The sequence below is a fragment of the Methanothrix sp. genome, assembly GCA_029907715.1.
In the GTDB taxonomy this organism is placed as follows: Archaea; Halobacteriota; Methanosarcinia; order Methanotrichales; family Methanotrichaceae; genus Methanothrix_B.
The window spans coordinates 57,672-115,342 of the sequence record JARYLI010000001.1; the positions used below are offsets into that span (position 1 = coordinate 57,672).

Genomic DNA, 57,671 nt, shown 5'->3' on the forward strand with positions numbered 1-57,671 from the left:
CTCAGGCGGTATCCCGTAGATCCTGGAGATCTCCTCGATTCCCCTGCCTGCGACATACGGCCTGAGGCTGGAGAGCACAGGTCTGAGTCTAGAGCGTCTCTCCAATGACATTCACCACGCGATCTATCTCATCTTTTGTCACAACAAGAGGTGGCACCAGACGTAGCGTGTGCTCGCCTGTGCTGTTCAGCAGCACCCCTCTCTCGCGGGCAGCATCCACAACAGATCTTGCGTCTTTCGCTATGTCCACACCGACCATCAGCCCAACTCCGCGGACACTGACGGGCAGCCTGCTCAGCTCTCTCCTGAGATAAGAGCCCATCTCCTCGGATCTCCTTACAAGATTCTCATCCCTTATTGCAGATATCGACGCCAGTGCTGCTGCGCATACCAGGGGCCCGCCACCGAAGGTGGATGCGTGATCACCACGCTGGAAGCAGCCGGAGACGTTCTCAGTGGAGAGCATCGCGCCCATGGGAAGCCCGCCTGCGATCGCCTTCGCCAGGGTCATGATATCGGGCATCACGCCGCTGTGCTCCTTCGCAAACCATCTTCCTGTTCTTCCGAATCCGGTCTGTACCTCATCGAAGATCAGGAGAGCTCCTCTGTCATCGCATATCTCCCTGGCAGCCCGGAGGTACTCATTCGATGCTGGATAGACCCCAGCCTCGCCCTGGACCGGCTCGAGTATGACCGCGGCAGTCTCTTTTGTGACAGCTGATTTCAGGGCCTCAGTGTCGTTGTATGGCACAAATGTGGCCTCGCTGAGTGGCCTGAAGGGCTCCCTGTAGTTCTGCTTGTATGTCAGTCCGAGAGCACCCAGAGTCCTGCCGTGGAAGCTGCCTGTGGCTGCAACGACCTCATGCCTTCCTGTGGCTTTGCGCGTGAGTTTCAGTGCAGCCTCCACGCTCTCTGTGCCTGAGTTGCAGAAGAAGACCTTATCCATGCCGCTCAGGGATCTCAGCTCCTCTGCAAGCCTGACCTGGTTCTCTGTGTAGTACAGATTCGATGTGTGTATGAGGATCTCGCACTGCCTCTTTATTGCCTCCACCACCCTCGGATGGCAGTGGCCAACGTTGTTAACAGCTATGCCTGCAACGAAGTCTATGTACTCCCTGCCATCCTGGTCCCACACCCTCGCGCCAGAGCCGCGAGCTATCAGTACGGGCTGTCTTGTGTATGTCTGAAATATCGACCGCGATTCTCTTTTAATGATCTCATCAATGCTCATAGGAACCTCCTCGCAAACCTCAGGCTCTCTCTAATCTGCGCCCTGACATTATTGCACGTTATCCCCATGTGCCCCGGGTACATGCAGGTCACATCCAGCTCCAGCAATCTCTCTATGGATCTCACGAGATCCTCTGTGGAACCTCCGAACAGATCCGTCCTTCCTATATTTCCGTCCGGAAATACAGTATCTCCTGAGAAGAGGATGCCATCACGCCGCTCATAGAGGCACACGCTCCCCGGGGAGTGTCCCGGCGTGTGTATCACCTCAAGCCTCATATCTCCGAGATCGAGAACCATACCATCTTCCATGGGCATATCCACCTCAAACTCCGGCGCGGTATCTCCGAAAAGGTATGCCACTGTCGCCAGATCATCACCCACCAGGCCTATCTCCTCTTTCGACAGAAGTATCTTTGCGCCAGTTCTCTCCTTTATTGCAGGCGCCGCAGCAGAGTGATCGTGATGGCAGTGTGTGAGAATGATCATCTCGAGCTCCTCAGGATCCATGAACCTTCTGATATTTCTGATTGTGGGCTCCGAGAACATCCCCGCATCGATCAGGACCGGCCGCTCGGCCATGACCAGGTAAGCATTGCCGTCGTAGGCCGCACCGCTAACCTTATGCACCTCGACCATCTAAACACCTTCTGGCCAGATAACCTCTGAATATATAATGGTAACATGACTCTCATGGAAGACGCAAAAAAGGGAAAAATACCCGATGCGCTCAGGAGGGCCGCCGAGACTGAGGGGGTGGATCCTGAGGCGCTCAGGAGGCTCCTGGCAGCAGGGCGGGTGGTGGTTCCCATGAACGCCCGTCGCGCCAGAGAGATGGCAGTGGGCATAGGGGAGCTTCTGTGCACAAAGGTCAACGTCAACGTCGGCACATCCCCGTCGCTCTCAAACCTCAGAGAGGAGGTTGAGAAGGCGCTGGCTGCTGTGAATGCCGGAGCTGATACGATCATGGATCTCTCAACTGGTGGGGATCTCGATGAGATCCGGAGAGCGATCCTCAGGGAGGTGGATGTTCCGGTTGGAACCGTCCCGATATACCAGGCGGCTGTTGAGGAGAAACTCACGTCACAGGGCATGTTCGACGCTCTGGAGCAACATGCAAGAGATGGTGTGGATTTTGTAACGGTCCATGTGGGAGTTAACAAAGAGTCTATAAGGCGCCTGAGAAGGGATCCTAGGCTCATGGGCGTGGTCTCACGTGGTGGCTCTCTGACAATTAAGTACATCACCGAGACGGGAGAGGAGAACCCGTACTACGAGGAGTTCGATTACCTGCTTGAGATCGCGAAGGAGTACGACCTGACCCTGAGCCTGGGCGATGGTCTCAGGCCAGGTTGCATAGAGGATGCGAGCGACCGGGCGAAGTACATGGAGTTCATAATGCTGGGGGAGATGGTCACACAGGCAAGAGAGGCGGGCGTTCAGACCATTGTGGAGGGGCCGGGCCATGTGCCCGCGGATGAGATTGAGACCAGTGTGCGCGCGATGAAACACCTGACCGACGGCGCCCCTCTCTATCTGCTGGGTCCCATTGTCACGGACGTGGCTCCCGGATACGACCACATCACTGCTGCTATGGGCGGGCTGATCGCCGGTATGGCAGGTGCTGACTTCCTCTGTGCAACCACGCCAAGCGAGCACCTCGATCTCCCCAGTTTAGAGGATATTGTCGAGGGGACTGTGGTGACGAAGATCGCAGCACATGCAGCCGATCTCACAAAGCCCGGCGTCAGGGAGCGCGCCAGGGCATGGGACAGGAGGATGGCAGATGCCAGGGCGAGGCTCGACTGGGAGGCGCAGTTCAGAGAGGCGATAGATCCCACAAGAGCGAGAAGGATCCGCCACAGAAGGGGAATCGATGTGGAGACCTGCACGATGTGCAGCGACCTCTGTGCGATAAGGATTGCGAGAGAGGCCATGAAGCATGAGCGCCCGGACGAATCTTGAGAGGGCGGCGGAATCTCTTATGAGATATCTCAGTGTGGTACCTGAGGATCTCATGCGCCATACCGGGATTGGGGAGAAAGACTTCGTGCCAGTGGAGCCGCAGCCGTTTGAGGGAAGGATCTTCGCAGTCGACGGCTCCAACATCGAGGTCTATGATCTCTCAGTGGTCAAGGCGAACCGCATCCGTGCAGGGTATGTGGTTTACAGGGGCAGGAGGCGGGAGAGGACTGTGGTGACCTATGATGATCTCTTCGTTGCTGACAGGCGGGCCTACGTGGATTGGTTCAGGGAGCCGCTGGAGAGGCTCAACATTGATATCGATCTGAGCGGCCTCCGCGGGAGCGAGCTCGAGAGGCTCTCAACATACTTCAGAGAGCTGCAGGAGTACGTGGCCCTCGATGCAGCGCTTTCCGAAGCTGAGGAGGGTGATCTGCTTCTTTACGACGGCGGCTTTGTGATATGGAAGGATCGCCCCTTCGGGAGGATCGTGGCTGAGATCATAAAGAGAGCATCTGAGCGCGGCGTGGATCTGCTGGGCGTGAGCAAGTCCAGCAGCATGTCATGGGGAGAGATCTCGATGCCCCTGGTGTATCATCTCTCAAGGCTCGGGAAGAGCCTGCTGCCCGGAAGGGCGTGGTACGTCGATCTCAGCGGAAAGAATGTCCATCCGGATCCTCAGGAGGAGCGCTGGCAGGGCAGCATCTACATGGTGCTGTTCCATCCGACGGGAGATCGGGCATTCAGGGTGGACATCCCTTCTTACATGCAGGGGCATGCTGCCTCTGCTTTGTCAAAAGCAGCCGCGTTCTCCGGATCCTCTGAGTCTCCCGGGTATCCGCATGCCCTCTTCAGGGCCCACCACGACCTGAAGCTCTCCTCTCACGATGGTGAGATGAGCAGATTCAGAGTGATGGACGCGATGGCAGCGCGTTGCCATGTGAGCATGAGGGAGCTCAGAAGCGCGATGGATTACCACGAGATCCTGGAGATCGCCGGATAGGCACATGAGATTACAGGAGCTTCCGGGCACTTTTTCCGCGAAAATCCTGACGCCATCACTGAGATCGACCGCGGCGCGAGGGGTGCGCCGGTGCTATATCCCGAAGAGCATCGTGGAGATCCAGGCAGTCTCATATTATATGACCCAGAATTGCATGCGGATCGATCAGCCCCATCCGGTGCCATATTATGTATATTCCGAGAAATGTTCCCAGGGTTGCGCCGAGGTTCGCAAGGGCGGCCACGAGCACGACCCTGAAGAACCGGTTCTCCATCATCTCACCCATGCTCTCAGCGCTTGCCAGGCGTTTCACATCCCCCATCGTCGGCTTCCTCTTCCAGGCTTCGACCATTCCGGCGAACCATCCTGCAGCGACCAGCGGATTCAGTGTGGTCATCCAGGCTATCATGAATGCAGTGAGGATCGACAACGGATGACCTCTTGCAGCCACGACGCCCAGCGCTGCAAGGCCACCGGTCACCAGGAACCATATGCCAAATGCGAGAAGCACCACGCCGCTCGAGTATCCCGCTATCAGGATGTAAACAAACGTGGCGATGATCAGGAGTGTGACGATGATGCCAAACGCCTTGCCCATGCTGAACCCCTTCTCAGGAGGCGCGTCGAAGATCCGGGTGTCTGGAATTCTTGAGGGATCTGAGAGGTAGCGCATTATGCCCTCGCGATGGCCGGCGCCCACGACCGCGAGGACCCTCCCGTATCTGGACAGCTCGTACAGGTTCCTGGCTATGTATGCATCCCGCTCGTCAACCAGCGCCCTGGCAGCGGATGGCGCGATCTTCCTGAACTCCGCCATGAGCTGGGATACCACATCTGAATCGGTGACGCTGTCAACATCGAGATCCTCCTTGCCGAAGCCGAGGGCTGCCACGACGAGGCTCCAGAGCATCTTCATCTTCTCCCATATGCCCATCGCCGACCAGAACCGCTGGATCGTTATGCTGATGTCCCTGTCGACAAGGGCGACCCTCGCGTTGACCTCCCTGGCAGCCTCTATGGCTGCGAGCATCTCGGATCCTGGCTTCACGCCCATCTCAGAGCCTATCTGCCTCTGCAGGTATGCGAGCAGCCACTGGACCAGAACCAGATAGATCTTTCCGCCGCTCAGAAGCTCGCTTATTTTTATATCCTCATCCCTCTCCTGGCCTGTCAGGGCAAGGTAGCGCCTCTGGCACAGCTCGACAGCCACGATATCCGGCCTGGTCTGCTCTATGGCCTCTCTCACCTCGGCGACGCTCTTCTCTGATACGTGTGCGGTGCCTATGATCACTATCTCGTTCCTTGCATCAGTTACTGATCCTTCCGTGCCTTCCGTGATATCTGCCATTTACAGCCTCACATCCGAGCAGAGCTCGATGGCTCTGAGAAGATCCTCTCTTGATATTATACCCACCAGCCTGCCATCCTCGATGACGGGGAGCCTTCTTATCTTCTTATCGCCCATGATCTTTATGGCCGCGGTCGCCTCATCATCCGGTCCTATGACATATATGTTTCTGGTCATGACATCTCCGACACGGGTTGTCTCGCGCAGATGCTCAGGAACACGCTGCAGATCCGTGATCGTGACTATCCCCACAATCGCATCACCCACCATCACAGGGTAGCCCCTGTGCTTCTCATAGAACATCAATCGCATCAGCTCCGCCAGGGTCATCTCAGGTGGCACAACTCTCACATCTTTTGACATTATGTGCCTCACCTTTATGCCCCGCAGGCTGTCTGCTATTGTGGTGCTCCTGTCCTCCTCAGAGGCCGCTATGTAGAGGAATATGCCTATGATGAGCGTGAGGAAGTTCAGCGTGAAAAGCCCGAGGAATATGAGAAATACTGCAAAGATCTTTCCGAGGGCGGCTGCGTTCTTTGTCGCGACCACATACGGCATCCGGGTGGAGAACCACGCCCTGAGCACCCGACCGCCGTCCATTGGAAATGCAGGGATGAGATTGAATATCATCAGAATGATATTCATTATGCCCAGTGTCCACAGCAGTACGGAGAACGGATGGCCTTCGCCAAGCATCGATTCCGACTGAGTGTAGAGCAGTATCGAGATCACGCCGAGAGCCCCGCTGACTGCTGGTCCGGCTATAGCCATCCTCAGCTCCATCGATGGGTTTCTCGGGATCTCCTCCATCGAGGCGACGCCGCCGAAGAAGTAGAGGGTGATGCTTCGTATCTCTATTCCGTACCTTTTTGCGACGAATGAATGGCCCAGCTCGTGCAGCCCCACACAGACAAAGAGCAGCACCGCGAAGAGGAGTGAATAAGCCCATCTTATGAGCGGGGGCTCGACCGCACCAAAGCCGTACAGCTTGCCGAAAACTGTGGCGTTGACGCTTCCGAAGAGATATGCAACCCAGGGGATGATCAGAAGAAATGTCACATGAAGCCGTATCGGTATCCCCATGACCCTGCCGAGCTGGATGGAGTTTTCCATGGTACAAGGTTATCGACTGAAGTTAATATCTTTTGGCTCCAGCCGGATCATGTCTGAAGCGGGCCTCGCCGGCAGATGGTGGTCAGCGATGCGAGTCCGGATCTGAGACCTGCTTCTGATTGCACAGCACGTCTTGTGGAGGAATGCTTATATAAGATCAGTAATTGAAATACGTAACAGTGTTATGAGACACTGAAGTTTGGGTCAGAGATCCAGATGTTTTCCTCTGCCGGGTGACTGATGGGCAGGGGGTGGTGATATCATGATCATGAACAAAAGTGGGGTGGGGGTGTGCCTTCTTCTCGCTGCACTGCTGCCCATGGCACATGCGATCTCGGTGAGCTATGGCTCAAGCGGCTACAGCGGCTCGGTATCCATCTCGGAGGCATACCAGCTTGATGATTCTGCGGCCCTGGCTGAGTCGACTGCCCTCAGTTCCGGCGCCGTATCGCAGTCGACCAGCATCTCAGGCACTGGATTGAATCTCGTCTCGAAGAGTGTTTCAGGCGGCACGTACGGCATCGAGGCTGCAGCACAGTCTTACGGCTCTCTCGACATGTCTGCAGCTCTGAGCGCATCCGGCACCTCAGGGGGCATGAGCCAGAGCGTCTCTGGTGCCGGGAACATCGCTGCCGTATCTGAGGGCACCAGTGGCAGTGACGCTGTCTGCAATATCGCCCAGGTGGAGAACGGCCTCATCTCAACCACACAGTCGATCTCATCCGGCGGTTCGGTTTCGGGCTCCCAGAGCACGTCCCTCGATGGGGAGATCGGGGTGGTCGGATCGATATCAACCTCGGGCGATGGCGGGATGGTGGTGACTGGAGACATCATTGGAGAAGGAAGGATGGATGCGGATCTCCGGGCATCAGACGCATCTGTCGCAGGGCAGGTATCTGTCGATGGGACCACCTGGATGAGCTCGCAGGACATGAGCATCGTCGGGAGCAACGACTTCGGCATCGCTGTTGAGGGGCTCAGGGTCGCAGGCGATGGTGTGGGAACGTTCAGCGTGAACGCGGCACATGTGAGCGGAGACGCGGCCAAAAAGAGGAATGTGAAGACGAATGCGATGACGTACTACCAGAACAGCCCGCTCTCGTACACGACCACAGGATGGCGGTGGAACAGGGCGAACCCGCTCGTTCTCTACCTGAGGGCAGATAAAAACCTCGCATCTGAAGGCCTGTACTCAAACTTGGTGGGAACTGCGATCACCAGCGCTGCGAACACCTGGGATGATGTTACCTCAAGAGATCTGTTCTACGACGGCGGAGTCATCATCGATTCCAGGAAGAATGCTGACAACCCCTACGATGGATACAGCGTGCACGCCTGGAAGTACCTATCGCTCGCGCCATCGGCTCTTGCATACTCCAGAACAAGATACGGATACCCGAAGGTGAACGGATATTACACTGTCTTCGAATCCGATGTGAGCTACAACACGAGGTACAGCTGGACGACTGACCTTCCCACGGCCTTGAGTAACAACGGTCGCATCTTCGATGTCCAGACGGTCGCTCTCCACGAGCTCGGCCACACGCTCGGTCTGGGAGACCTGTACACGCTGCCAAGCACGGATCCGAGGAGAGGAGACTACTCACAGATAATGAACAGCTACAACGACCCGCAGAGGACGCTTGGCAACGGGGATATAGCAGGCATAAAGAAGCTTTACGGCAACTGAATGGATCTGGCCACACCAGTGGGCCGATCCCCAATTTTTGCATGCAGGCCTGAGGTCGTCTCAGAGCGGTCCGAATTTTGGGTAACGCTCTTCTCCATCTGATAACTTGCCTAAAGAGACACCGCTCCTGCTCTGCGCTCCTTCCGGGGAATGATTGCGTTCAGCAACCTCCAGGCATGACCCACAAGTTGTTGATTGCATAAGAGCGTTGGGTAAAACTGGTTGAATGACGACAGGAATGCAACCGTCCGTATTCCACAAATGCATGAGCACAGTGCAGATCTCGGTGATCCAGGTGCACATCCCAACCTGGCAGACCAGGAAGTCGTATCGAAACTGACATGCAAGTCGATTCATGTGGTATGCATCGCTCTTATCCATCTGATAACTTGCCCGAAGAGGTACCAGTCACGCTACGCGCTCGTGTCAAGCGAATGAGTGCATTCAGCAACCGGCCTGCATATCCTTCAAGTTGCTGAATACATAAGAGCAGTATGCATTTCACCAAGAAGCTCCGCGTCTCCTCATCTGTCGCAAATGATTTTGAGACGAGTTCTACTTGAAAACCTCCCCGGCTCCCATGTACCACAGGACCATATCGAGGTGCGACATCGGTATATTGATGTGGCGCGCGAAATCCAACATCGCAGCCTCTATCTTGAGATACATGCTTCTGCCCAGCGTTTTCGGGATGTACGGTATAACTCCAAACCGAACCAGGCTCTTCAGGATGTGCCTGTCGAGTATAGCCAGATCCCTGCCCAGGCCGATGTTCCTCAGGAAATGGCTCGCCTCCTTGTATCCCATGCCCTTCACGTTTCCGACGAGCCATTCGCGCGTCTGAAATGGATTCTGTGGATCGATGTGAGCCCTCACCGAGAGCCTACCATCCACTGTAAACAGCTCCCTCGCCATGCATATGTACTCAGCCTTCCTGCGGCTGAACCGCACGCCCCTGAGCTCCATATGTACCCTCTCCCGGGCTGGACAGCGGAGCTCCCCTCTTGATGACAGTTTCTCCACAGCCGCCCAGCATGCTCTTGCTCTCGACTGTGGTGTCAGGAGACAGAAGACAAGCTCCTCGAAGAGCCGCTCCTCATCAGCATTAAGCCAGATCTGATCGAATTCTCTCAGCCTGGCCTCTATGATATCCTCCAGCTCCCCGTGCAGCTCCCTCAGCTGCTCGATCTCATGTGTTGCCATGATTCATCTCATCGTGATGGTTATACCAGATCATATGGAGCAGCGAGCTCAAAGCAGCCCGAGCTCCCTGTGTCTCCTGAGGATCTCATCTGCAAGCCTCTCGATCGCCCTGAGGTCATCTTCCTTTGGGTAGCCCTTCACGATGACAGGCTCTATGATCTCCATCTTCAGGTTCGGCATGAGAGCCTTCACCTCCTCGACGATCCTGGCGCCCCAGCCGTACGAGCCGATGACAGATGCGAACCTGGCCTTTGGGCGCAGCGCATTCGCGAGGATGGCTGCATATGCGATCAGTGGATGCGGCCTTGTTATGAACGCCGGGGTCCCGAAGACCATGGTGGCGGCGTCCACAAGCGATGCTGCAAGCGCTCCGATATCGGTCTTGGTGAGATCGAACCTCTTCACTGATACTCCTCGATCGATCAGCGCATCGACCAGATGGCTCACAATCTTCTCGGTGGAGCCGTGCATCGATACAAATGGCACCACCACCTCGTTTTTTACATCATCTGATGTCCAGTCCGCATAGGCGCTCAGCACCGCCTCAGGCGTGTTATGCAACGGTCCGTGGCTCGGCGCGATGATCTCTGGACCGAGGGCCCTCACACGCTCGAGGTGCCTCCTCGCGTTCGACCTGAACGGCATCATGATCTCAGCGTAATACCTCTTTGCGCTGTCGGGGTTCCACCCGAAGAGATCGCTGGTCGCAAGATGGGATCCGAGAAAATCGCATGTGAAAAGCACTCTTTTCTCCAGGAGATACGTGAATATGGTGTCTGGCCAGTGGACCCATGGTGCGCTTATGAACTCAAGTGTCATATCTCCCAGAGAGAGCATCTCACCACCGCTCACTGCGCGGACTTTATCCTTTGAGACGATGCCGAAATCAACGAGAAGCTCCACGCACTTCTGGGATCCGAGAACTGTGGAACCGTACCGATCGATCAGGAACTTTATCGCACCGGAGTGGTCCTGCTCAGCGTGCTGTGACACCACATAATCGATACTATCAACGCGGAGCTCGTCGAGGTTCCTGAGCAGCACATCCTTCTTGCTCGGATCAACCGCATCTATCAGCACGGTCTTCTCGCTGCCCTTTATGAGATACGAGTTGTAGCTGGTGCCCTCCGGCAGGGGTATGAGCGCATCGAAGAGCCGTCTGTCCCAGTCCACTGCGCCCACGTAGAAGACGTTTTTGCATATCTCCCGGATCATGTTCATCCCGACCTTTTACTGCGGTGTGCTTGCATCTGACTTAACTTTAGTGCTGGAAGTGGGCGCCTGGAGATGGGGAACAGGTGTGATTCGGTCCTGGGCTCGAGATCGATCGCATGTGGCATTCCGCAGAAGTTGTGTGCTGCATCATTGAATCCAGAAGCATGCGACATTATGAGATTCATGTGGCGTTATACCAGTACAGAATCCTGGCCAGTTCAGCTATGCCAGTTCAGCTATTCGAGTACACGACCTCCGCATAGACATTGGGTTTTTACGCTGTGAACATGTATTCCAGGATCTCCGCCGATCAGAGGGCTGAGTTTTGCGGGTGACGCTTGCTCTATCGAAACTCTCGCAGATGCACCGATACTCTTTATACCCGGAAGTCCTCCCGGTAACCTATGCACATGCGATATGCACTCTGTCTTCTGATGCTCCTCCTAAATGCATCGGCACACGCAGAAACCATTGTGGTGACGCCCGGGAGCAGCATCCAGGCGGCGGTAGACTCGGCATCATCCGGTGATACGATAGAGATTCAGGGTGGCATCTACTCGGAGAGAATCGTGGTGGATAAGAGCCTGATCATCAGGGGAAACACCACATCCGGATATCCTGAGGTGAATGCAGGCGGATCCGGAACGGCTGTTACGATCTCTGGAAGTGACGTGGTGATCGAGGGGATCAGGGCGACCGGCTCGGGGATGGCCTCAATGGATGCAGGGATACTCGTCACTGGAGATAACAACCGCGTTATCGACTGCCAGGTCTCCGGCAACAGATATGGGGTCGCGCTGCTCTTCGCGGAGGGCTGCACGCTTGAGAACATACTGGTTGAGGCTAGCAGCGAGGCAGGCATCCTCCTCGACAACTCCACAAACAGCATAATCAGTGGATGCAGGCTGGAGAACAACATCCGCGGCATAAGACTGATATCATCCGAGTCAAACACGGTGAGAGGAAACAGCATATCCAACACCACCTTCGAGGCCCTCTCTGTGGAGAGATCCAGCAACAGGAATCTCATCGAGGATAACGTCATCAGATTCAGCCAGATAGGCATCTCCCTGGAGACCTCCAGGGGCAACAACATAACCAGGAACCTCGCCAGCAACAACAGCATCGGGATAAAAATAGCAAATCGCAATGACACGGAATCCATCCGTCCAATTGAGAATCCGGGCAAGTACGGCGGAGTCTCAATAAAGTACAAGCCGAACAGCGATATCGAGAACTACGACGTCCGGGACAAAGATCTGAGCTTATACACGACCAACACGATCTACAACAACACGCTCATCGACAACGAGGAGAACGCCATCGATGACGGGAACAACCAGTGGGACAACGGCGCTATCGGGAACCACTACAGTGATTTCGATGAGCCTGAGGAGGGGTGCAGGGACAGAAATCGCGATGGCATATGCGACTCGGCCCGTGAGATCGAGGGCGGAATGTCAACAGACAGGCATCCGCTCTCGCCGAAGGATCCGATGAAGGCCAGATTCATGTCCAGGAAGAATGGCGCGTACCTCGGCCTGGACAGGATGGTGTTCATGCCCGGTGAGAGGATCGATCTGAGGCTGTCGGTTCCTGAGAATCTCACCGCCTGGATAGGAATACTGCCCGCAGGCGAGCCCCATGGTGCTCCCGACAGGACAAAGGCGGTATCGTACAGCACCGCGAACAGCAGTGTGAGGGAGATGGCTCTCGAGGCTCCGAGGATGGTGGGGTTCTACGAGATACGGATGTACTCCACGGAGGAGCTGGTGAGTCTCCCCATAAGCGTTGAGGTGCCTGAGGTCCACATCACACCTGCAGAGGTCAAGGCATGCGAGCCGATCAATGTCACATACTCAGGAGCTCCGGGATACGAGGGCGACTGGATAGGAATGTTCTCCACAGGGGCAGGGGATCGCTCGCCGTTATCCAGAAAATACCTCGACGGGAGCACGAACGGCTCGTTTGTGCTGTACACACCAAGCACCCCGGGGACTTACAACGTGCGGATGTTCGCGGACGACGGCTACAGACTCCTTGCGGTCAGCGAATCGGTGACAGTTAAGCCGAATGCAGGGGTGAGGATAGTCGCGGAGCCCGAGACCGTCTCGCCAGGCCAGGCGATATACGTGCACTTCTGGGGTGCGATGCCTGATAGCGTAATAGGGATGTATGGTGTGACAAGGCCGGACAAATTCTGGATAAATATGCAGCCGACAGGCGGGCCGTCATGCGGCACCCTGACATTCAGGGCTCCATACGGCGGGGGCAACTATGACTTCAGGCTGTTTGAGAACAACGTCTACAGGAAGCACATGGGTGCCAGCAACGTCGTGCGTGTCGTGTAGAGGGCGGTACTCCCGCCCCCACATCTGCTTTGTAAGCCTAATTGCGTCAAAACATCCTTGTGTGAGTGAAGCTCACCGCAATTGGTGTGTGTCTGGGAACATGCTCAATACGTTGAGGTAAATTGCCCTCTTGGCAGATTTCTGGACGAACGCCTATTGCCATAGCGGCTTCACTCGATCAGCAACTCAAGCAAGCTTACGATATTGAGCAAATGCGTGTCTGGCCTTGGATGGCAGCTCATCAGAATGCTCATCAGAATGTGGCTGGTGCTGCAGCGTGTGAACCGGGACGCTCTTATGCATCCAGCAACTTGGAGGTCATGCGGTAGGTTGCTGAATGCACTCATTCTCCAAGGCATTCGACTACGTCGAAGATAAGTCGAAACGAGCGCATAGCATGACTTTTCTTCGGGCAGGAGATCAGATGGATAAGAGCGAACCGGGATTCATCCGGTCCGGAAACAGGGTCGTGTGCTTGCAGAACGATCTGGCGGAGCCCATTGATCGGGCTGATCTGTTCACGAGGCCTCCAGGGCATCCACTCCATCTTTCTGTGATTCAGACGCACACAAACAAAACACACCGGTCCAACAGTGTTGCTCAGGCAGCAAATCAAGCTCTCCGGCAGCCCGATCAGCTCGCGATCATAGGATGTAGCACTGAATACTTCCGTATCTCCGGAGGGGGTTGTGCATTTTATGCAGCATCTCATTGTATGTATCTTCTGACGAAAGTATGGGCATGGGGAATCCGATGATAATCACATCAGTTTGATCTAAATCAAAAAATTTAGATGTGTTATCAATACATGCGTATTAAAATCATATTTGATGCCATTTTTATTATTATTTATATAACCAAATTTTTCTTTAAATATATTAAACGGTGTTATCAATTTTATAAAACAAAAGCCCGCCGAAAGGGTTTTATGTACTTCGCGCAAAGGGTGAGCTGCATATACAGGAAAGGAGGCCAAGAACCCAATGGCAAAGCTCGAGGGCAGCTTTACAGTTGAGGACATGAAGAATGTCCAGATCAACATAGGGGCTGTCGTTAAGGAGGAGGAGGAATGGGACCAGCCGATGGGTCCGTTCCCGAAGCCGCAGATCGCAACCCTGCGCGACTGGGACTTCAAGATTTTGAACCGTTACAGAATATTCTACGCGCCTGCAGACGATACCTGTACACTGTGTACATACGGTCCATGTGATCTCACCGGCAACAAGCGCGGAGCATGCGGCATAGATATGGCTGGAACATGCGGAAAGATCGTTCTGGTCGCATGCCTGATGGGTACATGTGCTCACACCGCGCATGGTCGTCACTTGTACCACTGGACTCTCGACAAGTTCGGGGACATGAAGTTCGATATGGGCACAGATATACTTGTGACAGCACCTCTGACTGAGACCATAATCGGCATAAGGCCGAAATCGCTGAAGGACTTCGGCAAGGCTCTTGAGTACTGCGAGGAGCAGATCACGCAGCTTCTGGCGGCAACGCATACAGGTCAGGAGGGCAGCTATGTCGATTTCGAGTCCAAGGCCCTTCATACGGGCATGATAGATTCGCTCGGCAAGGAGATCTGCGATATGCTGCAGATCGTGGCCTACAACATGCCACGCGGCGATCCGAACGCTCCGCTAGTCGAGATCGGCATGGGTACGCTGGACCAGAATAAGGCCGTTCTTATCGCATATGGTCATAACCTCGCAGCCGGCGCCGAGGCTATGTTCTACACTGAGACGAACAACCTTTGGGACAAAGTCGATATAGGTGGCGTATGCTGCACGGCCATCGATCTCACCAGGATCGGCGAGGGCATGGGTGAGAAGAAGGTTCCTGACATGGTCGGAACCAAGGCCAAGGTCGCTGGAGCCATAGGCTGGTGGAGGAAGATGGTCAGGGCAGGCATCATGGACACTGTGATGATTGACGAGCAGTGCGTATGGTGCGATGCCCTGAAGGACTGCGAGGAGCGCAAGATACCGCTGATCGCCACAAATGATAAGATAATGCTGGGTCTCAAGGACAGGACAAATGACCCGGTTGATGAGATCGTGGACGATCTGGTTAACTTCAGGGTGCCTGGAGTAGTGATACTCGATCCGGTGAAGGCTGGCGAGGTTGGTGTTAAGACTGCCATTGCGGTTAAGCCGAAGCGCGCTGATATCAAGAATAAGAGTGTGCTTACAGAGGATGAGTTCAAGAAGCTGGTCTCGAGCTGTACAAAGTGCAATGAGTGCGCATTCGTCTGCCCGCCACACATCAGGATAAGCAATCTCATGGAAGAAGCCGCGAAGGGCAACCTGGAGCCGTTCTCCTCGACATATGAGGTTTGCGTTGGATGTGGCAGATGCGAGCAGGTCTGCAGGCAGGATCTCCCGATACTCAAGATGTATGAGTACGCCAACAGGGAGTATATAAGGAACCAGAAGTTCAAGATGAGGGCTGGCAGAGGGCCGATCAGGGATACAGAGATCAGAGCAGTTGGTGCGCCCATAGTTCTCGGCACGATCCCTGGCGTGATAGCGCTTGTCGGATGCAGCAACTATCCGAACGGCACCAAGGAGGCGTACGACATCGCCAAGGAGTTCGTGGATAGGGGCTACATCGTTGTCACATCGGGCTGCATGGCGATGGATATGTCCCTCTACACTGATGCAGAGGGCAAGACGATCTGGGAGCAGTATCCAGGTGCATTCGATGGCAGAAATATATGTAACGTCGGATCATGTGTTGCAAATGCCCACATACATGGAGCTGCGATAAAGGTCGCCACGATATTCGCTCACAGGAACCATCGTGCAAACTACGATGATATTGCAGATTACATACTCTCCAAGGTCGGAGCGTGCGGCATAGCCTGGGGCGCATACTCGCAGAAGGCAGCCTCAATTGCGACTGGTGTTAACAGGATTGGTGTACCTGTTGTGGTGCAGCCACACTCTGTGATATACCGCAGGGCGTTCCTGGGAAGGGCCGATCTGCCAGAGGACTGGATGGTTATAGATGCAAGAGATGGCTCCAAGGTGAGGATCGAGCCTGCTCCTGAGCACATGCTGTACGTTGCGGAGACAAAGGAGGAGGCCATGCTGATGATGGCCAAGCTATGCTTCAGACCCAGTGATAACTCGATTGGCCGTATGATCAAGCTGACCCACTACTGCGATATATCCATGAAGTACTTCGGCAAGCTGCCGGATGACTGGCCTGTCTATGTGAGGCATGCATCTGAGCTTCCGCTCGCCTGGAAGGACCAGATGATGAAGGAGCTCGAGGAGAAGTACGGCTGGAAGATCGACTGGAAGGCGAAGAAGATCGTCGAGGGTCCGATCAGGCCGGCAGATGTGAGCTTCGATCCGACCAACATCGAGAGGAAGATCAGGGTCAGGAAGTGAGGGAAATGGCAGTCGACACAACCAAAAACCCCATACCTTTTGAGATGGCCCAGATCCCCGGGCCTGAGATGGCAAAGGCCTATCCTGTGAAGGTCATAGGCGCCATCATAAAGAAGGCAAAGAGGCCGCTGCTGGTCGTGGGAGCAGAGCTCTTCGACGACCCGATCATGTTCGATAAGGCGATAGAGATCGCCAAGGCTAAGAACATGACGATCGCTGCGACAGCTCACACGATCAGGGGCTTCATCGAGAGAGGGTACACGACGAACGTCTATCAGATCGGGCTGCATCCGCTGACCAACTACCTGCGATTCAAGGACTGGAAGGGCCTGGATGGCCAGGGACACTACGATGTGGTCATCTTCATGGGTATCTTCTACAAGTTCGCCAACGCCATGTTCTCTGCGCTGAAGCACTTCAACAGGGACATCAAGCGCGTCTCCATCGACAGGTACTACCATGTCAACGCAGATATGACATTCGGGAACCTGGCGTTCGACTCTGCAGGATACCACGAGGCGATCGATGAGCTGATTGCAATACTGAAGAAGTGATGTGAGATAATAATTCCAAAATTTATTTTGGTATTAGGAGAGGTGTAGAAATGGCTGAAGAGATTCAACTGGACATATCCCCGATGTACGAAGGGGAGCGCATAAGGAAGGAAGACCTGTGGATAGAGATGGGCGGACCGAAGGCAGATGGCTTCGAGCTGACCCTTGCAGCGTCGATGGACGAGGTACAGGACGGTAAGGTCACAGTCATCGGCCCCGAGCCCAAGGATATCAAGGAGGGCTCAACGATCCCCTTCGGCATGATATTCAAGGTCGCGGGCGAGAAGATCGAGAAGGACCTGGAGTCGATCATAGAGAGGCGCAACCACGCGCTGCTCTCCTACATAAGCGGCCTCATGCACCTCAACCAGAGGTACGACATCTGGATGAGGATGGGCAAGAGCCTGCAGAAGAAGGGAGTCCAGTACTGGGAGCAGATATTCAAGCCTGTCATAAACCTGTACAAGGCTGAGATGCCCTTCATCGAGAAGATGGAGGTTACAATCGTCACAGATCCGGCGAAGGTCAAGGAGGAGCTGGAGAAGGCGATGCAGGTTTACAAGGCGAGGGACGAGAGGGCGAAGGGTCTCCATGACGAGGATGTGGATGTCTTCTACGGATGCACACTCTGCCAGGCGTTCGCCCCCACAAGCGCATGCGTCGTGACGCCCGACAGGCCTTCGCTCTGCGGAGCCATCACATGGTTCGATGGCCGCGCTGCGTCAAAGGTCGACCCGGAGGGCCCGCAGTTCCCGATACCCAAGGAGGGCCTGAAGGACCCGATCGCAGGCGAGTACGAGAGCATCAACCAGATGGCTGCGAAGAGATCCGGCGGCGAGTACACAGTGATGAAGCTGTACACGTTCTTCGATGCTCCCCACACCTCATGCGGCTGCTTCGAGACAATCGGCTTCTACATGCCTGAGGTCGACGGAATAGGGATCGCGGACCGCGACTTCAAGGGCGCAGCTCCGAACGGCCTGCCGTTCTCGACCATGGCTGGACAGACAGGCGGCGGCAAGCAGGTCGTCGGCTTCCTCGGAATGGGTGTGCTGTATTACTTCTCCCCGAAGTTCCTCCAGGCGGACGGCGGCTGGCGCAGGATCGTCTGGATGTCCAAGAGGCTCAAGGAGAGGGTGAAGGAAGGAATACCCGCGGAGATGTACGACAAGATCGCCACAGAGGACGATGCCAAAGATCTCGATTCGCTGAAGAGGTTCCTGCTCAAGGTCGATCATCCTGTCGTGACAGGCGTTGTGAGGCCAGTTGATGGCAAGAAGATCACCGAGGGCTGGAAGTTCGAGGAGGTCACGGACGAGCTGAAGGAGAAGGTCATCGCCTTCATCGAGAAGTATGGAGGAGAGATCGATACAGACAACGTGAAGAACGAGCTCCTCATGAGCGAGGGGCAGTTCATGCAGGTTGTCGAGGCACTCCAGGCCGATGGCGTGCTAGAGTGAGTTGGAGGATTTTGAAATGGGCAAGCTGGTACTGAAAAAGAAGGAGGCGGCTGCACCCGCGGCCGCTCCTGCTGCCGCAGCCCCCGCGGCTGCCGCACCTGCTGGAGCTCCGGCGTTCGCCATGCCCGCGGCCGGCGGTGCTGGCATAAAGCTGGTGCTGAAGGACGCGAAGATAACCATAGACAAGGTGGTTCTGGCGAAGTAGAACACCTGTCTCCTCTATATTTTTGCTGGGAATATGAGGGAGGTTTTGAATATGGCCAAGTTAGTGCTTAAGAAGAAGGAAGCTGCTGCACCTGCGGCAGCGCCTGCGGCCGCTCCCGCATCTGCGGCTGCACCTGCTGCACCGATGTTTGCGCCAGCTTCTGGTTCTCAGGGAATCATCCTGGAGCTCAGAGGTGCGACTGTACACATTCAGGAACTAGTCATCAAGCAGAAGAAGTAAGGAAGGCCAGATCTTGGGGAGAGTAATAGCGATAACAGGAAAGGGCGGTACTGGCAAGACTGCAGTCGCCGCTCTTCTCGTCAGATATCTGATCAAGAGCGGCAGGAAATACCGCGTTCTGGTGATCGATGCAGATCCAGATTCGAACCTTGCTGATGCTCTTGGCGTGGAGGTGACGAAGACCGTTGGGGACATGAGGGAGTTCATGCAGGAGGCCAGATACACCACACCGCCAGATACGGACAAGGAGAGGCTCTTCGAGGCGAAGATCTTCGAGATACTTGTCGAGGAGAACGGTTACGATCTTCTGGTCATGGGCAAACCCGAGGGCTCAGGATGTTACTGTTTTGTCAACAACCTTCTCAGGGGCATAATGGACAGGCTGATAGATCAGTATGACATCACCATCATAGACACCGCCGCAGGTCTGGAGCACTTCAGCAGAAAGGTGATCCCCGACCTGGACTCGCTGATCGTGGTCACAGACTCCTCCAGGCGTGGACTCACCACAGGAGAGCGGATAAGGGAGCTGGCCTCGGAGCTGGGTCTGAAGTACAACAACCTCTACGTCATTGCAAACAAGGTTACAGAAGGCAATAAGGAGAAGATCATCGAGAACGCCAGGTCCGTCAGTCTCAATGTTATCGGCACAATCCCCTATGATGAGAGGTTAGCCACCTTCGATCTGGTGGGAGACCCATTGATCAACCTGCCTGACGATACGCCCGCGGTGAAGGAGATCGAGGAGCATGTCGTCAAGGCACTGGGTATTTGAAGGGTGATTTATATGGCAGAGGAGAAGAAGATCAAGTTATCAGATCTGAACAAGACTTTGGCGCAATATGGCGTTGAGGCCATCGAGGGTGTATCCATCGAGGGCGATATAGAGATCGAGATAGATACCGGGGCTGCCGGCATAGGGCCGCTCTTCGCCTACTACTTCGGCCAGGAGGTTGCCCAGATCGCAGTGCAGCTCGTCAAGTTCGCCAGGAGCATGGGGTATCCGGTAGATGCTCTGCTCCAGCCTGCTGCAGTTGCGCATGCGATATCGCCAGCACCTGCTGAGGTCGTTGAGGCCGCGGCCAAGGTCCCGGAGTGGAAGGTCGCCACAAGCCTGGTCCAGGCGAAGTTCCAGGTCGGAATCGATGAGACCTGGAAGTATCCGATCCAGGAGGTCACGCTTGGAGCCACGAAGGCTGATGGCGGAAGCAGAGGTCACACGATCAAGATAGGCGGAGAGAAGGCGCTGCCGTTCTTCTACGACGCACCGATGCCGCACAGGCCCGTGGTCACGATGGACGTCTTCGACATGCCCATCGGCATGGCAAAGGCTGTCAAGATGCACTACGAGGATGTCATCAACGATCCCGGCGAGTGGGCGAAGAAGGCTGTCACAAAGTTCGGCGCCGATCTCGTCACGATACACCTCATAAGCACAGATCCCCTCCTGAAGGATACGCCCCCAAGAGAGGCAGCCAAGACAGTGGAGGAGGTACTCCAGGCTGTGGACGTCCCGATATGCATCGGCGGCTCCGGCAACCCGGACAAGGATCCCGAGGTCCTCAAGGCTGCTGCAGAGGTCGCACAGGGCGAGCGCGCGCTGATCGCAAGCGCCAACCTGAACATGGACTGGGAGAAGATCGGGAAGGCGTGCGTGGACAACGGCCATGTCTGCCTGGCGTGGACGCAGCTTGAGATCAACTCGCAGAAGGAGCTCAACAGGAAGCTCATGAAGGTCGCAGGCGTGCCGAGGGAGTCCATAGTGATGGATCCGACCACGGCTGCTCTCGCCTACGGTCTCGACTTCGCATACACCAACATGGAGCGCATAAGGCTCGGAGCGCTGAAGGGCGACGAGGAGCTCACATTCCCGATGTCCTCAGGCACGACAAACGCATGGGGCGTCAGGGAGGCCTGGATGGTCCGCTCACCCAACAAGGAGGACTCAGACTGGGGCGACAGGATGCTCAGAGGCCCGATCTGGGAGATCATCACCGGATTCTCGCTTGCGATGGCAGGCGTGGATATATTCATGATGATGCATCCGCTTGCGGTCGCGTACCTCCAGGAGATCACTCAGACCCTCATGGGACTGATAGATGCGCAGACTCCTGATTTAACCAACTGGGTCAAGATGGAGGTCTGATAGCGATGAAGGAAAAGAGCCCCCTGAATCTTTACAAGCATCTGCCTCAGACCAACTGCGGAAAGTGCGGGCTGCAGACCTGCATGGCATTTGCAGCAGCTCTTATCGACAGATCCAAGCGCGTCGAGGAGTGCACACCGCTGGCCGAGGAGAAGAAGTACGCGAAGAAGTACGAGACCCTCAAGTCGATAGTTGCCCCTGAGATAAGGCTCGTCTATGTGGGCACAGGCGATAAGGAGCTGAAGGTCGGCGGCGAGGATGTCATGTACCGCCACCAGATGACGTTCTTCAACAAGCCGCCGTTTGCATATGACGTCACAGATACAATGGACGAGGCTGCTCTCGTCGAGCGTGTGAAGAAGATCAGCACGTGGAAGAAGTTCTACATAGGCAAGTGGGAGCGCGTGGAGATGATCGCTGTCAGGTCAACCTCAGGCGATCCCGCAAAGTTCGCCGCGTGCGTGAAGAAGGTCATGGAGACCACGGACTATCCGCTTATCCTGTGCTCATTCGATCCGAAGGTTCTGAGGGCAGGCCTTGAGGTCGCAGCCAAGACCAGACCACTGGTGTACGCAGCAAACAAGGACAACTGGCAGGAGGTCGCGAAACTCGTCCACGAGTTCAACGTGCCGGTCGTTCTCAGCGTGCCCTTCGATCTTGATGGTCTCAAGTCGATGGCGCTGACATTCGAGCAGATGGGCATCCATGATCTGATTCTCGACTTCGGAACAGCGCCCAACGGCAAGAAGCTCCAGGAGTCGCTGCACAACCTTCTCAAGCTCAGAAGGGCGGCGCTCGAGGAGGGCCAGAAGGACATCGCCTACCCGACGATCGCCCTGCCGATCAACGCGTGGTTCACAACCAAGGACCCGGTGAGGGCTGCCTACTGGGAGTCTGTGCTTACAGCGACATTCGTCATACGCGGTGCCTCTATAATGATCAAGCACTGCATCGAGCCGCACTGCGTGATGCCTGACATGCACCTCAGGTACAACATCTACACCGACCCGAGGAGGCCTGTCCAGGTCAAGCCCGGCATCTACAAGGTCGGCAACCCCACAGAGGAGTCGCCGGTATTCGTCACAACGAACTTCGCTCTCACCTACTACACTGTCGAATCGGATGTCGCCTCGAACAACATCGATGCCTACATAATGTCAATCAACACGGATGGCATCGGTGTGCAGGCATCGGTTGCTGGCGGCCAGCTGAACCCGCAGAAGATCGTCGATGCGTTCAAGGAGGCCGACTTCGACTTCACAAAGATGAAGTACCCGTCGATCGTTCTGCCAGGGATGGCCGCGAAGTTCAGCGGCGAGCTCGAGGATCTCTTTGGCGGAAAGGTGAAGATCCTGGTGGGACCGGAGGATTCCGGACGTATAGTCGACTGGATGAAGAGCTACTGGCCACCGAAGTGAAGCCCAGGGGGTTGATGCCCCCTCCAGGTTTCTGTTTCTCTTTTTCTTCTGTGATCACGGCCCCCAGCATTCACGTGATCTATAGTCCTTTGCGTCACTTCATGTGAATCCATTTAAAAGCTACTGGATATGTCATACTTCAAAGATGTTTTTATGTAACATAAAATATTATATAAACTTATGAACACTATTATGCTGTTCGTCCCGTCTCTCAGCCTTCCGGATGTTGCAGATGCCCTCTCAGATATGCCAGATGTCCCTGCAAAATCTGGACGCTCTTATGTATTCAGCAACTTGAAGTACATGCATACTGGTTGCTGAATGCACTCATTGCTCGCCACGAGCGCACAGCGTGACTGGTGCCTCTTCGGGCAAGTTATCAGATGGATAAGAGCGAATCTGGAGGAGCTGGAACTCCAGAACATGGGTTTTATGTACATCCTTGGACAAGCATCTCCCATGGAACCAGCTGGGATGTTGGAGAGACTTCATGCAAAGGTCGATGAGCAGCCTTTCGCGCGAAGGCTTGGCATGAGGCTTGTTGAGCTGAGGGAGGGATACTCGAAGGTCGAGATGGAGCCGTCAGATGATAACAAAAACTTCTTCGGAACAGTCCATGGTGGGGCGATATTCTCTCTGATAGACCAGGCATTTGGTGCAGCGGCAAACTCTCATGGAACGGTCGCTGTGGCGATAAGCGTGACCGTGGACTACCTCCGCCCCGCCAGTCCGGATGAGACGCTTTACGCAGAGGCCAGAGAGGTCAGCAGAACCCGGAGGATCTCAACATACAACATCGAGGTCAGAAATCAGGATGGCGAGCTGAAGGCCGCATGCCTTGCGATGGCATACAGAAGGGATGAAAGGATCCAGTTCGAGTGATTCTGAGCCGGAGTTTCACAGCGCTTCTGAGCTAACAGTATGCTGCGCAGCTGTAGACGTTCCGCGTCTGACCATACCGCTCGCCACAGAAAACTGTATATCATTTGGATGGGATGTATAGAAGCACAGCTTCCGGATGCACCCTGGCATGCGAGAGATCTCTCTGCGAGCGCTGAAAGTTTCTGCAGTGAGTGATATTCGTCATGCATAACGGTGTTTGTGTGATGGATGCGCATTGCAGCGAACTCAATGCGGTGGATGATCGTGGTTGTGTTCGAAGTTATCACTGCTGTACGGGCATGCGGGTTATGATGCTGGACAGAGCCCCGGCAGCGCGGATCGCGCAGCTGGATGAATTCATATCGTATCTTGCTTGTGGAGGTCACTTGGATGGGATACACCCTGACTGAGAGGATCCTTAGGGATCATCTTGTTGATGGAACATATGAGCCGGGAAACGAGATCGGCATAAGGATAGACCAGACCCTGACACAGGATGCGACCGGCACCATGGCCTATCTTCAGTTCGAGTCGATGGGTCTGGAGGGGATAGCCACAGAGCTGTCTGTGAGCTATGTTGATCACAACACGATACAGGTCGGGTTCGAGAACGCGGACGATCACAGGTATCTCCAGTCGGTCGCTGAGCGCTACGGCATATACTTCTCACGCCCGGGGAACGGCATATGCCACCAGGTGCATCTTGAGAGATTCGGGCGCCCCGGAAAGACGCTGCTGGGGTCTGACAGTCATACTCCAACGGGCGGCGGGCTGGGTATGATAGCAATAGGAGCAGGCGGGCTCGATGTGGCTGTCGCCATGGGCGGCGGGCCTTACTACCTGACAGCTCCAAGGGTGATGGAGGTGCATCTCACAGGGGAGCTCCAGCCCTGGGTAACCCCGAAGGATGTCATACTGAAGGTCCTGCAGATACTCTCAACAAAGGGGAATGTGGGGTGGGTCTGCGAGTACACAGGGGATGGAATTGCTGGGCTCACCGTGCCCGACAGGGCAACGATCACGAACATGGGCGCTGAGACGGGCGTCACGACATCGATATTCCCGAGCGATGAGCAGACGAGGAGGTTCCTGGCAGCCCAGGGCAGGGCAGAGCACTGGGTGCCGTTTGCCCCTGACAGGGACGCCACTTATGATAAGAGCATCGAGATCGATCTCTCGGAGCTGGAGCCGCTTGTTGCAGCACCCCACAGCCCCGGGAACGTCATCCCGCTGAGCAGTGTGGTGGGCACTCCTGTGGATCAGGTGCTCGTCGGCTCGTGCACGAACTCATCTTACACAGATATGATGAGAGTTGCGAAAATGGTTAAAGGCAGACATCTTCCTGCAAACGTCAGCTTCGGAGTCGCCCCTGGATCGAGACAGGTTCTGAGGATGATGGCCAGGAATGGCGCCCTTGACGATCTCATAGCATTCGGCGCTAGGGTACTCGAGAGCGCCTGCGGCTTCTGCATAGGCAACAGCATGTCGCCTGGCACGGATGCCGTCTCGGTCAGGACGAGCAACAGGAACTTCAAGGGCAGATCAGGGACTCCGAGCGCAAATGTTTACCTGACGAGCCCTGTGGTTGCAGCTGCAGCCGCAATAAAGGGCGAGTTTGTGGATCCATCCGATCTGAACATGGAGTTTCCAAGGGTGGAAATGCCGGAGAGGTTCGAGATAGACGACAGCATGATCATCCCTCCGAAGCCTGCTGAGGAGAGAGCCGGAGTCAGGATATTCCGGGGTCCGAACATAGGAGAGCCGCCGCGGAACACCCCGATGCCTGAGAGCATAGATGGAGCTGTCACCATAAAGGTCGAGGACAACATAACTACGGATCACATAATGCCGGCCGGATCGAGACTGAAGTACAGGTCGAACGTCCCGAAGTACTCGACGTTCGTCTTCGAGCCGCTTGATCCTGAGTTCTCCAGGAGAGCTGCTGAGAACCGTGATAAGGGGCTGCACAACATCATTGTTGCTGGGGTGAGCTACGGCCAGGGATCGTCCAGGGAGCACGCTGCGATGTGCCCGATGTATCTCGGGGTGAAGGCGGTCGTGGCGAAGTCCATAGAGAGGATACATGCCGCAAATCTCGTGAACTTCGGGATACTGCCACTATACTTCGTCAGGGAGTCTGATTACGGTATCATCGAGCAGGGCATGAGCATGAGATTGCCTGGTATAAGAAAGGCCCTGGAGAGTGGGGAGTCTGAGGTGAAGGCGATCGCCGGCGATCGCGAGATCCCGCTCCGGATGGAGCTGAGCCGGCGGCAGAGGGAGATACTGCTTGCAGGAGGTCTGCTTCCATACACGGTTAGGGGAGGTTGAACTTTGACGGTGTCCTGCATAAACGAAAGGGGCATGATGAAATGGAGGGGGTTACCCGGGGTTCAGGAGGTATCCTGCATAAATGAGGGGGCGTGATGCTTGGAGGCTGCTGAGATACTGTTCTACGTGATAGTTTTCCTGATCGCCTACATGATCGCCAGGATCATCATGAAGATCATGAGGGGATACTGAGCCCAGCGGGCAGGCGCGCCCGCTGGGACGATGAATACCGGCATGTGTGGCAGCTGGAGGAATTCACTCTTATGTATTCAGCAAATTGGAGGATGTGCATACTGGTTGCTGAATGCACTCGTTCCCTCGCCATGCCTTCGACTGCGTCGAAGATAAGTCGAAACGGGCGCATAGCATGACTTTTCTTCGGGCAGGGTATTTGCTCAATATCGTGAGCTTATAGTATTCCGCATAAGTTGCTATAATATAGCATTTCACATAAAATCATCTATGAAGTATGACATATCCAGTAGATTTTAAATGGATTTACATGAAGTGACGCAAAGGACTATAATTGAGTTACTGCTCAAGTGAAGCCACTATCATCGGGCATGGTCGTTGATCCAGAAATCCGCCAAGAGGGCAATTTACCTTAACGTATTGAGCATGTTCCGGGCAGGACATCAGATGGATAAGAGCGGAGGAACTTTGAGATCCTCAGACTCAAAGTACGCTCAAATTGGAGATCAGCATATCCTTCTGTACAGCGTATCCCTCTGCACCGGTACTCTACCGTGCCTCTTTATGAGATCCTGAAACTCAGCCGGAGACATGTACTGCCCCTCTCTGGATCCGGCGCATCTGGATATGTTCTCCTCCATGAGCGTCCCCCCGAGGTCGTTGGCGCCCCATTCCAGTGCCGCTCCTGCGACAGTCCTGCCTAGCTTCACCCAGCTCGCCTGGATGTTCGTGATGTACGGATAGAGCGCCACTCTTGCGAGCGCGTGCATCTTGAGGTTCTCGAGGATGCCCGGAGGCGATGAAATCCTTCCCAGAGCCGTGTTCCCGGGGACGAAGGGCAGCAGCACGAACTCTGTGAACCCTCCGGTCTCCATCTGTATCGATCTGATGACCTCCAGATGGCTCAGCCTCTCCTCGAAGCTCTCGATATGGCCGTAAAGCATGGTCGAGGTCGTGGGTATGCCCATGGTGTGCGCAGATCTTATTATGAATGACCACTCCGCGGTGCTGAGCTTGTCCGGGCAGATCACCCTCCTCACAGAATCGACCAGCAGCTCGGCTGCTGTCCCGGGCATCGAATCGAGGCCAGAATCCTTTAAGGAGCGGAGGGCGTCCTGGACATCGACGCCGGAGCATCTCGACATGTGCATCACCTCCATGGGAGAGTACGCGTGGAGGTGCATCCGAGGGAAGTTTGATTTGAGAACCTCAAGAATCTCGCAGTAGCTCTCCACGGTGAGTCCCGGCGCAAGCCCCCCCTGGAGGCACAGCTCAGTGGCGCCCATCTGCTCAGCCTCCGCTGCCCTCTGAACGATCTCCTCATGTGTGAGGATGTAGCCATCACTCCTCCTGAACGCGCAGAACCTGCAGCTTCCCACACAGATGTTGGTGAAGTTGATGTTTCTGTTTATGACATATGTCACCTCCCTGCCGCAGCAGCTCTCCTGAAGCATGCGGGAGAGGGAGAAGAGCCTCATCGGGCTTCGCCAGAGGGATTGCATGAGGTTGCGATTCAGAGCTGCATGGTCCCTTGAATCGCTCAGGATGCCCTCGCAGATCGGATCATTCAGAGCATTCGTGTTGCGTGTCTCCAGGCTGTGCATGATGTTCCGGAGCATGTTGATCATCAACCTCAAGAATCCTGCGCTCCCTGGGCAGCTGCGAGATCAGCCTCCCGGGGGTGTAGAGGCCGCACCCTATCACCGAGCCCATGTGCGTGACGACCACGTAGCCTCTATCCACCTGCGCTCTCAGCTCCAGGCTCTCGCCCGCGAAGAATCGTCTCGCCATCTCATCATCCAGATCGATGACGTTCTTTCTCGCATGCCGCCCCCAGAGCTGTAGAGCGTAGGTGGTTGGCTTCCACGGGCTCTCGCGCATCGATATAACCCTCATTCCGATGCTCTCGCATCTGAACGGCGGGATCTCTGGAAGGCTGAACGCCCATATCATTCTGCCGCGCCTGAAGAAGCTGAATCCCTCAAACACATCCTCAGGGATGCCAAACCTCTCTTTCCACATAGATACCACTGTATCTTTATTCACAAGCTGGAAGCCTTCTGCGGAGCTTCGCGACAAAGAATCCCCCCGTGTCGTTCTCGTGTGGATAATACCTCCTGCATTTAACGAGCTCCTCGCCGTAATCGGTCCCGTTCCATGATGTCAGACCCGGGCTTGAGCGCAGACCGTGTACCGTGAAGCTCTCCACATCAGCAAGATCGAGCACCCGGGATACGACCCCCTCGTTCTCTTCAGGCGCAAATGTGCATGTGGAGTAAACCACAACCCCTCCGGGCTTTGTCAGCTGGATCGCCCGGCGCAGGAGCGATACCTGGAGGCTCTGCAGATCCATGCTTCGCTTCACAGAGCATCTCGAGATCACTTCCGGGTACCTTCGAGCGGTGCCCTCGCTCGAGCATGGAGCATCAACAAGCGCTCTGTCGAAGGTGTACTCTGGAAAGCGTCTCCCGTCATAGGATGTGACGATGGTGTTGACCGCGCCGAGCCTCTCAAGGTTGGCCCGGAGCGGGACGATGCGTGCTGAGGAGCTGTCGTTCGCGACCACGACCCCCCTGTTCGACATCTGCATGCTCATCTGCGCGGCCTTTCCGCCGGGAGCCGCACAGAGGTCCAGTATCCGCTCGCCAGGCTGCGGATCGAGGACCACTGGCGGCAGCATGGATATCTCCTCCTGAACGTGAATCAGGCCCATGTGAAACTCCATGAGCCTTCCAGGCTTCTCAGCATCCAGCCTCAAACCGAGCGGATACCATCGCATGCGCTCGTACCCGATCCCTGCGCGATCCAGCCTGGAGAGCAGCTCTGGGACTGAGGTCTTCAGTGTATTTATTCTGGCGGTCACCGGCAGCGTCCTGCTCATGAAATCCAGGAATGCATCGAAATCAGGTATTATATCGCGGTACCTCTCCAGGTGCTCATGTCCCATATTTGGGGTGGTGAATGCTTATCGGCAAAATATCTTGGCCTCTGAGAAAAGCACATCTTCGTTAAGGTGAGGCCATGAGATCTCAACTGCCATCATGATCTGGTACGAAAACAGGCCCGTTCATATCCATTTGGTAACTTGCCCGAAGGAGCAGGGGTCATGCTATGCGTTCGTTTCGACAAATGAATGCTTTCAGCGACCACATTGCATGCTCTGCAAGTTGCTACGCACATAAGAGCGAACAGGCCCGATTTCATCCCATTGGTCATCGGTTAAGGATTTTATGTAAATATATTGACCATGGAATTTAACAAATTGTGATCACGCCAGATTGGAGAGTCTGATTCAAATCGACCACCTGTGGACTTGAGTCCTGATAGCAGTACTGATGGGGATAAGACTATTAAGTCCAATTCTACACATGTCGATCTTAACCGATGACGCTTAACATAGGTGATCTCCTGTCATGAGCGTTTTCTGTCATCATGAGTTTGCAGACCATCGCCCCCCAATTCCATCTGGGAGCACCATCTCCTTTTGGCACGCCTCCCCAGCGGGGTTTCAGAGAGAAGGAGACAGATTACGGGATATGAGCCATGCTGCACGGAGAGCTGGTCCAGGTCAGGGTCTCCGGTAACATTTGGGCATCTTGGAGCAGACCGTCCAGTCGTAACGCTATCGGGACGAAAGTTTGATATCCAGTCGCGCCCTCATCACACAGGGTGGTCTGATGAAGTTCAAGGAGTGGACCCGGCCGATCAGGAAGTTTGATGATATATACTACACAATTGAGAGGATCATCTACGGAAGGGGCAGGCTGAGCGGTTTTACATCAGAGGACATATACAACAATCTCCACGACAAGCGCTTCTTCAGGGATGCGGCAGATCTTCACAATTATCTTCTTGCCAAGGGCAAGACCTACAGGATAAGGCCCAAGGACGGCGGCTGGGAGAGGATCTGGTAGAGGTCATCCCGTCGCATGGTTAAAGTGGGCATCCACATTTTTTGTGCAGCTTAATCGGAGCTGCAAGCTTGGGCGACACCCGGGCACCGATAACATAAACTGCCTGTTGTTACAGGTTCCTGAATCACGGGGATCTGCCATCCTTTTCTGGCAGCGGACTCTCTCGGATCTCCCTGAGCAGCGATTCTGCAGCCCTGGCCACGGCCTCTCGTGAGCCCAGCCTCGGCCTCCAGCCGAGCTGTCTTATCGCGTCTGTTGACAGGCACATCAGCTTAACATCTCCCTTCCAGCCCCTTCCATCGATCCCGCCTGTGAATCTGTACCTCACGCCGTCCAGGCCCATCGCTTTGACGACTATGTCCGCGATCTCCCTCACATCAACGGTGTCCTGAGAGCCGATGTTGTATATGTTCACCTGCTCATCCGCATGCTCAACGCAGTGGATCATGGCATCCACGCAGTCCCTGACATCGAGGTAGGACTTCCTCTGCGCTCCTGATCCGAGGATCTCGAGCTCTTTCGGGTTTGCCCTGAGCTTTTTTATGAAATCAACGATCACGCCGTGGTTCCCACGCTCTCCCACTATGTTCGCGAAGCGGTATATCCACGCCTGCATATCGAATGTGTGGCAGTAAGATGATATCATCGCCTCACATGCGAGCTTCGACGCCCCGTAGAGCGATATCGGCTTCAGCGGGCCGTAGTCCTCTGGCGTCGGTATGATCTTCGCCTCCCCATAAACAGTCGATGTCGAGGTGAACGCTATTCTCCTGACCCTCGCCCGGCGCATCGCCTCCAGGAGGTTGTACGTGGTGAGGGCGTTCTGCTCGAGGTGTATCCTTGTATCAGTCTCGCCCACTGCCACAGAGGGGTTGGCAGCGAGGTGGAACACAATGTCCTTCTCCTTCACAGCATCATAGACCTCCAGCCTGTCGAGCAGATCGGCCTCTATGAGCCTGAAGCGCGGATTGGATTCGTGCGCACTGAGATACTCCCTCTTCCCTGTGCTCAGGTTGTCTATGACTGTAACCTCATTGTGTTTTATCAGCGCATCGACAAGATGAGATCCTATGAACCCTGCACCGCCAGTTACCAGAATCGACATATCTCTGAGTATGGGCATGCTTTGAGGGTACATGACAGGTATGATATATCTTTTGGAGACTGGCAGGTTTGATCGGATCCACCAGCCGCAGGCCCGTCTTCCTCATCGTCACACTGAACTTCTGAGCTTCAGAACGTACAGCTCCTCGAAGAAGTATCTCTCCCTGGCCACAATCTCTGTGGTGAGGCCAGACGCCTGGGCCAGCTCCATGACCTCTTCTGGCCCTGTGAGGGATGATATGAGCAGGAGTATCCTTCCACGAGGGCTCATCACATCCTTCACGCCTTTCAGAAATCTCGCTATCACCTCTCTCCCATCAGCCCCGCCGTCAAGCGCTGCTGACAGCCATTTATCGTCCTCTGAATCCAGCGCATCCTCTGCGGGCAGATACGGTGGATTGAAAAGAATGAGGTCGAACTTATAGGATATCCCGTGAAACAGATCCGCCCTGACCGCGGGTATGCCCAGGGATGCTGTTGCCTTTACAGCATGAGGATTGATATCTGTGGCCACTATGCTCCTGACCCTGCCTGCAAGGGATTCTGATATCATCCCAGAGCCGCAACCGATCTCTATTACAGAGTCGTCTGGCCTGGCTTCAGCGATCGCAGCACGCATGAGCAGGTGCGTGTCCTCAGATGGGGGGTACACGTTCACCATTCCGCCTCCTCTCCTCTTACACTGAAAGCATTTAGGGTTAACCTTCAACTGCATGGTCGTTTCTGGACGAAACCAGCAATCAAAGCTCTCATCCTTTTGGTAACCTCTAATGTCGCCTGTGGTGTTTCGCAGGAAAATGCTCACTGCCCGAGAGGCGTACACATCCCAACTCATCTGACAGAAAGTGTTTTACTGCTCCACTGCGCTTCTCGCCATCGATCTCCTGTATCCAAACCCGCAACTCATCTGGCAGAAACTGTTTTATCCGAACAGCTCATCAGCTCTCGCAAATGAGCTCAGGAATCAAGCATCGTGTCCACAGACTTCTTGAGCCTGGCGATGATGAGGGGAAATACATCGACATCTTCATAGTCTGTCTCATAATCCTCAACGTTACAGCAGTGATACTTGAGACTGTATGGTGGATAAACGCGCGCTTTTCATATTTTTTCGACGTCTTCGAGATGTTTTCTGTCGCGGTCTTCACCGTTGAATACGTCCTCAGAGTCTGGTCATGCACAGTCGATCCCCGCTTCAGCGATCCCATCCGTGGAAGAATGAGATTCATGGTATCACCGCTTGCAGTTGTTGATCTGCTTGCGTTCCTTCCGTTTTACCTTCCCTTGCTGCTTCCGGACACGAGGGTTCTCAGAGCGGTTCGTCTCTTCCGGCTGCTCAGAATCATGAAGTTTGCGAGATATTCGGAGTCGGTCGATCTTTTCGCCGATGTTATCAGGATGAAGAAGGATGAGCTTCTGCTGGTCTTCGTATCCATACTGATACTTCTCCTGGTCTCCTCGACTCTTATGTACGAGGTGGAGCATGATGCACAGCCCGATAAGTTCTCATCGATACCAGCAGCCATGTGGTGGGGGCTGGTGACGCTGGCAACAGTCGGCTACGGCGATGTATATCCTGTAACGCCAGCTGGCAAGCTAATAGGCTCTGTGGTCGTGATGCTTGGTATAGGTCTCTTCGCTCTGCCAGCAGGTATAATCGCATCCGGCTTCACCGAGGCCCTTCAGAGGAGAAGGGAGAGTCATGAGATTGTATGCCCCCACTGTGGAAAACCGATAAAAGAGTTGATGATAAGGTAACGCTCGTCTCACGCGGTCAGTTCGAGTGTGCACGCTGATCCTGGTCTTCTGAGCCGCTGTGTCTTCATCGCCTCGACGAATGCCAGGAACGGAGGCGATGGCCTGCCCGGTCTTGACCTCATCTCAGGATGGAACTGGCATGCGAAGAAGAACGGATGTCCCGGGATCTCCAGGATCTCCATCAGATCCCCGTTTCTTCCTGAGAAGAGAAGCCCGTTCTTCTCGAGTATCTCGATGTATGCTGGATTCACCTCATACCTGTGCCTGTGACGCTCCACGATCTCTGTGGTGCCGTAGATCCTGTGGGCGAGGGTGCCCTCGAGGAGATGCGCCGGATAGTTGCCCAGCCGCATAGTCGCCCCCATCTGCCTGACCTTCTCCTGCTCGGGGAGCAACGCGATGACAGGATGAGGCGTCTCGCCGAACTCTGTGCTCGACGCACCCTCGAGACCGCAGACGTTCCGGGCGAACTCTATGACTGCGAGCTGCATTCCGAAACATATCCCGAGGTACGGTATTCCCTTCTCCCTGGCATACCTTATGGCGTTCATCTTTCCCTCTGTGCCGCGAACCCCGAATCCACCCGGGACAAGTATGCCGTCGAAGTCCCTCAGCAACTTCTCGGGCTGAGCCCTCTCGAGATCCTCGGCATCTATCCAGGAGATCTCTGGCATCGCCCCTGCCTCGATGCCCGCATGCTTCAGCGCCTCGCGTATCGAGAGGTAGGCATCCTTCATCGGATCCGTGCACTGTGATCCTGATGTGTACTTTCCAACAAGAGCCATGCTGACCTTCTCCCTGACCGCGTCCATCCTCTGAACGAGATCGTACCAGTCCCTCCGCTCCTCCAGTGGGAACAATCGCATGGCCTTCATGATATATTTAGTTAGACCCTCGGCCTCGAGCTGGAGCGGAACCCTGTAGATGTCATCCGAATCATGCCCGCTGATGACAGCCTCTATTGGAACATCACAGAAGTGCGCGATCTTCGCCTTCGTCTCTGGGAGCAGTGGCTTCTTGCACCTCACCACTATCATGTCTGGCTGAAGCCCCAGCTCGCGCATCTCCTTTACGCTGTGCTGCGTTGGCTTTGTCTTCTGCTCGCCATCAGAGGTCATCGGCGCGAGCGTCACATGGACAAAGAATATGTTTCCAGACTCCTCATACTTCAGCTGCCTCATCGCCTCCAGGAACGGCATCGACTCTATGTCGCCAACGGTTCCGCCAACCTCGATGAGACAGATCTCGCTCCCTCCGGTCCTCGATACCTGGCGTATGCGCCTCTTTATCTCATCCGTTATGTGCGGTATTATCTGAACGGTCTTTCCCAGGTACTCGCCGCGCCGCTCCTTCTCGATGACCGTGCTGTAGACCTTTCCGGTTGTGATGTTGTGATCTCTCGTGAGCTCTATGTCGAGAAACCGCTCGTAGTTGCCGAGGTCGAGATCCACCTCGCCGCCGTCCTTGAGCACGTACACCTCGCCGTGCTGGAACGGGCTCATGAGCCCTGCGTCTATGTTGATGTAGGGGTCTATCTTTATGGCAGTGACCCTGTACCCCTTGTTCATGAGCAGCCTGCCTATCGAGGCTGCAGTTATGCCCTTGCCAAGCCCGCTCATCACCCCGCCGGTGACCACGATGTACCTCAAACAGATCACTCTCATCCAGAGCTAAGATCTCAGCATGGTAGCTGTACCATAGATGATAAGGCTGACGATCATCATGGATGTTGCGAGCGCTCCGTGGAAGAGCGGCAGGGTTCTGGTGTGGAATGTAAGCACCATGAGCATGATGGTTGCTGCCAGGATCAGGGCGACAGGAACCAGATCCATGCTGTACCTGCCATATCCGGTGACCGGCTCATATCTATCAATACTCTCGCCATCGCGCGAACCGGTCCAGGAGTTGTGGCGATAGTACTGATCGCTTTTGTAGTAACCCTCATCGCGCTGTTCATCATCATCGTATCCATCACCGTAATCATCGTGGCTCTCGTTCTCCCTCAGACCCTCATCCTCGCTGTCATCTCTGTACATGCCATCAGCCTCCAGGGTCACCGGAATTTTTTTGGTGGCGGTGTCAGTAATTAGCAGCACATCTCCGCTCACCGTCTCAGCGGTCTCAGGCATCCTCACCGATATCGGGATCATCTCCTCGAGCACTATGTAGTGGTTCATCTTCTCGGGTTTTACGTAGCGGATGATGCCCTGATCCGTTTTAACAACCAGGTTGGTCGGCTCGCCGAGGTTGACAACACGTAGATGTATCTCATCGCTGCCGCCCGGAGGCAGCCTCAGGGATATCGGCTCCGGCTCGCCCTCACCTGCGCTGTCGTTTATCCTGATCACGTACTCCATCCAGGATAAAGATGCGATCATATTTTATAAATATTTCTCTAGTGTATTAACGCCTCTCGCGGAGCTCCGGCGGCAGCATGTTGGGTATTCCCTCTTCTATCGGATACACCTCGCCACAGGATCTGCACGTGAGCCTTCCAGTGAGTATCTCCCTCTCGTTCTCCTCGAAGACCTCGAGTTCGAGATCTCCCCTGCAAACAGGGCATACAAGTATCTCCATCAGATCACGTCTCATGATCCCTCATGAGATGCCCATGGAGATCAAACTTCCTGCCAGTGGAGGCGCTTGGATAGCGTCTGGATCGGTTGCCCGCATCGGGAGGTTAATCCTGGAAAATCACAGCTCAGGTGGGGGTAAGCTGGAAGCCCCCTCCAGAGCGCAGAAGCGGCCCCCCCAGCCCCTCGGCCCGACGTTCTCGTTAATGTGTCACGGGATCAGAGCAGGCTGAGCCTGCCGGTCACCCTGTCCATGAGCTCGTCCGGAGCCGGCCCGAGGCCCAGGGCTGTCACGGTTCCGGGAGGTACCTCTGTGAGGCCTGCATCCCTGACGATGGCAGCCGGTATCCCCAGGGATTCTGCCTCTGCCCTGAGCCTGAAGAGGTGCTCCTCATCTCTACCCCTGAGGACGATCTTCCTCATGCCCTCATCCTTCCACTGCTCGACGACATCCTTTCTGGCGAGCTCCATTGCCATTATCGAAGCATGCGCCACTTGGACTGCGAGCTTTCCTGTTGATAGCCTCAGATCGTCCCTGACAACTATGCACTGCTTGAGCGGCATGCTTAACCTCAGGCTTTATTCGCTCTCCTCCTGTAGATGTAAGCACCTGCGCCGCCCAGGATCACAAGAACCGCAAGCGCTGGGAACATCATCGATCTGGACGCGGGCTCCACTCTCACGGGAATCTTCATGCTCTCCGAGATCACGGTATCCCCTCTCACATCGGTGTACTTGATCTCGCTGTTGATGCCGTACTCCTTCGGGGTTGCATCCGAGTCCACATCGAGGCGGAAGACCACGGTCGCCTCCTCGCCAGGCCCGAGATCACCTATGTAGGCCTGGTCGTCGGTGGACGAGAACGGCTTGAATATGCTAAGCCTGGCAATGGCGTCGCTCACACCCTCCTCACCGATGTTTTTATAGGTAACCTGCAGCTCCTCCTTCTTGGCTCCAGCCCTGAGGACCCCCTTGACGTCAGTGATCACGAAGTCCGCCCTCTTCTTCACGACGACAGGCACGATCACCGTCTGGTTCGCCTTCTGGTACCAGTAGGCTGCCCTGAACCCTATGAGGTTGTTTGTAGCTGGATCGAACTTGTTCGCATCGACCTGCACATTGTACTGGTAGTCGTACTTCAGATTGAGCTGGAGGGGGTACACGCCAGCCGGTGCGTGCTTTCCTATCTTTATTGTGAATTTGAGCGGATTCTTTGTCTTGTCACCGGATTTGAGGGATTCCACAACCTGATCGCCGGACTTGACCTCGATCTGGTCGCTCTCCGACACCAGAGTTGCAACTATCCCTATGGCAGTGGTCTTGGCCTGCTCCAGCTCCTGCTCTTTGGCTGCGAGCGCCATCTCCATGGGGGTGTAGGCTGTCTTGTCCTTCTCGAAGCTCAGGAACCTGCCGTAGTTTATCAGATCGATGTAGAGCGTGACTGTATCCCCTTTATCGAACTCGTTCGTGCCGCTTATTGCAGCGGTCAGGTTTGGTGATCCGTACATGTTCCAGTAGTTCTCACCCTCGATCACTGGAGGGATGTAGTTGCTCTGGCCCATCGCTGGGACAATAAGGATCAACAGCATTATCATCTCGTATCTCATCAAACTGCACCTGCGCATCTTTTTCTAAGCAAATCGAATATCGTGTTCATCCTCTGGATTCTCTCCCGCTCTCTTTCAAGCTGAACGAGAAGCACGGGAAATACTGTGAATGTTGTGATAAGAGCGAATATCACAGCCAGCACGGTCACTGTGCCGAAGTTGTTGGTTATGACGAATGGAGATGTTATGAGTGCCCCGAAGCCGAAGACCGTGGTCAGGCCGGATGCAACCAGCGCGGATCCTATGCTCGACGATGCCTTCGACATCGCCTGGTCGATATCATTGCACCTCTTGAGCTCCTCGTAGAACCTCTCCATCATGAGTATGGAGTACTCAGAACCCACACCCAGGATCAGGGCTCCCAGCGTCGCAGTCAGCGGGGTGTACTTCATGCCGGTGACATACATCACCCCGCCCATCCAGCCTATCACGACGAGCATTGGCAGGACCGGCACAATCGCCTTTATCAGATCCCTGTATATCAGGAGGAGCATTAAGAATATCACGACCAGCCCGAAGAGGGTCATCTCTGTCCTCCCGGTGGTGAGCGCCTCGATCACTGTCGTCATCACAACCAGGTTGCCTGTTATCACAACGCCGGTTCCAGGAGGCACGCCAAACCACTCGACGTCCCTGTACATTTCTTTTATGAGACGGTCGACCCCCTCTTCCCCAAGGTCCCGCAGCGCGTTGCCTATGTTGATGTCCATTACGGCTGTGTCATGCCCGTCTATGTACCTGTCTTTCATCGAAGATGGCATTATGCTGAGCAGATATCTTGTTGAGGTCGCGTCCTCTGGTATGGAGCCGTTGTTCAGCATTCTCATATAGCCGGCAACGCTGTTGACGTAGTACACCTGCTGCCTCGACTCCGTGATGTAATCTCCGAACTCGTTCATCCACTCCAGCATCTTCGGATCTGTTATGTCATCTCCCTGGACGATTATGTTGAGCTCATCGCTCCCTCCGAATATGTCGACGAGGTGCCTGAACTGGACCAGGGGAGGAAGATCCTGAGGCATGTAGTTCTTGAAATCCGTATCCACAGGAACTAGGGTATCGGAGTAAACCCCTGCAAGCGACAGAAGCAGGGCGAGCAGGATTATCAGAGTCCCGCGCCTGAGCGAAAACCTGACGATGAATCTTACAGCTCTGCCGATGGTCGTCTCACCGACCGTGCTCTCAGATGCATCAGCTCTCTTCCTGTTCTTTCTGTTGTTTCCGCTCCTCTCCGCAGCGTAGAGAACCGTTATCCCAACAAAGAGGGCTGAGATGTAGCACATTATGAGCCCTATGAGACACAGGACCCCGAACTCCCTGATCATGGGCACGGTTGAGGTGAAGAGCGAAAAGAATCCAGCTGCTGTTATCGCCAGCGCTATCAGGACCGCCGGCGCGGTGTGGGCCACGGTCTCAACGACCGCTTTTTTTATCGACCCTCCCTTCGAGAACTCCTCCTCGATCCTGTTGTGGAACTGTATCGCATAATCTATGCCGATGCCGATGAGTATCGGGAATGCCGACATCGATATCATAGTCATCGGGATGTGAAGCAGCCCCATTATCCCGAATGTCCAGATTATGCCCAGAAAGACTATCGGCAGGGGGAGGAGCGGCCAGTTGACATGACGGAAGACGAGCAGAAGCGCCAGGATCATGAGGACGCCAGATGCGCCAAGCAGGCTTGCATTGCTCTTGGACATCTCATTCTTTATGGCCACACCAAGCGCTGCATTTCCTGTGACTATGACGCCCACCCCTGGGGGAAACTCGGCCATGGCCACCGCTCTCTCGGTCTCGCGCAGGACCTCCTCGCGCTCCCCCTCCGTGAGAGTGAGCGGTATCTCTATCGAGAGTATCGTGTGCCTTCTGTCCGGAAGTATGTTCTGCAGCATCCTGGCATCCCCTTTGAGCAGGAGCGTGTCTATCGCGCTCTGTTCATCTGGAATGTATCTCCTTCCTATCTCCCTCTCTGCAGCGATCTTTATGATCTGCGATATGCCCGTGACAGAGATGACATCCGGCACAGACTCCATCTGCACAGCAAGCCTGTCCATCGCCTTCAGGACCTCAGGAGCTGTCACATCATCTCCCTCGATCACCACAGTTATCGACTCTGTTGCGAACCGCTCCTTGAAGAGGTGCTCATAGGTCTGGTACAGCATCGATCCCTTGTCCACAAAGTCCTCTGTTCTCATCCCATGCATCTCGATCTGCTGGGCGTAATGAAGCGACAGAAGTGTGAGAAGAACTGCAGCGATGAGTATGAGCTCAGGATTCTTTGCGATCCAGCAACCAAGCCGCTCTTTTCTGTCTATGGGCCTCACCCGCTATGATTTGATATGTACAGAGATTACAGAACGTGCAGTTTTTACGAAAAGTATTTAACGCTTCCGGCTCAGGTTCGGATGATGAACCGGGATATCGAGGAGATCAGGAGATACATCACGGATGCGTGTGTTCAGATCGCGAGAATGCGGGGGTACAGCGATGCGCTTGGGGTGCTGAGGGGAATTCTGATGCTCTCTGAAACACCTCTGTCCCTTGATGATCTGGTCGAGCTCACCGGTTACAGCAAGTCCACCGTGAGCACGAACATGAGCATTCTTGAGGGCCTCGGCGTTGCGAAGAGGGTGATAACGCCAGGAGAGAAGAGGTACAGATACATACCGGTGACCGACACAGACATGCTCAGAAATGCGATGATGAACCACGTCAGGAGGGAGATCAGCACGCTCATGTCGGCGCTCGATCGTGCGGAAAAAGCGCTTTCATGCGCTGATAGCCCGGAGGCAGGGCAGATCAGAGAGAGGATCAACGGGATAAGGAACTTCTACAGCAAGACAGACCGTCTTCTGAACCTCATACAGAAATACGATGTCGACAGGCTCATTGAGATCCTGGAGAGGAGCGGGTAAGCCCCAGGGGGTATCTACACGTAGGTGTGCGTGGATGCATGCTGCAGGGCGTGGAAACGCCAGTCCCCAATTTCAGGAGCTGGGCCTGGGGCGACACCACGCTCACACTGAGTACTTCTTGACACGCTTCACGTTCCTGGACCTGCAGCTTGGACAGGAAGGTATAACACCCAGTCCTTTGAATCGGTTGCCGCAGTCCAGGCAGGTGTATTCCTTCGCCAGTATATGCTCCTCATCCCCCACATTGATGAGGCTGAATCCGGGACCGGAACACATGAGGATCACCTCAAAAAACCATCATTATTATCAATTAAATACTTTTTGTAGTGGATCATGCTGCTTTCTGTAACCGCATCGTGCATGTGGAATGCGCCCGGGCTCTTTGGAATCCCGTTTGCAGATCCAGACATCTCATGTGGTCGGGTCACGGGCTCGAGTCGTGAACGGCATTTGATAAATCGGCATCTTTTATCCATCTGATGACTTGCCCAAAGAGGCACCGCTACTGCTCTGCGCTCCTTCCGGGGGAATGATTGCGTTCAGCAACCTCCAGGCATGACCCACAAGTTGTTGAATGCATAAGAGCGAATCGGCATTCTCTGACAGATCACGAATCACGAGATCGCATCCTGTTGAGGCGAGCACACGAACGTCCATCGATTCAAGCACGCAACCGGGGGATGAGCCCGACCACAATCTTAATAATTTATTTCTTATTAAGAAATACACATCGTATTTATATTTTCATTTATGTATTCACATGTTCTCGGACAGGCTTGAGAGCCTGTTGATAAGCCAGTTGGTCATGAATCCTGTGAGGAAGCACACGAGCATGGTCGAGAAGACGGTGTCATCTGATTTCACGTTAAATGCGATGAGGCCGCTGCTGAAGAGCAGGTACGCCATGTAGCCGAATATCATGCTGAGCAGCGGTATCGTCGTATACCAGATCCGCTTGTACCTTACCACCATACCATCCCTCCGGAGATCGTCCACAACCCCAGTTAGTATCTGGGCGGATGAGCCGAGCCCCGCGAAGAAGGAGCTCCACAGCGGCACTCCGAGGACCCTGACATCAGAGTAGCCGTATATCAGCGCTCCGAAGAGAATGGCAGAAAGTACTCCATAGAGCACCGCGTAAAGGCCGTAGAGCTTGAAGAAGAACGAGACAGTCCTGGAGCTGTGAATGCGCAGTCCGCGTATGTTGTGCTTCGCCTCGTTGATCGCGCTGGTCAGCTCGTACTTCGCCCTGTCGTAGTAGAGAAATGCATCCGCGTAGTTGTTCTTGCTCAGCTCCTTGAAGGCCAGGACGTAGAAGTCATAGCTGTTCTTGACATCTATCGAGCTTCTGTGAGCGGCCTGCAGCATCCGCCTCAGCCTTCGAAGGGCCAGGCCGAGACCCTCAGGCGATACTTCCTCAAGAGCGTCTTTTGCTTCCACGAATAAATTTACTTCAGTAATAAGGATATATAGTTTTCCATCAAAAAATTGATTAAAAGATAATAATATTAATGGCACTTCAGCAGTGTGCACAAATTTCCGGGCGGGTATGGAGGTTTCATGCTATATCTACAAATCGATTCGGCAAAGGGAGACCGGGGTTCATACGCACGCGGGATGGATCACATGTGATATTGCAGGATTTGTCTTAATGCAGATTCCTGCCATACTGTTTGATCTTCATTGATTTAAGACCACACCCAGCGCGGGAAATGGCCGGCGTGGTTGCTGCCTGAGGAATCTCAGATATCCAGCACACGCTGACAGTGCTGTTGCTCAGAGCGAGTTGGATACGGCTCTTCGGGACTCAACTCATAACGTATCCGCCGCGCGAATAGAAGAACGTCGGCGGTGTTGTGTAGTAAAATGTCATGCCCCGGAGCCCGTAAACGTTGACATCCCACCATGGATCGATGCCGAAGTCAGCTGGATCGAAGGTTGTCTTCATGAGATACGAGTAGGCGGGATATCGATAGGCTCCATACACCGGATGGTATATCCCGGGATATCTGTAATACGGGCTGTAGTATGATGTGTAGTAAGGCAGTCTGTCTACTGGATAAACCCAGCTGTACTCCCACCGGTAGCTGTGAGTCAGAAACGGGTTGTACCAAGGTGAGAGCCAGTCATGCTCCAGCGATACCTCCTCCGCCAGGCAAGGTACGGCCAGAATGGATACTGCCAGAGCCACAAGCACGAATCTTTTTCTCATAACCCCACTCGAGCAGAATGTTCTGCGCTGTTAATACTTATGAGTTTCGACGCTATCACCAGGAGCGCAGGCTCCGGAGATCCTGGATCCATGGGGGTGCTGGCGCGGGTTGCAGGCACATCGATCCCGATACTTTTTGGGTGCAATGATATCGATATCAACAGCCATATGGACCCCGCGAATGCTGTAACCTCTCGGTGGATGTGGTTCCTGAGTGGCGCTCGAACCGAGCCAGCGATCAGATTCCGGAGAGAAGCTTTAACTCGCATGTGGTATCAACTGACTTTCATGAGGCGCATATACATGGACCACTCGGCCACGACCCCGGTCGCGCCCGAGGTCCTGGAGGCGATGCTGCCGTACTTCAGGGAGATGTATGGCAATGCGTCGAGCCTCCACGAGTTCGGCCGGGAGGCGCGTGATGCTGTTGAGGGCGCGAGGGAGAAGCTCGCCTCGCTGATCGGCGCGAGCCCTGAGGAGATATACTTCACGAGCGGGGGCACAGAGTCGGACAACCTGGCGCTCAAGGGCGTTGCGCTCAGCAGCAAGGGAAAGCATATCATCACGACGTCGATAGAGCATCCTGCGGTTCTTGAGGTGTGCAGGTCTCTGGAGCGCATGGGCTTCGATGTCACGTGCGTTCCAGTTGATGATCAGGGGATAGTCGATCCGGGAGAGATCGAGAGGGCGATACGCGATGATACTGTGCTCATATCCGTCATGCATGCGAACAACGAGATAGGTACAATACAGCCGATAAAGGAGATCGCGGAGATCGCCTCGGAGAGAGACATACTCCTGCACACGGATGCTGTCCAGACGGTTGGCAAGATACCCGTGAATGTTGACCAGCTTGGTGTTGATCTGCTCTCAATATCTGCGCACAAGTTCTATGGTCCGAAGGGCGTCGGCGCGCTGTATGTCAGAAAAGGCACGAGGATCGAGAGCATAATCCAGGGCGGTGGGCACGAGAGGGGGCTCAGGTCGGGCACAGAGAACGTACCGGGGATCGTGGGTATGGGCAGAGCTGCAGAGCTTGCATCTGAGATGATGGATAGAGAGGCGGAGAGGCTCACAGCGCTGCGCGAGAGGCTCAAGAGTTTTGTGCTCTCGAACATCGATGACTCCTGGCTCAACGGCCATCCGACTAAGAGACTTCCGATCAACCTTAACTTCGGCTTCGGCAGGGTGGAGGGAGAGTCGCTGCTGCTCTACCTCGACTCAAAGGGCATAGCAGTCTCCACAGGATCAGCCTGCTCTTCAAAGAAGCTGGAGCCGAGCCACGTGCTCAGGGCCATAGGCCTGGATCCGGTGAGATGTCATGGCTCCCTCAGGATAACGCTTGGAAGGGATAACACGCAGGAGGATGTCGATTACGCTGGCGAGTGCATCCGTGAGGCTGTTGAGCGGTTCCGGAGCATATCTGCAATACGGTAGCGACTCCATATGGCAGCGCTGAGCGATTGCGCAGGAACCGCGCTGCGGAGAAATTTTTATAGTATCACATGAAACAGTCACTCGCATGTCTTCGAAGCGTACCATGCGCTCGGCTGTTCTGCTGCTTCTTCTCCTCATATCTCTGGAAACTGCATCCTGCTGGAGGAGCTACGAGATCCACGAATATGATACCGGATGGAGCACCGGAAGGAGGTCCACAATGAACATCTCGATGGACCTGTACGGGTACGCTCTCGGCACAGGAGATCACAGCAGGTACACAGAGATCGATATCAATCATGTCAGCATGAGCGAGCGCGTGGCTGCGAAGAACGGCACCATGGAGGCGGAGGACAGGATCGCCCTGCAGGCAGCAGGCGATAATGTCAATGCGACATCAACGCTGGTCAAGATACCTGGGACGCAGAACTACATGCTTTCTGTGAATGAGGTATGGCCGGTCGTGCTGAGCACGTCGAGCACCCTCGACTACAGGGGAGCCGGGATATCAAGCAGGGAGACATTCATCAACAACCTTGATCGTGTTGGGACATCGTATCTTTACACGAAAGATCTGAGAAAGGAGCGCGCATGCGACATGTACCTCAAGAGCGCATGGTTCCAGCTCTCGATGAACGACAGCACAGACACGATCATATCAGATCTCTTCCGTCCAAACAAAAACATCCACTACAGCATAAGCTCGCACTCCTCCGGACTTGTCATGCAGAGGTACAGGCAGTACTCCGATAAAACTACAGCCTCCGAGGGATTCGACACCTACTGGGGGAGCTTCGATATACGTTCTGTCATTGATATGGAAGGCAGAGGAAAGAACCTCGGGCTGGAGGAGTCCTGGGTTGGAAAGAACACATACGATGCAGCTGTCATAAATGAAGCTCCGGAAGGGAGAGTTTACATGTGCGGATGCCTCGGGTATGATGTTGTCTCCGTGAGATCTCCTGGTCCGGAATGGCTCTCATGCTGCCAGTCCGATGATACAGGAGCGATCAGATCTCTCAGGGATTCGATATGGAGCTGCTCAGGGGATGTGCGATGAGGCTGAGTGTCATTAAGCAGGGTCGTGGTTCTTCTGCGAGTTCAAAGCAGATCGTTATGCATCGCAGTTTGGGGTCGAAACCCGGCGCGCTGCCTGTTATTCTGTTGCTGCTTGCCATTCCCATTTCAGGTGCGGTGGATGTAGCGATCCAGTACAGCGACAGCACGCCAGATGATGGCATGTGGCTCGCAGGCGACCAGGGTCACGCGGTCCTCTTCGCGCCTCCGGAGAACTGGACACTGTCAAGGATTGCGGTCTGCGGCATGCTCAACCGCGATGGGATATTCGTCCTGGAGATATGGGATGCGGCCCTCAACCTGGTTTACAGAACCACAGACCTCTCTGGAGCTTACTTTGGCAGCAATCTGAGCTGGGCTGAGATAGATGTGCCTGATCTCAGAATTGATGGGCCTTTCTTCGTGGTGTTCTTCGAGTACTCCACGGTCTTCGTTGGAATTGATAAAAACACAACACTCAATCGCTCTTTCGTCGCATCCAGGAGCCCCAGCATGCTTTCATCCCCAGGCGATTACGAGTGGATGATTGCAGCAATCGGCCACATCACATCTCTCCCCCCGCGGATCAACGCATCCTATGAGAACCTCACTGATGGCATTGTCATAAAGGCAGATATCTCAGATACCGAGGGGGATCTCGCCGGCGTCTCTCTATACATATTAGACCAGAAGAGCGGAGAGGTTGTGTGGATGGATAAGGCGGATTTAAACGGGAGCAGATCAGAGATCAGGTTCATCTGGCCGAGGGTGGTGTACGGCGTGAGCTGCGGCTCTGAGCGTGTGTCTCCCGTCGTTGCCGTTGAGACGAGAGGCGTTCCTGAGAATATATCGAGGTACATGAGATACTCTGCACCCTGCCTGCTGAACTTGACAGATGAGGGGCCGTTCTCAGATGCACTGGCATACTTCGGAGAGGATATGGAGCTGCATGCGATCGAGGGGCTTGATGGAAGGATCCATTACCTCTCAAAGGAGCTCTTCGAGACGCTCAGGCCTGAGGGTCGGTACTCTGATTATGTGAGAGAGAACATAACGATCATCGAGGGCAGGAGCTCTCTGCGATTCATCTCGATGGGCGAGAGCCTTGCGTTCCACAGGCCGATTTATCTCAAGAGATCTCCGATCTTCCATTACGATATGAAGCTTGAAAGGGAAGCAGCAGGATCACAGTACGCTGCGGTGCTGATCGCATCTGATTTCCACGGCGCGGCTGCGAGAGCATCCCTGGAGATCGGATAGGAGCCGCCCTCCGCGGGGATGGTTTCGATTCAGGTGTCTCGAGCATCATTGTATTTATACCAATGAATACTTACTGCGGAAGTCAATGACCACTAAAGAGCCTCGCTCTTATGTGCGCAGCAACTTGCAGAGCATGCAATGTGGTCGATGAAAGCATTCATTTGTCGAAACGAACGCATAGCATGACCTCTGCTCCTTCAGACAAGTCATCAAATGGATAAGAGCGTAAGTTGTTATGAGATGATGAGCGAATTGTTTTATCAGCAACATAGGATTGGACAAAACCGCAGAAGATGTGTTGATGCGATCGGAAAGGGTTATTTCTTTGGTTGAGAGGGGGCGGCATTTAAAAACATCTGGCAGTGTGCCGAAATTGCTGTAAGTTGACCCCCATGCTGGCGCGAAGCATACCGATCAGTTTCGAATTTACAGCGAATTCGATACACTGCCAGAGCAGAGCACCCAGTAGCAGAAGCTGACCGAAATTTACTTTAACCGATATGTAAGAGGACCGCACATGGCAAAGAAGAAAGGCGAAGGTCCGGGCCTGATGTCATCGGCCGGCCTGATGAGATACTTCGAATCTGAGGAGACCTCGATAAAGCTCGACCCGAAGATGGTCGTGGGCGCTGGTATAGCATCCGGGGTCGCGATAATGGCCCTGAACATAACCTTCGGGCTCTGGCCCTAGAGCTCATCCAGCTTGAAGGTCATCTCTCCATCCACTTCCACGCTCTCCGGCAGCCCGCCGAAGCTCGCCCTGAGTATGAGGTCTGCCAGCTCCCATCTGAGCACCTTCGAGCATCCGACGATCGATGTTGTGAGGCGCGCATTCACATCCACCACTCTGGGAAGATCGCCCACAACCAGATCGATGCCCGCATACCCCTTCAATCCGAGCGCCTCTGCGGCCCTCCTCGCCACACTCCATATCTCCTCTGCCCGCGGAGATCTGTACGGCACCTGGCTACCGGCATAGACGAACCTGCTGCCCTTCATCTCTATTATCTGCCTGTTTATCGTGAGCGGCAGGAACCGTTCTCTACCCCGGATGAAGCTGACGCTGAGATGCACGCCCTCGACATATCTGGTCGTGATGCAGCCCTCTGGAGCGTTGGGAAAGGATGAGATGATGACACCATCTGAGCCGCAGCCGTATCTGGGCTTCACGACATACACACTGCATTCACATTCCGGAGATTCGACAATATCTGCCACAGGCACTCCTGCCCTCTTCAGGGTCAGCGTGCACTCGAGCTTGTCAGCGCAGAGCCGCGCTGCCTCCCTGTCAGATCCCAGATTGACCATCCTGTTCTCAACTGCCTCTATGAGATCGGATGCGAGGGGGTCAGGTGCCACGATCAATCCCGCGTCTGCATCGATGGATCTAAGAAATCCCTTGAGGTCGCTCCGCTCGAGAAGTACCGGGACGCCTGCATCGACAACCGGCCCGGATGTGGGGTACACCACCCTGTGACCGCATCTCACAAAGCTCCGGGCTATCGTCGAGAGCATCGCCCTCCCCTCGATCTCGTATGTTCCGCCAAGACCTGTGGCGATCGCATACTCAGCTATCAGTATCTTCATGCGAGAGACGCTCCGGAGCGGAGATTTGAGGCTGCGACATCCGCTCTATCATTCCATTGAGGCAGCGTGTTCTCATAAACCATCATCTTTGCTGTGTGTTCAGTACTGCCTGGCCATGTACGTCGATCCTGTGGACTCCCGGCCGCATATCAGACAGCGCATGGGCGGTATCTCATCCCCTCTGGGCTCTCCGAGCAGGTTCGCGCCGACCTGATCCTCAAGGGCATGACCGCACTCCACAGATCCGCACCACGGAACCCTGGCCACGCCGGACTGCACCTGCGACCTCGCTTCATCCAGGGAGGATACTAGTTTTATCTTCGAGTCCATGAACTCCTTCGCGCGGTTGTAGAGAACAGACTGCAGCTCATCGGCCTCTGCGATGATCGCATCAACAAGCCCCTCTCCCATGGGCAGGGTCTTTCTCACCCCATCCCTTCTGACGATGGTCACAACGCCGTTTTTGATGTCCCTGGGGCCTATCTCTATCCGCACAGGAACACCACGCATCTCCCACTTGTAGAACTTCGCGCCAGGACGCTCATCCCCATCATCAAGCTTGACCCTTATGTTTCTGCCTGCGAGCAGGGACTCGATCGACCTGCAGACATCGATTATCGGCTCTCTCTCCCCGAATATGATCGGCACAATGACGACCTGCACCGGCGCGACCCGCCAGGGCAAAACCAGGCCCTTATCGTCGCCATGAACCGCTATGAGGGCTGCTATGCATCTCTCAGAAATTCCATAGCATGTCTGATTGACGTACCTCTGCTCCCCATGCTCATCCTCGTATGTTATCTCGTACGTCTTCGCGAAGTTTGTTCCCAGAAGGTGCGCGGTTCCGACCTGAAGGGTTCTCCCGTCGGGCATTATTACATCCAGGGCGATCGAGTAATCCGCTCCAGGGAACTTGTCCCAGGACGGCCGCTTGCTCACCAGGCATGGAATTGCAAGCCGCCTGTAGAACTCGATGTACCTCTGGACAGCGATCTCGACCTGCATAGCCGCCTCCTCCCATGTGGCGTGCGCTGTGTGGGCCTCCTTGAACGACGTTATCTCCCTGAGACGGATGAGGGGGCGGGTGTGCTTCGTCTCGTAGCGGAATGTGTTGACTATCTGGTATATCCTGAGGGGGAGGTCTGCATGCGATCGTATCCAGAGCCTTAGCATCGGATATATCGCGGTCTCGCTCGTCGGACGTAGCGCAAGCTTGATGTCCAGGGGATCCCGGCCGCCATGCGTCACCCAGTATACCTCATCCTCGAAGCCCTTTATGTGCTCGGCCTCCTTCATGAACTCGGTCTCTGGGATGAGCAGCGGGAACTGTGTCTCGTAGTGATCGACATCGAGAAGCTCTTTTATTATCTGGTAGACATGACTTCTGAGCGCAAAGCCGAACGGATACCAGACGCTCATGCCCTTAACAGGATACCTGACATCGACTATCTCTGCGTTCTTCAAAAGCTCATGGTACCATTCGCTGAAGTTCGACTTTGGGGGGAGCTTTGCCTCCCTCTCCTCTTTTCTCACCATCTGCGTCTCTTGAGCATCATTCATCTTCATCACTACCGGGATGCAAGGGATATTGCGAGGGGTGTGATAAATGTTTCAATCACTGCCGCGACGAACAGCAGCGGAGCAACCCTGTACATCAGGAAGCTGATGGCAGCACGCGCCTCCCCTCCGAGGTCACCATCGCCATCAATCACTGTCATGATAAAGATGTGGCCAAGCCGCAGGCCGATCGCTATGCTCACCAGCACCGCTGGAAGCTCCACAATTCCATGCGGCAGAATTCCCGCCAGAAGGTAGAGAACGCCCTCCTTCTGGGTGACCTGGTATGATACAATGCCAACAAGAATGCCGTTGGAGATGGCGACAAGCAGAGGCACTATGCCTGCGCCCACCCCGAGAAGCACAGCCATCGCGCATGCCAGAAGGTTTTTTGCGAATATAAGGATCATTATCATGAGAGGCGGCAGATCTGTGATCCATTTGAGCATCTGCAGCTCCTTCATCCACTCCTCCGCAATCGCTGGATTCTGCTCAGCTGCCATGAATCCCGATGCAGCGGCGGCGAAGAACAGAATGACGGATACCGCGATATAGCCTCTGATCGATCTCAGGTATGCGATAAATTTCACAGTATCACCATCCGAGAGACCCGGCCACTCCGCTCAGGTAGTACAGTCCGAATATCATCAGGAATATGCCGCATGCGGAGAGAACGTACCTGTATCCCCTCTCCGAGAGGACGCCCTTTCCCCTGTCAACGCTCGTCGATACGAGTGTGTACCAGCCGAAGTCCGCGCCCCAGTGGCCTATCATGAACGCTGCGGCGAGCAGAAATCCGCCTCTGAGTCCGTCAAGCAGCATTGCAGAGCCGACGGAAAGCCACCATATCCAGAAGTAGGGGTTGGCAGCGCTCGTCAGGGCTCCGGCGATGTACGGGTTTGATGATATCTCATATCCCTGTGATGATATGGATGCATTGCTCGCTCCCCGCAGCGTCAGCGCCCCGAATACCATGAGGGCAGTGCCTCCGATCAGCGATATCGGAACTCTGTATGCATCTGCGGCGCCGCTGAGGCCCATGAGTATCAGCACGAATATCAGCATCTCAACAAATGCATGGCCGATCGAGACCTTCGGCCCTGAGGTCCACCCGCTCTTCAGTGAGCTGTTCACAGTTGCGACGAGAGTTGGCCCTGGCGCCAGCGCGCCTGTGAGCCCGATGGCAAACGCGACGAGAAGCATCTCCATTACATTCATCGGAAGCTGGTTGGCATATGGGATATTTATGCGTTCTCGGCTGGTCCGGAGAATCAACGCATATCCTCTTCGCCAGGCCATCATTTTCCGGCTCGGTGGATCTGAAAGGAAAGGGTAATATACAGTCGCGGATTGAAGCACCACCATCTCCATGATAACGCTAAGAGGCTGACTTTGATGGCGATCGTTGTTTGGCTTGAAGAGGTGGGAAAGGAGGATATACCTGTAGTCGGAGGAAAGGGCGCGAGCCTGGGCGAGATGATAAACATAGGCATCCCTGTACCTGGTGGGTTTGCGGTCACTGCACAGGCCTTCCGGCAGTTCATCGAGCGCGCGGGCATTGCGAAGGAGCTCTTCGACTCTCTAAAAGTGGATGTGAACAACCCCGAGGATCTCCTTCGTGCAGAGGCCACGGCCAAGAAGATCGTGATGGATGCAGAGGTTCCGGAGGATATAGAGAACGCGATAAAGGAGAGGTACAGAGAGCTCTGCGAGCGGGAGGGCGAGGAGGTTTTTGTTGCTGTCAGATCCAGCGCGACCGCAGAGGATCTCCCGGATGCTAGCTTCGCCGGTCAGCAGGAGACCTACCTGAATGTGAGGGGAGCGGATGCTGTATTTGAGGCGGTGAAAAAGTGCTGGGCATCCCTTTACGGCGCCAGGGCGATATTCTACAGGGTTGAGCAGGGATTCGAGCATGAGAAGGTCAACCTCTCCGCGATAGTGCAGAAGATGGTTGACTCCGAGAAGTCAGGGGTCATGTTCAGCTCCCAGCCGAGCACAGGCGAGCCACTCGTTGTGATTGAGGCAGCATGGGGCCTGGGAGAGGCGGTGGTCAGCGGCAGTGTGTCTCCCGACAACTATGTGGTCGACAGATCCTCCAAGAAGATAGTCCACAAGATGATCGCCACGAAGGAGATCATGATCGTAAGGGATCCAGTTACGTCAAAGACCGTGACAGTGTCGGTGCCACCGGAGAAGAGGGAGGCACAGGTTCTGACCGAGAGCGAGATACTTGATCTCGCGAAGTATGCGGAGATCCTGGAGAGGCACTACGGCATACCTCAGGATATCGAGTGGGGTATAGAGAAGAACAAGATTTACATCCTCCAGTCGAGGCCGATAACCACAATAGCCAAGGGCGCTCCAAAGGCCGGAGCAGAGGCTTCCGGCGCAGCCAGGGTCCTGGTCACGGGGCTCGGAGCATCCCCAGGCACTGCAACCGGCACTGTGAGGATCATCTCGGGAGTCAAGGACCTGGAGAAGATAAAGGACGGGGACATAATGGTCACCCGCATGACCATGCCAGATATGGTTCCTGCAATGAGACGGGCCGGCGCCATAGTCACGGACGAGGGGGGCATGGCATGTCATGCTGCCATAGTGAGCCGCGAGCTCGGCTGTCCTGCAGTTGTGGGAACAAAGAACGCCACAAAGGTGCTCAGGGATGGGATGGTTGTCACCGTCGATGGCACCAAGGGCCAGGTCTACGAGGGAAAGGTGGCTGTGGCCGAGGAGAAGAAGTTGCAGCCGGTCGCTGTGGCCTACAAGCCTGTGACAGCGACAGAGGTCAAGGTCAACATCAGTGAGCCCACGAGAGCACAGGCCGCAGCCGCAACGATGGCAGATGGTGTGGGTCTTCTCAGAATAGAGCACATGATCCTCGGGCTCGGAAAGACGCCTAACTACTACATAAGGTCCGGGCGGAGCGAGGAGTACGTCGATGAGCTCGTCAGGAACATCAGGATAGTGGCAGACGCATTCTATCCAAAGCCGGTGTGGGTGAGAACCCTTGATGCGCCCACGGATGAGTTCCGCGCGATGGAGGGCGGCGAGAACGAGCCGGTTGAGCACAACCCGATGCTCGGCTGGCGCGGGATACGCAGGGATCTCACAGAGGTGGAGCACTTCCGCCTGGAGATAAGGGCGTTCAAGAAGCTCCACGAGCTCGGCCTCACGAATGTGGGTATCATGCTTCCCATGGTCCAGCACGTGAGCGAGCTGAGAAGGGCGAAGGAGATAATGGTCGAGGAGGGCCTGGATCTGAGCAGGATCGATGTGGGGATAATGGTCGAGACTCCGGCTGCTGCGCTCACAATCGATGATTTCATAGAGGAGGGCCTGGACTTCATATCGTTCGGCACAAACGATCTCACGCAGTACACGCTCGCTGTGGACAGGAACAACGAGAACGTTGCCGGCCTCTACTCTGAGATGCATCCAGCTGTCATCAAACTCATAGAGTATGTTGTGGAGCGGTGCAAGAAGGCCGGCGTCAAGACATCGATATGCGGCCAGGCGGGATCCTACCCGGAGATGGCCAGGCGGCTTGTTGAGATTGGCATCGACAGCATATCCGCGAACATCGATGCGGTGGCTGCTGTGAGGGAGGCAGTGGCAAGGGCAGAGCTCTCGATACTCCTGGAGGCTGCAAGGAATCGATGATGTACACGTTCCCGGAGAGGGGTCTGTCAGAGGAGATGGTCACGGATCTCCTGAGAGAGATGCGCGGAAGGGACTGCTCCTATGACCATCTCCTCTCCACCATGTGCACCCGCCCCCATCCCGTGGCGGTGAGAGCATACACCATGTTCCTGGAGACCAACCTGGGCGACCCCGGGCTCTTTCCGGGGACAGCGGAGATTGAGCGCAGGGTTGTTGGCATTCTCGGATCTTTACTGGGATGCTCCGACGCGGCAGGCTACATATCAACAGGTGGCACCGAGTCGAACATCCAGGCGATACGCGCCGCGAGGAACTCATCGGGCAGGCGCGATGGGAACATAGTCGTTCCTAGATCGGCGCATTTCTCCTTCGATAAGATCGCGGATCTCCTCAACCTAGAGGTGAGGAAGGCCGAGCTCGATGATATGCTCAGGGTGGATGTCGGGGATGTCGAGAGGCTGATCGACGAGCGTACGGTCTGTCTTGTTGGCATCGCCGGGACCACAGAGTTCGGCCAGGTGGATCCGATAGAGGATCTGGCAGAGCTTGCGATCGAGAACAACATACCCCTTCATGTGGATGCTGCATTCGGCGGGTTTGTGCTGCCGTTCCTTGACAGAAACTACCACTGGGATTTCAGGGTTGATGGGGTGCAGTCGATAACCATCGATCCACACAAGATGGGCATGAGTCCGATTCCGGCGGGCGGATTGATCTTCAGGAGCTCAGATCCTGTCAGGCGGCTGGAGACAGAGACATACTACCTGACGGTCGCGAGACAGGCATCGCTGACGGGCACGAGAAGCGGGGCTGCCGCTGCAGCCACATACGCTGTGATCATGCATCTAGGCACTGATGGTTACAGAAGGGTCGTCAGGAGATGCATGGAGATGACGGAGCATCTAGTGTCAGAAGCCCGTGCAATGGGCGTAGAGCCTGTCATCGAGCCCGTGATGAACGTCGTCGCGCTGAAGATCGATGATCCTCCCGGGGTCAGGAGGGCGCTGCTTGAGAGGGGCTGGCACGTCTCGATGACCCGAGAGCCAAAGGCGCTGAGGCTCATACTGATGCCGCACATGACTGAGGAGAATCTCGATCTGTTCCTGGATGATATGAAGGACGTGATCTCCTCCACGAGGTCCTGATAAACAGCGCAAGGACTCCTGAAAGCCCAAATTTTCGATCACGATAAAAATAACCATCGACCTGAGGGGTCCTGAGAAGGAGGCTGACATCCCAGCGTGCCCACGCATCGCTTGGGAGAGATGCTGCCTTCGCTCTTATCCATCTGATAACTTGTCCGCAGAGGCACCGGTCCTGCTATGCGCTACTGACGAGCAAATGGGGTGCATTCAGCAACCGTCTTGGATGTCCTTCAAGTTGCTGAATACATAAGAGCGGCTGCCTTAATGGGTCACGTGCTCCCGGTCTCCCCGCATGCCTCGAGGATCTCGTCGAAGGTGTAATCATTTCTCATTCCAAGCGCGATCTCGAACTCTGGCGGTGTGAGAACAGGAACGCTGTACCTGCGTGCGTCATCCAGAGCGATGCGCGGGCATGCTGTCGAGACCACCGCCTCGAGGCCGAGATCGAGAACCCTCTCAGGCTCGATCCTGTCAATGTAAACATCAAGCATGTTCTTTCCCTTCGATCTCCCGAGAGAGCTGAGCCTCCTCGCCGTCACGCATCTTCTCTGGCCCGGCTTCTTCGATATCAGGATCCCGATGCTCTTCGCATCTGATGCTCTGGCGATTATCCCGTACCTCCACCGGAGGAAATCATGCGTCTCGATCTCCCCCACCGAGCCTGTGACAGGATCCGCGGCTATCACCCGCATGCCTGTCGCCATCGAGAGTCCCAGCGGATGGAATCTGCCGGTGCCTATGAAGAGAGCCTCCTCTGCCCCGACCCTCGCGGCCGCATAGCAACAGCCGAGAACCTGTCCGATATGCCTGGTTCGAGGAGATGGCCCGCCTGCGAGGGCCTCGATGCCATGCGATCGCATCATACAAATCACGCGATCGATCATGTGAGCATGCTGGACGGTTGTGCAGACAGCCACCCTCTTTTTCGTGAAAAATTCAAGCGATCTCTCCACGACCTCGGTGACATCATCTGGCATCCTCGCCTCGATGTAAACAATCCTGTCGCTCAGTCTCTCGCACATCTCCGAGTGGCCTATGTGCAGCATCAGGTCGACCGTGCTGCAGAGCTGGAGATCGATATCACATGCACCATAGCACGGATCCCCTGATACCAGGACCTCAGCGCCGGTCTCCTCTATGATTCTTGATATCGCTGGGGCGGATCTCTTCAGGCCGTCGGGAACCTGAACGCCGACCCTCCTGACTCCAGCTCTTTTTATGATGCTGAGGGCCCTCTCGAGATCGATCTCGTAGCCGGAGATGATAATCAGAACCACCTCTCGAGCGTGCACTGCCCTGCTCGGTACGATGCACTCAACCTGTCGACTGCCTTTCTGACCCTCTCCTCCGAGAAGTCCCGCTCGTCACATAAAAATTTAATAATCTCCTCGATCCTGGGCTTCTTCATCCTCAGCTCATAGCTCTCTGTGACCTCCGGATGCAGGAAGATATCCCGTACCTCCTGGAGATTCTCGATGCTCTCCCCCAGCGCATCGAGCACGGCCTCCAGGCATCCATGCTCTCTTATCAGCTTTAGAGCTCTCTTCGGACCCACCTTCTGAAGTCCCCTGTTGTAATCGGTGCCGCACATTATCCCTATATCCACAAGCTGTTCCCTGCTTATCCCGAGCCTTGTGAGCTCTTCCTCCAGGATTATGACCTCAGGCGGGACATCGATGTACACATTCTTCCTGGGAATCTTCCTCCTGCCGGTGATCGCGATGTTCCTCACGACCCTGGGCGCGCCGAACAGAAGGGCGTCGTAGTCCTGAGATGCCACATAATCAACATCCCCTCGGATCGCCATGAAGGCAGCCTGTGCCTCGCCTTCTGATGGAGCCTGTACATACGGGATTCCCATGGCGTCCAGGAGCCTTATGGAGTCATGGAGTATCTCGCTGTTTATCCTGGTGGCGGCCTGTGCATACCTGAAGCTCTCAGCACCTGTGGCTATCGCCTCCTGCAGCTGGATCTCCGCAGCCTCCCTCATCTGAGCCCTGGCAGCCAGCGTCCCGGCCTTGAGCTCTGGGGGTCTCCCATCGAAGACGAATGCAACCCTGATCCCGGCCTCCATGAGGTTTGTCATGCGGTAGAGCAATCCCGAGAGATGCGATGTTATCCTTCCAGATGAGTCCATGAGAGGTGTGCCGTCGGGCTGTCTTATGGTTGAGAGAAACTGGTAGAGCGTGTTGAAGCCGTCGACTGCGATCCAGCTTCCTGACAGATCCTCGATCGAGATTTTTTTCCTGTCGAGAATATCTCCGAGATCGACGCCCATGAGTTATACCTCGATCTTCTTTGCCGCGACCTCTATCGCCCTCTTGACGCTCTCCCTGGGTATTATCGTGGCGACCGGTATTGTGAGAAGCTTTTCGACCGTGGGGCTGACTATCGGGGCACAGACGACTGCAGCTGCGCCGTCAGATTCTGCCCTTACCGCTGCGATGATCGCCTCTTCGATATTTGTCGCGGAGTACTCGCGGAGCGTGAAGACCTTATCCCCGATGCGCATCTTGGTCTCCTCGATCTTGTCGAGAACAGGCCTGGCAGCTATTATCGCTATGAACCTCTCGCCTCCGCCCTCGAGATCCCGAATGGTCTTCACGATCTGGCGAAGCGTTGTTATATTCGGTTCCCGGTGGCCTGAGAGTATCTTGTAAAGGGTGCTCTGAGGTATGGATGAGATCCTGCTGAACTCCCTGGTGCTCATCCCCATCTCTGAGATGACCGATTTTATCGCCTCTCTCAGAGCCTCATCCGACTGGAACGCTGCCCTGATGATCCTGTCGGCGTGAGACATAATGATGGATGAGATCGCTGCGTATTTCTACTTTTGGGATAATGACATCTGGAGTTTCGCATTTGTGGTCAGCAACTTTATCTCATGCGGGCTGATTGGGGGATGCATATTATAGTATTCCGCATAAGTTGCTATAATATAGCATTTCACATAAAATCATCTATGAAGTATGACATATCCAGTAGATTTTAAATGGATTTACATGAAGTGACGCAAAGGACTATAACTACCGGGAGAGCGTAGCAGGACCAATATGTCTGAGGATTCCATTTACACGTATCTTCATCTCGGCATCTGGCTTTGATTGTTTATCTGGCATATTTGGAGCCAAAATTTAAACATGCTCAATATGTGAGGTAAATTGCCCTCTTGGCGGATTTCTGTATAAACGACTATGCCCGATGATAGGGCCTCACTTGATCAGTAACTCAAGTACGCTCACGATATTGAGCAAATACAACCAATGGAAAATATAGTGTGAACCGGCTGGCTCGACGCTCCTCCAGATCGCTCAAAGTCGTGCTTAAAATCAATCATCTGGCTTATAACTATCATTTGTATTCCCATGGAACTATGTAAACCTTGTCTCCCTCGCGCCTGCCCTTCACGAGCTGGCAGTGCCGCAGGATCGCGATCTCATTCTCCAGCTCCTGTGGAGACAGCCCCAGCTCTGCCTGGAGATCCTCCCGCGTGACCTTTCTTGAGCACACCAGATTGTACAGTCTCTTCTGGATCTCTGTTAGACCCTCATCGCCCTTGAGGCCATGCATCTTCCTGAACGTCCTCGCCGAGTACTCGCCCCAGGGATCGCACACGCGTATCCTGTGGCTCGCCTCGATATAGCAGTCCTCGCAGAGCGTCTCTCCGTCATGTATGTAGATCTCGTCCTCCTCAAGATCCCGACCGCACATCTGGCATTTCATGGGGCTTGAATCTTATTTTCTAGCTTAAAAATATTACTCAGAATGCCGGCATATCTCCAGCCAGATCCTCTGAGGATCCGTACCGTCCGGTGTGTTCTGTTCCAAGAACCAGAGTGTCAGAGTGTGACCAGGATGCTGTCCCTATTCTGAGACTCGGCCATATGCTCTCGGTCAGGATTGTCCTGAATTTCCTCTTGCATAATTCAGAATCAGAAA

At 54.9% G+C, this 57,671-nt stretch carries 52 protein-coding genes (2 of these 52 cut by a window edge); 22 read left to right on the forward strand and 30 right to left on the reverse strand.

Translation table 11 applies throughout. The features are described 5' to 3' along the window. The 3 genes in view from hisC to QHG98_00260 are tightly spaced (each overlapping or abutting the next) and all read right to left on the reverse strand, a layout consistent with a single transcriptional unit that may run on beyond the window. Positions 1 to 111 carry the 5' portion of a histidinol-phosphate transaminase gene (gene hisC / locus QHG98_00250; GenBank protein MDH7596163.1) on the reverse strand. The gene continues 954 nt to the left of window position 1, outside the view, so the window shows 111 of its 1,065 coding nt (coding positions 1–111); it begins with the start codon at positions 109 to 111; the stop codon falls past the left edge of the window. Then, a complete protein-coding gene (locus QHG98_00255; protein MDH7596164.1) occupies positions 89 to 1,231 on the reverse strand; it encodes an acetylornithine transaminase in 1,143 nt (380 codons plus the stop codon). Before QHG98_00255 ends, hisC begins: the two co-directional genes overlap by 23 nt. Next, positions 1,228 to 1,869: an MBL fold metallo-hydrolase gene (locus QHG98_00260; protein MDH7596165.1), complete on the reverse strand. Its 642-nt coding sequence runs from the start codon at positions 1,867 to 1,869 to the stop codon at positions 1,228 to 1,230. Before QHG98_00260 ends, QHG98_00255 begins: the two co-directional genes overlap by 4 nt. A gap of 54 nt (positions 1,870 to 1,923) precedes the next feature. On the opposite strand from QHG98_00260, the gene thiC reads away from it, so the two are divergent. Both thiC and QHG98_00270 read left to right on the forward strand, forming a co-directional pair. Then, entirely contained in the window at positions 1,924 to 3,195 is a 1,272-nt protein-coding gene (thiC, locus tag QHG98_00265) for a phosphomethylpyrimidine synthase ThiC (GenBank protein ID MDH7596166.1), read from the forward strand. Further along, positions 3,173 to 4,195, forward strand: coding sequence for a DNA double-strand break repair nuclease NurA (locus tag QHG98_00270; protein ID MDH7596167.1), 1,023 nt, complete (start codon positions 3,173 to 3,175; stop codon positions 4,193 to 4,195). The genes thiC and QHG98_00270 overlap by 23 nt, the downstream gene beginning before the upstream one ends. 130 nt (positions 4,196 to 4,325) lie before the next feature. Here the strand turns inward: QHG98_00270 and QHG98_00275 are convergent, their stop codons facing one another. Beyond that, positions 4,326 to 5,543, reverse strand: coding sequence for a TraB/GumN family protein (locus QHG98_00275; GenBank protein MDH7596168.1), 1,218 nt, complete (start codon positions 5,541 to 5,543; stop codon positions 4,326 to 4,328). Further along, a complete protein-coding gene (locus tag QHG98_00280) occupies positions 5,544 to 6,656 on the reverse strand; it encodes a CBS domain-containing protein (protein ID MDH7596169.1) in 1,113 nt (370 codons plus the stop codon). A gap of 262 nt (positions 6,657 to 6,918) precedes the next feature. On the opposite strand from QHG98_00280, the gene QHG98_00285 reads away from it, so the two are divergent. Continuing rightward, on the forward strand, positions 6,919 to 8,346 hold the full coding sequence (locus QHG98_00285) for a hypothetical protein (GenBank protein ID MDH7596170.1): 1,428 nt from the start codon (positions 6,919 to 6,921) through the stop codon (positions 8,344 to 8,346). Between the two features lie 555 nt (positions 8,347 to 8,901). On the opposite strand, the gene QHG98_00290 is transcribed toward QHG98_00285, so the two are convergent. Further along, the gene (locus QHG98_00290) at positions 8,902 to 9,549 is read right to left on the reverse strand and encodes an N-glycosylase/DNA lyase (protein MDH7596171.1); all 648 of its coding nucleotides are present in this window, start codon (positions 9,547 to 9,549) and stop codon (positions 8,902 to 8,904) included. Positions 9,550 to 9,597: 48 nt separating this feature from the next. Further along, entirely contained in the window at positions 9,598 to 10,764 is a 1,167-nt protein-coding gene (locus QHG98_00295; protein ID MDH7596172.1) for an FprA family A-type flavoprotein, read from the reverse strand. Positions 10,765 to 11,168: 404 nt separating this feature from the next. On the opposite strand from QHG98_00295, the gene QHG98_00300 reads away from it, so the two are divergent. The 10 genes from QHG98_00300 to QHG98_00345 all read left to right on the forward strand — a co-directional run bounded on the left by QHG98_00300 (position 11,169) and on the right by QHG98_00345 (position 25,752). Next, positions 11,169 to 13,115, forward strand: a complete 1,947-nt coding sequence (locus QHG98_00300; protein MDH7596173.1) for a NosD domain-containing protein — start codon at positions 11,169 to 11,171, stop codon at positions 13,113 to 13,115. Positions 13,116 to 14,098: 983 nt separating this feature from the next. Then, positions 14,099 to 16,516, forward strand: a complete 2,418-nt coding sequence (gene cdhA / locus QHG98_00305; GenBank protein MDH7596174.1) for a CO dehydrogenase/acetyl-CoA synthase complex subunit alpha — start codon at positions 14,099 to 14,101, stop codon at positions 16,514 to 16,516. Between the two features lie 5 nt (positions 16,517 to 16,521). After that, positions 16,522 to 17,070, forward strand: a complete 549-nt coding sequence (gene cdhB, locus QHG98_00310; protein MDH7596175.1) for a CO dehydrogenase/acetyl-CoA synthase complex subunit epsilon — start codon at positions 16,522 to 16,524, stop codon at positions 17,068 to 17,070. A 50-nt stretch (positions 17,071 to 17,120) separates the two neighbouring features. Then, positions 17,121 to 18,530, forward strand: coding sequence for a CO dehydrogenase/CO-methylating acetyl-CoA synthase complex subunit beta (gene cdhC, locus QHG98_00315; GenBank protein MDH7596176.1), 1,410 nt, complete (start codon positions 17,121 to 17,123; stop codon positions 18,528 to 18,530). A gap of 16 nt (positions 18,531 to 18,546) precedes the next feature. Then, positions 18,547 to 18,735: a hypothetical protein gene (locus QHG98_00320; protein ID MDH7596177.1), complete on the forward strand. Its 189-nt coding sequence runs from the start codon at positions 18,547 to 18,549 to the stop codon at positions 18,733 to 18,735. Between the two features lie 253 nt (positions 18,736 to 18,988). Continuing rightward, entirely contained in the window at positions 18,989 to 19,750 is a 762-nt protein-coding gene (locus QHG98_00325) for an AAA family ATPase (GenBank protein MDH7596178.1), read from the forward strand. 12 nt (positions 19,751 to 19,762) lie between these two features. Continuing rightward, positions 19,763 to 21,121 (forward strand): CO dehydrogenase/acetyl-CoA synthase subunit delta, encoded by a 1,359-nt coding sequence (cdhD, locus tag QHG98_00330; protein MDH7596179.1) that lies wholly within the window; start codon positions 19,763 to 19,765, stop codon positions 21,119 to 21,121. 5 nt (positions 21,122 to 21,126) lie between these two features. Further along, entirely contained in the window at positions 21,127 to 22,539 is a 1,413-nt protein-coding gene (acsC, locus tag QHG98_00335; protein MDH7596180.1) for an acetyl-CoA decarbonylase/synthase complex subunit gamma, read from the forward strand. Positions 22,540 to 23,016: 477 nt separating this feature from the next. Next, positions 23,017 to 23,421 (forward strand): hotdog fold thioesterase, encoded by a 405-nt coding sequence (locus tag QHG98_00340; protein ID MDH7596181.1) that lies wholly within the window; start codon positions 23,017 to 23,019, stop codon positions 23,419 to 23,421. 390 nt (positions 23,422 to 23,811) lie between these two features. Continuing rightward, positions 23,812 to 25,752, forward strand: a complete 1,941-nt coding sequence (locus QHG98_00345) for an aconitate hydratase (GenBank protein ID MDH7596182.1) — start codon at positions 23,812 to 23,814, stop codon at positions 25,750 to 25,752. A 698-nt stretch (positions 25,753 to 26,450) separates the two neighbouring features. On the opposite strand, the gene cofH is transcribed toward QHG98_00345, so the two are convergent. From cofH to QHG98_00360, 3 genes are read right to left on the reverse strand one after another with little or no spacing between them, the layout of a single operon-like run. Then, positions 26,451 to 27,572, reverse strand: coding sequence for a 5-amino-6-(D-ribitylamino)uracil--L-tyrosine 4-hydroxyphenyl transferase CofH (gene cofH, locus QHG98_00350; protein MDH7596183.1), 1,122 nt, complete (start codon positions 27,570 to 27,572; stop codon positions 26,451 to 26,453). Then, entirely contained in the window at positions 27,508 to 27,966 is a 459-nt protein-coding gene (locus QHG98_00355) for a hypothetical protein (GenBank protein MDH7596184.1), read from the reverse strand. The genes cofH and QHG98_00355 overlap by 65 nt, the downstream gene beginning before the upstream one ends. A gap of 16 nt (positions 27,967 to 27,982) precedes the next feature. After that, complete coding sequence (locus tag QHG98_00360; GenBank protein MDH7596185.1) at positions 27,983 to 28,891, reverse strand: RsmB/NOP family class I SAM-dependent RNA methyltransferase; 909 nt, start codon at positions 28,889 to 28,891, stop codon at positions 27,983 to 27,985. A gap of 730 nt (positions 28,892 to 29,621) precedes the next feature. Between QHG98_00360 and QHG98_00365 the strand changes: the two genes are divergently transcribed. Further along, positions 29,622 to 29,858 carry a hypothetical protein gene (locus tag QHG98_00365; protein ID MDH7596186.1) on the forward strand — a complete coding sequence of 79 codons (237 nt, stop codon included), beginning with the start codon at positions 29,622 to 29,624 and terminating at the stop codon, positions 29,856 to 29,858. 124 nt (positions 29,859 to 29,982) lie between these two features. Here QHG98_00365 and QHG98_00370 read toward each other — a convergent pair whose 3' ends face one another. Together QHG98_00370 and QHG98_00375 are read right to left on the reverse strand one after the other, a co-directional pair. Continuing rightward, a complete protein-coding gene (locus QHG98_00370; GenBank protein MDH7596187.1) occupies positions 29,983 to 30,981 on the reverse strand; it encodes an NAD-dependent epimerase/dehydratase family protein in 999 nt (332 codons plus the stop codon). A gap of 90 nt (positions 30,982 to 31,071) precedes the next feature. Beyond that, on the reverse strand, positions 31,072 to 31,623 hold the full coding sequence (locus QHG98_00375) for a class I SAM-dependent methyltransferase (GenBank protein ID MDH7596188.1): 552 nt from the start codon (positions 31,621 to 31,623) through the stop codon (positions 31,072 to 31,074). A 290-nt stretch (positions 31,624 to 31,913) separates the two neighbouring features. On the opposite strand from QHG98_00375, the gene QHG98_00380 reads away from it, so the two are divergent. After that, positions 31,914 to 32,720: an ion transporter gene (locus tag QHG98_00380; protein ID MDH7596189.1), complete on the forward strand. Its 807-nt coding sequence runs from the start codon at positions 31,914 to 31,916 to the stop codon at positions 32,718 to 32,720. A gap of 8 nt (positions 32,721 to 32,728) precedes the next feature. On the opposite strand, the gene pyrG is transcribed toward QHG98_00380, so the two are convergent. The 6 genes from pyrG to QHG98_00410 all read right to left on the reverse strand — a co-directional run bounded on the left by pyrG (position 32,729) and on the right by QHG98_00410 (position 39,227). Further along, positions 32,729 to 34,384, reverse strand: a complete 1,656-nt coding sequence (gene pyrG, locus QHG98_00385) for a CTP synthase (glutamine hydrolyzing) (GenBank protein MDH7596190.1) — start codon at positions 34,382 to 34,384, stop codon at positions 32,729 to 32,731. Between the two features lie 6 nt (positions 34,385 to 34,390). Then, entirely contained in the window at positions 34,391 to 35,077 is a 687-nt protein-coding gene (locus tag QHG98_00390; GenBank protein ID MDH7596191.1) for a hypothetical protein, read from the reverse strand. Positions 35,078 to 35,123: 46 nt separating this feature from the next. Further along, positions 35,124 to 35,312 (reverse strand): methytransferase partner Trm112, encoded by a 189-nt coding sequence (locus QHG98_00395; protein ID MDH7596192.1) that lies wholly within the window; start codon positions 35,310 to 35,312, stop codon positions 35,124 to 35,126. 200 nt (positions 35,313 to 35,512) lie between these two features. Continuing rightward, a complete protein-coding gene (pth2, locus tag QHG98_00400; GenBank protein ID MDH7596193.1) occupies positions 35,513 to 35,857 on the reverse strand; it encodes a peptidyl-tRNA hydrolase Pth2 in 345 nt (114 codons plus the stop codon). Between the two features lie 8 nt (positions 35,858 to 35,865). Further along, on the reverse strand, positions 35,866 to 36,900 hold the full coding sequence (locus QHG98_00405; protein ID MDH7596194.1) for a hypothetical protein: 1,035 nt from the start codon (positions 36,898 to 36,900) through the stop codon (positions 35,866 to 35,868). Further along, the gene (locus tag QHG98_00410) at positions 36,900 to 39,227 is read right to left on the reverse strand and encodes an RND family transporter (GenBank protein ID MDH7596195.1); all 2,328 of its coding nucleotides are present in this window, start codon (positions 39,225 to 39,227) and stop codon (positions 36,900 to 36,902) included. Before QHG98_00410 ends, QHG98_00405 begins: the two co-directional genes overlap by 1 nt. Positions 39,228 to 39,311: 84 nt before the next feature. Between QHG98_00410 and QHG98_00415 the strand changes: the two genes are divergently transcribed. Then, complete coding sequence (locus QHG98_00415; GenBank protein ID MDH7596196.1) at positions 39,312 to 39,818, forward strand: ArsR family transcriptional regulator; 507 nt, start codon at positions 39,312 to 39,314, stop codon at positions 39,816 to 39,818. A gap of 102 nt (positions 39,819 to 39,920) precedes the next feature. On the opposite strand, the gene QHG98_00420 is transcribed toward QHG98_00415, so the two are convergent. The 3 genes from QHG98_00420 to QHG98_00430 form a co-directional block, all read right to left on the reverse strand. Then, the gene (locus tag QHG98_00420) at positions 39,921 to 40,103 is read right to left on the reverse strand and encodes a hypothetical protein (GenBank protein ID MDH7596197.1); all 183 of its coding nucleotides are present in this window, start codon (positions 40,101 to 40,103) and stop codon (positions 39,921 to 39,923) included. Between the two features lie 471 nt (positions 40,104 to 40,574). Beyond that, positions 40,575 to 41,258, reverse strand: a complete 684-nt coding sequence (locus QHG98_00425) for a hypothetical protein (protein ID MDH7596198.1) — start codon at positions 41,256 to 41,258, stop codon at positions 40,575 to 40,577. 367 nt (positions 41,259 to 41,625) lie between these two features. Beyond that, positions 41,626 to 42,030 carry a hypothetical protein gene (locus tag QHG98_00430; GenBank protein MDH7596199.1) on the reverse strand — a complete coding sequence of 135 codons (405 nt, stop codon included), beginning with the start codon at positions 42,028 to 42,030 and terminating at the stop codon, positions 41,626 to 41,628. Positions 42,031 to 42,318: 288 nt separating this feature from the next. Between QHG98_00430 and nifS the strand changes: the two genes are divergently transcribed. The 4 genes from nifS (at position 42,319) to QHG98_00450 (ending at position 46,474) form a co-directional block, all read left to right on the forward strand. Continuing rightward, positions 42,319 to 43,467, forward strand: coding sequence for a cysteine desulfurase NifS (nifS, locus tag QHG98_00435; protein ID MDH7596200.1), 1,149 nt, complete (start codon positions 42,319 to 42,321; stop codon positions 43,465 to 43,467). An 85-nt stretch (positions 43,468 to 43,552) separates the two neighbouring features. After that, a complete protein-coding gene (locus QHG98_00440; GenBank protein MDH7596201.1) occupies positions 43,553 to 44,527 on the forward strand; it encodes a hypothetical protein in 975 nt (324 codons plus the stop codon). 134 nt (positions 44,528 to 44,661) lie between these two features. After that, on the forward strand, positions 44,662 to 45,783 hold the full coding sequence (locus tag QHG98_00445; GenBank protein MDH7596202.1) for a hypothetical protein: 1,122 nt from the start codon (positions 44,662 to 44,664) through the stop codon (positions 45,781 to 45,783). Positions 45,784 to 46,300: 517 nt separating this feature from the next. Beyond that, positions 46,301 to 46,474: a preprotein translocase subunit Sec61beta gene (locus tag QHG98_00450; protein ID MDH7596203.1), complete on the forward strand. Its 174-nt coding sequence runs from the start codon at positions 46,301 to 46,303 to the stop codon at positions 46,472 to 46,474. Here the strand turns inward: QHG98_00450 and QHG98_00455 are convergent. From QHG98_00455 to QHG98_00470, 4 genes are all read right to left on the reverse strand, one after another. Further along, a complete protein-coding gene (locus tag QHG98_00455) occupies positions 46,471 to 47,370 on the reverse strand; it encodes an ATP-grasp domain-containing protein (protein ID MDH7596204.1) in 900 nt (299 codons plus the stop codon). The two genes, QHG98_00450 and QHG98_00455, sit on opposite strands and share 4 nt — an antisense overlap. A gap of 99 nt (positions 47,371 to 47,469) precedes the next feature. Further along, a complete protein-coding gene (gene proS, locus QHG98_00460) occupies positions 47,470 to 48,930 on the reverse strand; it encodes a proline--tRNA ligase (GenBank protein ID MDH7596205.1) in 1,461 nt (486 codons plus the stop codon). Positions 48,931 to 48,938: 8 nt separating this feature from the next. Beyond that, positions 48,939 to 49,517, reverse strand: coding sequence for a stage II sporulation protein M (locus QHG98_00465; protein ID MDH7596206.1), 579 nt, complete (start codon positions 49,515 to 49,517; stop codon positions 48,939 to 48,941). A 4-nt stretch (positions 49,518 to 49,521) separates the two neighbouring features. Next, entirely contained in the window at positions 49,522 to 50,145 is a 624-nt protein-coding gene (locus tag QHG98_00470; GenBank protein ID MDH7596207.1) for a LysE family transporter, read from the reverse strand. 177 nt (positions 50,146 to 50,322) lie between these two features. Between QHG98_00470 and ppsA the strand changes: the two genes are divergently transcribed. Together ppsA and mfnA are read left to right on the forward strand one after the other, a co-directional pair. Then, on the forward strand, positions 50,323 to 52,587 hold the full coding sequence (ppsA, locus tag QHG98_00475) for a phosphoenolpyruvate synthase (protein ID MDH7596208.1): 2,265 nt from the start codon (positions 50,323 to 50,325) through the stop codon (positions 52,585 to 52,587). Further along, positions 52,584 to 53,732 (forward strand): tyrosine decarboxylase MfnA, encoded by a 1,149-nt coding sequence (mfnA, locus tag QHG98_00480; GenBank protein ID MDH7596209.1) that lies wholly within the window; start codon positions 52,584 to 52,586, stop codon positions 53,730 to 53,732. Before ppsA ends, mfnA begins: the two co-directional genes overlap by 4 nt. Positions 53,733 to 54,001: 269 nt before the next feature. Here mfnA and dph2 read toward each other — a convergent pair whose 3' ends face one another. The 5 genes from dph2 to QHG98_00505 form a co-directional block, all read right to left on the reverse strand. Next, positions 54,002 to 55,009: a diphthamide biosynthesis enzyme Dph2 gene (gene dph2 / locus QHG98_00485; GenBank protein MDH7596210.1), complete on the reverse strand. Its 1,008-nt coding sequence runs from the start codon at positions 55,007 to 55,009 to the stop codon at positions 54,002 to 54,004. Continuing rightward, positions 55,000 to 56,010: a flap endonuclease-1 gene (gene fen, locus QHG98_00490; GenBank protein ID MDH7596211.1), complete on the reverse strand. Its 1,011-nt coding sequence runs from the start codon at positions 56,008 to 56,010 to the stop codon at positions 55,000 to 55,002. The genes dph2 and fen overlap by 10 nt, the downstream gene beginning before the upstream one ends. A 3-nt stretch (positions 56,011 to 56,013) precedes the next feature. Further along, positions 56,014 to 56,532: a helix-turn-helix domain-containing protein gene (locus QHG98_00495; protein MDH7596212.1), complete on the reverse strand. Its 519-nt coding sequence runs from the start codon at positions 56,530 to 56,532 to the stop codon at positions 56,014 to 56,016. A 551-nt stretch (positions 56,533 to 57,083) separates the two neighbouring features. Continuing rightward, positions 57,084 to 57,455 carry a hypothetical protein gene (locus QHG98_00500; GenBank protein ID MDH7596213.1) on the reverse strand — a complete coding sequence of 124 codons (372 nt, stop codon included), beginning with the start codon at positions 57,453 to 57,455 and terminating at the stop codon, positions 57,084 to 57,086. 171 nt (positions 57,456 to 57,626) lie between these two features. Continuing rightward, positions 57,627 to 57,671, reverse strand: the final stretch of a protein-coding gene (locus tag QHG98_00505) for a CDP-alcohol phosphatidyltransferase family protein (GenBank protein MDH7596214.1). 579 nt of this gene lie beyond the right edge of the window; 45 of the gene's 624 nt are visible here — the last part of the coding sequence; its start codon lies off the right edge, out of view; its stop codon occupies positions 57,627 to 57,629.

Excerpts from the sequence above, each read along its gene's own strand:
- QHG98_00255 (MDH7596164.1), bottom strand. The coding sequence starts at position 1,231 with ATGAGCATTGATGAGATCATTAAAAGAGAATCGCGGTCGATATTTCAG.
- QHG98_00260 (MDH7596165.1), bottom strand. The coding sequence starts at position 1,869 with ATGGTCGAGGTGCATAAGGTTAGCGGTGCGGCCTACGACGGCAATGCT.
- thiC (MDH7596166.1), top strand. The coding sequence starts at position 1,924 with ATGGAAGACGCAAAAAAGGGAAAAATACCCGATGCGCTCAGGAGGGCC.
- QHG98_00270 (MDH7596167.1), top strand. The coding sequence starts at position 3,173 with ATGAGCGCCCGGACGAATCTTGAGAGGGCGGCGGAATCTCTTATGAGA.
- QHG98_00275 (MDH7596168.1), bottom strand. The coding sequence starts at position 5,543 with ATGGCAGATATCACGGAAGGCACGGAAGGATCAGTAACTGATGCAAGG.
- QHG98_00280 (MDH7596169.1), bottom strand. The coding sequence starts at position 6,656 with ATGGAAAACTCCATCCAGCTCGGCAGGGTCATGGGGATACCGATACGG.
- QHG98_00285 (MDH7596170.1), top strand. The coding sequence starts at position 6,919 with ATGATCATGAACAAAAGTGGGGTGGGGGTGTGCCTTCTTCTCGCTGCA.
- QHG98_00290 (MDH7596171.1), bottom strand. The coding sequence starts at position 9,549 with ATGGCAACACATGAGATCGAGCAGCTGAGGGAGCTGCACGGGGAGCTG.
- QHG98_00295 (MDH7596172.1), bottom strand. The coding sequence starts at position 10,764 with ATGATCCGGGAGATATGCAAAAACGTCTTCTACGTGGGCGCAGTGGAC.
- QHG98_00300 (MDH7596173.1), top strand. The coding sequence starts at position 11,169 with ATGCACATGCGATATGCACTCTGTCTTCTGATGCTCCTCCTAAATGCA.
- cdhA (MDH7596174.1), top strand. The coding sequence starts at position 14,099 with ATGGCAAAGCTCGAGGGCAGCTTTACAGTTGAGGACATGAAGAATGTC.
- cdhB (MDH7596175.1), top strand. The coding sequence starts at position 16,522 with ATGGCAGTCGACACAACCAAAAACCCCATACCTTTTGAGATGGCCCAG.
- cdhC (MDH7596176.1), top strand. The coding sequence starts at position 17,121 with ATGGCTGAAGAGATTCAACTGGACATATCCCCGATGTACGAAGGGGAG.
- QHG98_00320 (MDH7596177.1), top strand. The coding sequence starts at position 18,547 with ATGGGCAAGCTGGTACTGAAAAAGAAGGAGGCGGCTGCACCCGCGGCC.
- cdhD (MDH7596179.1), top strand. The coding sequence starts at position 19,763 with ATGGCAGAGGAGAAGAAGATCAAGTTATCAGATCTGAACAAGACTTTG.
- acsC (MDH7596180.1), top strand. The coding sequence starts at position 21,127 with ATGAAGGAAAAGAGCCCCCTGAATCTTTACAAGCATCTGCCTCAGACC.
- QHG98_00345 (MDH7596182.1), top strand. The coding sequence starts at position 23,812 with ATGGGATACACCCTGACTGAGAGGATCCTTAGGGATCATCTTGTTGAT.
- cofH (MDH7596183.1), bottom strand. The coding sequence starts at position 27,572 with ATGATCAACATGCTCCGGAACATCATGCACAGCCTGGAGACACGCAAC.
- QHG98_00355 (MDH7596184.1), bottom strand. The coding sequence starts at position 27,966 with ATGTGGAAAGAGAGGTTTGGCATCCCTGAGGATGTGTTTGAGGGATTC.
- QHG98_00360 (MDH7596185.1), bottom strand. The coding sequence starts at position 28,891 with ATGGGACATGAGCACCTGGAGAGGTACCGCGATATAATACCTGATTTC.
- QHG98_00365 (MDH7596186.1), top strand. The coding sequence starts at position 29,622 with ATGAAGTTCAAGGAGTGGACCCGGCCGATCAGGAAGTTTGATGATATA.
- QHG98_00370 (MDH7596187.1), bottom strand. The coding sequence starts at position 30,981 with ATGCCCATACTCAGAGATATGTCGATTCTGGTAACTGGCGGTGCAGGG.
- QHG98_00375 (MDH7596188.1), bottom strand. The coding sequence starts at position 31,623 with ATGGTGAACGTGTACCCCCCATCTGAGGACACGCACCTGCTCATGCGT.
- QHG98_00380 (MDH7596189.1), top strand. The coding sequence starts at position 31,914 with ATGAGCTCAGGAATCAAGCATCGTGTCCACAGACTTCTTGAGCCTGGC.
- pyrG (MDH7596190.1), bottom strand. The coding sequence starts at position 34,384 with ATGAGAGTGATCTGTTTGAGGTACATCGTGGTCACCGGCGGGGTGATG.
- QHG98_00390 (MDH7596191.1), bottom strand. The coding sequence starts at position 35,077 with ATGGAGTACGTGATCAGGATAAACGACAGCGCAGGTGAGGGCGAGCCG.
- QHG98_00395 (MDH7596192.1), bottom strand. The coding sequence starts at position 35,312 with ATGAGACGTGATCTGATGGAGATACTTGTATGCCCTGTTTGCAGGGGA.
- pth2 (MDH7596193.1), bottom strand. The coding sequence starts at position 35,857 with ATGCCGCTCAAGCAGTGCATAGTTGTCAGGGACGATCTGAGGCTATCA.
- QHG98_00405 (MDH7596194.1), bottom strand. The coding sequence starts at position 36,900 with ATGAGATACGAGATGATAATGCTGTTGATCCTTATTGTCCCAGCGATG.
- QHG98_00415 (MDH7596196.1), top strand. The coding sequence starts at position 39,312 with ATGAACCGGGATATCGAGGAGATCAGGAGATACATCACGGATGCGTGT.
- QHG98_00430 (MDH7596199.1), bottom strand. The coding sequence starts at position 42,030 with ATGAGAAAAAGATTCGTGCTTGTGGCTCTGGCAGTATCCATTCTGGCC.
- nifS (MDH7596200.1), top strand. The coding sequence starts at position 42,319 with ATGAGGCGCATATACATGGACCACTCGGCCACGACCCCGGTCGCGCCC.
- QHG98_00440 (MDH7596201.1), top strand. The coding sequence starts at position 43,553 with ATGTCTTCGAAGCGTACCATGCGCTCGGCTGTTCTGCTGCTTCTTCTC.
- QHG98_00450 (MDH7596203.1), top strand. The coding sequence starts at position 46,301 with ATGGCAAAGAAGAAAGGCGAAGGTCCGGGCCTGATGTCATCGGCCGGC.
- QHG98_00455 (MDH7596204.1), bottom strand. The coding sequence starts at position 47,370 with ATGAAGATACTGATAGCTGAGTATGCGATCGCCACAGGTCTTGGCGGA.
- proS (MDH7596205.1), bottom strand. The coding sequence starts at position 48,930 with ATGAATGATGCTCAAGAGACGCAGATGGTGAGAAAAGAGGAGAGGGAG.
- QHG98_00470 (MDH7596207.1), bottom strand. The coding sequence starts at position 50,145 with ATGAATGTAATGGAGATGCTTCTCGTCGCGTTTGCCATCGGGCTCACA.
- ppsA (MDH7596208.1), top strand. The coding sequence starts at position 50,323 with ATGGCGATCGTTGTTTGGCTTGAAGAGGTGGGAAAGGAGGATATACCT.
- mfnA (MDH7596209.1), top strand. The coding sequence starts at position 52,584 with ATGATGTACACGTTCCCGGAGAGGGGTCTGTCAGAGGAGATGGTCACG.
- fen (MDH7596211.1), bottom strand. The coding sequence starts at position 56,010 with ATGGGCGTCGATCTCGGAGATATTCTCGACAGGAAAAAAATCTCGATC.
- QHG98_00495 (MDH7596212.1), bottom strand. The coding sequence starts at position 56,532 with ATGTCTCACGCCGACAGGATCATCAGGGCAGCGTTCCAGTCGGATGAG.
- QHG98_00500 (MDH7596213.1), bottom strand. The coding sequence starts at position 57,455 with ATGAAATGCCAGATGTGCGGTCGGGATCTTGAGGAGGACGAGATCTAC.